We start from the raw sequence: 57671 nt of genomic DNA on the forward strand, positions 1-57671 counted from the left end.
ACCCTCGACCACGACACCTATCTCTCGCTGCGCCGCGCGCTGCTGAAGTACAAGGTGCTGTTCTTCCGCAAGCAGGCCATCACGCCGGCCCAGCACGTAGCGGTGGCGCGGCGCTTCGGCGAGCTGGAAGTGCACCCGATGTTCACCAACCATCCGGAGCATCCTGAACTGGTGGTGTTCGGCCGCAACGACAAGACCCGCGGCCGCGAGAACCTGTACCACTCCGACGTGTCGTGGCGCGAGATCCCGTCGATGGGCTCGATGCTGCGCTGCCTGGAGTGCCCCGAGGTGGGCGGCGACACCATCTGGATCAACATGGCCGCCGCCTACGACAACCTGCCGCAGGAGATGAAGGACCGCATCGCCAACCTGAAGGCGGTGCACGATGCCATGCCCGCGTTCGGCACCGCGCTGAGCGAGGAGAAGTATGTGGAGATGCGCGCCAAGTATCCGCCCATGGTGCACCCGGTGGTACGCACCCATCCGGAGACCGGCGAGAAGATCCTGTTCGTCAACGAGGCCTTCACCACGCACTTCGCCAACTTCGCCAAGGAACAGCCGTATCGCTTCGGCTCCGACTTCCGGCCGGCGGAACTGGACCTGATGCAGTACCTGTACCGCCAGGCCGCCGCACCCGAGTACCAGGTGCGGCTGCGCTGGCAGCCGGACACGATCGCGCTGTGGGACAACCGCTCCACGCAGCATTACGCCGTGCAGGATTACTTCCCCGCGGTGCGCCACATGAACCGCGCCACCATCATCGGCGACCGTCCGGCCTGAGCGGACGACAATCCATCGAGGCAACCGGCATGCATATCGTCGACAAGTTCTATATCCACGGCAAATGGGTGCAGCCCGCCGAGGGCGCCACCCAGGCCGACATCATCGACCCGGCCACCGAAGCGGTGGCCGGCAGGCTCGCCATGGGCACCGCCGCGGACGTGGACCGCGCCGTCGCCGCCGCGCGCGAGGCCTTCCCGGCGTGGTCGCTTTCCACCCGCGAAACCCGCATTGCGCTGCTCGAGCGCATCATCGCCGCCTACCAGGCGCGCATGCCCGACCTGGCGCAGGCGGTGCGCCAGGAGATCGGCGCACCGATCACGCTGGCCACCAGCCTGCAGGCGGCGATCGGGCTGGGGCAATTGCAGGCGACACTGCAGGCGCTGCGCGACTTTGCCTTCGAAAGCCCGCGCGGCAAGAGCCTGGTGCTGCGCGAGGCCATCGGCGTGGCCGCGCTGATCACGCCGTGGAACTGGCCGCTGAACCAGATCGCGGCCAAAGTGGCGCCGGCACTGGCGGCGGGCTGCACCGTGGTGCTCAAGCCCTCCGAAATCGCGCCGCTGGACGCGCAGATCTTCGCCGAGATCATGGATGCCGCCGGCACGCCGCCGGGCGTGTTCAACATGCTCTATGGCGAAGGCCGCGTGGTCGGCGCCGCGCTGTCGTCGCATCCTCGGGTCGACATGGTATCGATCACCGGCTCGACCCGCGCCGGTGTGGAAGTGGCTATCAGCGCCGCCCCCACCGTCAAGCGCGTGGCGCAGGAACTGGGCGGCAAGTCGCCGCTGATCGTGCTGGACGACGCCGACCTGCAGGCGGCGGTGACCAGCGGCGTGGCCCAGTGCATGGTCAATTCGGGCCAGACCTGCGTGGCGCCCACGCGCGTGCTGGTACCGCGCGCACGCTACGAGGAAGCCGTGCAGATCGCGGCGGCGGTGGCCAATGCGGTCAAGGTCGGCGATCCGTCCGATCCCGACACCAGGATGGGCCCGATATCCAACCGCGGCCAGTACGACAAGGTGCAGCGCCTGATCGGCGTCGGCATCGAGGAAGGCGCACGGCTGGCCGCCGGCGGCCCGGGCCGCCCCGACGGCATCGAGCGCGGCTTCTATGCCCGCCCGACCATTTTCGCCGACGTGCGCAACGACATGGCCATCGCCCGCGAGGAGATCTTCGGGCCGGTGCTGTGCCTGTTGCCGTACGACAGCGAAGAGGAAGCCGTGGCCATCGCCAACGACACCGACTTCGGCCTCGCCGCCTATGTCGCCTCGTCCGATCCGGCGCGCGCACGCAGGCTGGCGGCGCGCCTGCGCGCCGGCAATGTGCGCATCAATGGCGCGATGATGGATATCACCGCCCCCTTCGGCGGCTACAAGACTTCCGGCAACGGTCGCGAGTACGGCCCCGAAGGCATCGCCGAGTTCCTCGAGACCAAGACCGTGACGGGCTGAAGTCGCCCGGTCCGCTACCCGCCGCCCGGCCGCCAGCGCCATGCTGGCCGCCGGGCGGTGTCGTTTGCGCGGCGCATGCATGCGCGCTGCCGCGCTTGTCTGACACCGGCAGGCGGCGGCGTCCGACAGCCATCGCCTGCCAGCAAGCTATCTTCGAGGGTAGCGCCAGGCCTTTTGCCGAAGCGCCCGGCTATGTCGACTGTTCCCGATCCCACCGCCCCGGGGCTGCCGCCAGCGCAGCCCGTCCCGCAACTGACCGACGCTGGCCGCCCCGCAGACGCCGCCGCCGCCGATCTGTCCACGCCAGCGCCCGCGCTGCTGACCGATGCCGCCGTCGCCGGCGCGCTGCATCGCGCCAGCACCGCGCTGATGGTGCTGGCGGTGCTGTTCTCGCTGTACGCCGTGCACGTGGCGCGCGACTTCCTGGTGCCGGTGGTGATCGCGGTGGTGATGGCCTACCTGCTCGACCCGCTGGTGTGCGCGCTGCAGCGGCTGGGACTGGCGCGCTCGCTGGCCAGCACCATCGTGCTGCTGGCACTGCTCGCCGCCCTGCTCAGCGGCGCCTACCTGCTGCAGGGACAGGTCGAGTCGATGGTCAACAGCCTGCCGGAGATGGCGAGCAAGCTGTCGCGATCCGTCGGCGCGCTGCTCAGCGGCGACGACTCGATGTGGCAGAAGATACGCCGCGCCGCCACCGTGCTCAGCGGCACCGGCCAGCCGCCGCCGGCGCGCGGCACCCACGTTGTAGTGGAGCAGTCGGCGGGCCAGATCAACAACATGCTGCTGGCCGGTTCGGTCAGCATCTTCACCATGGCGGCGCAGGCGGTGGTGGTGGTGTTCCTGCTGTATTTCCTGATGCTTGCCGGCGATACCTTCAAGCGCAAGTTCATCAAGATGGTGGGCACCACCATCTCGGAAAAGAAGATCAGCGTGCACATGCTGGACGAGGTCAACCGCTCGATCCGCCGCTACATGGGGATGCTGCTGGTGACCAACGCCGGCCTGGGCGTGTGCACCTGGCTGCTGCTCAAATGGCTTGGCGTCGACAATGCCGGCAGCTGGTCGATCGCGGCGGCGGCGCTGCACCTGGTGCCCTACTTCGGCGCGCTGGCGATCGCGCTGTGCCTGGGCATGGTCACGTTCATGCAGTTCGGCACGCTGGGAATGGCCGCCGCGGCGGCGGGCGGTTCGCTGTTGATCGCGACGCTGATCGGTTCGGTCATCACCACGTGGATGACCGGCCGCATGGCGCGCATGAACGCCGTGGCGGTGTTCGTGGCGCTGCTGTTGTTCACGTGGCTGTGGGGCGTGTGGGGAATGTTGCTCGCGATACCGCTGATTACCATCGCCAAGGTGGTGGCGGATCACATTGAAGGCATGGAAGTGGTGGCCGAGTTCCTTGGCGAGTAGCGTGCGTTCGCGCACCTGTCGCATCGGAGCTGCACCGCTATACTGAAACAGCGAATGCTGCACCACAGCATTACAGACGCAGCCGTTCGCGCGGAGGAAACCACCATGTCTCTATGCGACCTGTGCGAGTCGCAACTGGACCGCCCCGGCCATGTGCCGCCGCATCCGCAACTGGCGATTTCGGCGACGCTGCGCATGGCGAGCGGACAGAATGCGTTCGTGTACCGCTGCGGCCACTGCGGCCAGACACTGCTGCTTGCGTCCGACGACGGCGAAGCGCCCGACCGCTGGACGCGCCTCGACGCCGACGGCTGGCGTTGATCTTGACCCTGACCTGGCGTCACGGCGCCGTTGATGCCGCCTTGATCCCGCACAAGTCCGGGATCCGGAAGCGTCGACATAATCGGCCATCATGGCCAAGAAATTTCCCATCCATCCCAGCCATCCCGAGCGCATCTGCTGGGGCTGCGACCAATACTGCCCGGTCGACTCGATGCGCTGCGGCAACGGCTCCAGCCGCACCCAGCATCCCGTCGAACTGCTCGGCGACGACTGGCTCGAATGCGGCGACTGGGGCATCGAGGCGCCGTCCGCCAAGGCACCGTCCGGAACCACCCCCGGGTAGCGGGATTACAATCGTTGTCTCCGGCCCAACGACAAAGACCCGGCGCCACTGCCGGCATACACCGAGACAACCATGCTGAACCTCCAGGATTCCTCGCTGCTGCGGCAGCAGTGCTTGATCGACGGCCGCTGGATCGATGGCGAGCGCCGCATCGACGTGACCAATCCCGCCACCGGCGAGCGCGTCGGCCAGGTGCCGCAGCTGGGCGCCGAAGAGACCCGCCAGGCCATCGAGGCCGCCAACCGCGCGCTGCCGGCATGGCGCGCCCGCACCGCCAAGGAACGCTCGGCGCTGCTGCGCAAATGGTTCGAGCTGATCATGGCGAACCAGGAAGACCTGGCCCGCATCATGACCGCGGAGCAAGGCAAGCCGATCGCCGAGGCGCGCGGCGAGATCGCCTACGCGGCCTCGTTCATCGAATGGTTTGCCGAGGAAGGCAAGCGCGTCTATGGCGATACCATTCCCGCCCCGGTCAGCAACCAGCGCATCGTAGTGACCAAGGAACCGGTCGGGGTCTGTGCCGCGATCACGCCGTGGAACTTCCCCGCCGCCATGATCACCCGCAAGGCCGGCCCGGCGCTGGCGGTCGGCTGCACCATGGTGGTCAAACCCGCCTCGCAGACGCCGCTGACGGCGCTGGCGCTGGTGGCCCTGGCCGAGCGTGCCGGCATCCCCGCCGGCGTGCTGTCGGTAGTGACCGGCTCGGCCAGCGCGATCGGCGGCGAGATGAGCAGCAATGCGCTGGTGCGCAAGCTGACCTTCACCGGCTCGACCGAAGTCGGACGCGTGCTGATGGCGCAGACCGCCGCCACCATCAAGAAGGTGTCGATGGAACTGGGCGGCAACGCGCCCTTTATCGTGTTCGACGATGCCGACCTCGACGCCGCCGTCGAAGGCGCGATCGTTTCCAAGTACCGCAATGCCGGTCAGACCTGCGTCTGCGCCAACCGCATCTACGTGCAGTCCGGCGTCTACGAAGCATTTGCGCAGAAGCTGGTCGCCGCAGTGGCGGCTTTGAAGGTGGGCAACGGCATGGACGACGGCGTGCGCATCGGCCCGCTGATCGACGACAAGGCCGTGGCCAAGGTCGAGGAGCATATCGCCGATGCGCTCGGCAAGGGTGCCCGCCTGCTGCAAGGCGGCCAGCGTCACGCGCTCGGCCACTCCTTCTTCCAGCCGACGGTGCTGGCCGACGTCGCGCCCGGCATGCTGGTGGCGCGCGAGGAAACCTTCGGCCCGCTCGCGCCGCTGTTCCGCTTCGACACCGAGGACGACGTGGTCGCCATGGCCAACGACACCGAGTTCGGCCTGGCCAGCTACTTCTATGCACGCGACCTGGGCCGGGTCTGGCGCGTCTCGGAGCGGCTGGAATACGGCATGGTCGGCGTCAATACGGGCCTGATCTCGAACGAGGTGGCGCCGTTCGGCGGCGTCAAGCAATCCGGCGTGGGCCGCGAGGGCTCGCATTACGGCATCGACGACTACCTGGTGATCAAGTACACCTGCATGGCCGGCATCTGACCCCAGCGCGCCCTCAGCCCGCCGTGCCCGCGGCGTGCCGGGGACCGGACTGCGGCTGCGCCAGCCGGCAGCTGTCCCGAAAGCGCGCGATCTGGTCATGCAGCTGCTGCATCTGTTCGACCTGGAAGCTGGCCCGCTCCCGGCTGTAGCGGGTGCCGGACTCATACAGCGCGCTGTCCGCGGCGCGGGCCAGCCCCTCCAGCGCCTGCGCCAGCGCGCGTCCCTCGACGCTGCGGTGCCGCCGCAGGCGCCAGGACAGCGCCTCCTGGCCCTGGTCGAGCAGGTTCTGCTGCAGGTAGCCAAGCCGCTCGGCAAGGCTTTGCGCGTCCTGCAACACCGACAGATAGGCGCATACCACCGCCAGCCGCTGCTGCATCTCGCCGCCGGTCAGCAGCTCGCGCGCGCACGCGCCCCAGGACGGCGCCTCGGGCCCCTGGTCCTGCCCGCCGCATTCGCGCATATGGATGTCCAGCGGCAGCACCGATACCGCCAGACCGGGCGGCAGCACGCTGGTGAAGCGGCTGGCGATGGCTTGCTGCAGGGTGCGGTCGAGCGCGACGCACGTGTTGATGTCGGCATCGACATGGAACTCCAGCGCCGGCTGCCGGCCATGGCCCACCGAGACCACCGCCCGCACCGGCGGGTGCCCGGCCATGGCCAGCGTTTCCAGGCCGGCTTCGATGCAGCGCTGCTCGGCGGCCTCGGCGCCAAGGGCCTGGACGATGTCCTGCATCTGCAGCGTGCCGGCGATTTCGGTGCGGTCGGCCGCGGGCGGCCACCCGCCGCGGCGGTCGGCGGCCATGGTCATCCGCTTCAGATCGACATGCGTGATCGCATTGCCCGTCATATAACCCTCCGATTCTCAGAAGTCGTGTCTCAATCCCGCCGCGATGCCATCACGATCGCGGCATGCATGCCGTGCAAGGCGTGCGGCGGCTCGGCCCCGGTCAGCGCGGCCACCAGCAGGCTGTCATCCAGCCGGAAGCGGTACAGCATCAGGCTGGACCGCGCCAGCGCGATGACCTGCGTCGGCGTCAGCGATGCCAGCAGGCGGCCCATCTCGCGACCCAGGCCGAGCCGGAACAGCGCCTCGGCCTCGTTCTCGCGCATCAGCCGCTGTACCAGCAGCAGGTAGGACAGGTTCAGCGTCTCGATCTGGCGCAGGCGGTCGGCATCCGCTTCCCGATGCCTGTCGGGGTCGCTTGCTGCGGGTGTCCTGGCCGGTTCCATGTCAGCCTCGCGCGGGTGCGGTTGCGTCGCCGGCCCCGCGCAAGCGCGGCGCGGGCGGATGGGCGAGGATCATCGGGCGCGCGGCAATGGCCCGCAGCGCGGCCTTGTCGAGCAGCGTGATGGTGCGGTGCCGTACCGTGATCAGGCCGCCTTCGGCCAGCCGCGAGAACTGCCGGCTCACCGTTTCCAGCGTCAGGCCGATATAACTGCCGATTTCCTCGCGGCTCATGCGCAGCACAAAGGCCGACGACGAATAGCCGCGCAGCGCAAAGCCGTCCGCCAGCCACAGCAGGAACGTCACCAGGCGCTCTTCGGCGGTCATCAGCGCCAGCATGGTCTGCACGGCCCGCGCGCGCTGCAGCTGGCCGTCCAGTGCCAGCAGCAGCTGCCGGCCGAACGGCGCCAGCGTGGCCGCGGCCAGGCGCAGCGCGTCCACGGTGAACAGGCACAGCTTGGTGTCTTCCAGCGCGGTGGCGTACGACGCATAGTGCGGCCGCACCAGGCTGTCGAGCCCGACCATGTCGCCGGGGAAGTGGAAGGCGACCACCTGGGTGCGCCCGTCCTCGGTGGTGACATGGGTCTTGATGGTGCCGACGCGAATGGCATAGACCGATGTCACCGGGTCCCCCATCAGGTACAGGAATTCGCCCTTGCGCAGGCGCACCATGCGTTGCGCCGCTTCGATGCCCGGCGCGCCACACGCCTGGCCGGCGGGTGCGCAGTCAGGGCAGGCGCCGGCCATCAGGCAACACGTGCTGCACGGCATGGCTTCGCGCTGCGGCTGGCGATCGTCGGACTGTGTCATCGGCGCTGTGGGCAGTGAGACCTTGAGAACCTCGTGCGTCCATTCTATGGAGCCGCCCTGGCCAGACAATCCGTACATTCCGATTCCCGGCACGGAAGCGTCCGACGTTGCCGTGCGCCGGCCTGCCGGGACGTCCGTGCTGCACTTGGCCGTGCGGGCGGGTGCCAGCGCAGCGCAAGCAGGCGTATCCTTACCGCACCATCAGGATCGGATGCGCCGGCAGCGCCGGCACGTCGCCCAACCCATCCCATGACAAGACGCCCCCACGATCCACAACCCCTTGCCGGCAACGCCAGCAGCCTCGAGGCCAATGGCCCGGACCATCCGAACGCCGCCGACACCCCCTACCGGACGCTGGTGGAAGCCGTGCAGGACTACGCCATCTTCACGCTCGACGTGGGGGGCCATGTCTCAAGCTGGAACAAGGGCGCAGCCCGCATCAAGGGGTACCGGCGCGAGGAGATCCTGGGCAAGCATTTCTCGCAGTTCTATACGCCCGACGCGGTGGCCCGGCGCTGGCCCGACGCCGAGCTCAAGGCGGCCGCCGAACTGGGCCGCTTCGAGGACGAGGGCTGGCGCGTGCGCAAGGACGGCAGCCGCTTCTGGGCCAACGTCGTCATCACCGCCCTGCGCGACCCCGAGGGCCGGCTGATCGGCTTCGGCAAGGTCACGCGCGACCTGACCGAGCAGCGCCGCGCCGCCGAGGCGCTGCGCCAGAGCGAGGAATCGCTGCGCCTGCTGGTGGAGGGGGTCAAGGACTATGCGATCTTCATGCTCGACCCCGGCGGTCATATCGTCAGCTGGAATTCCGGCGCGTCCTATATCAAGGGCTACCGCCGCGACGAGATCATCGGCCGCCATTTTTCGCTGTTCTATCCGCAGGAGGACATCGCCGCCGGCAAGCCGGCCCGGCACCTCGACCTGGCCCGGCGCGCCGGGCGCGTCGAGGACGAGGGCTGGCGCGTGCGCAAGGACGGCTCGCTGTTCTGGGCCAATGTCACGCTGACCGCCGTCTACGACGATTCACGCGCGCTGCGCGGCTTTGCCAAGGTGACGCGCGACATGAGCGAACGCCGCCGCCGCGAGGAGCTGGAACGTTCCAGCCAGCGCCTGAACGAGTTCCTGGCCACGCTGTCGCATGAGCTGCGCAATCCGCTGGCGCCGGTGCGCAGCGCGCTGACCGCGATGCGGCTCGCCCCGGGCGACGGCGCGCTGGCTAACCAGAGCCTGGCCTTGATCGAGCGCCAGGTGACGCACCTGAGCCGGCTCGTCGACGACCTGCTCGATATCGGGCGCATCACCTCCGGCCGGATCGAGCTGCGCACCGCGCCAGTGGAACTCGACGAGATCATTGCGCTGGCGATCGAGGGCGCGCGCCCGGCGCTCGATGCCAAGTCGCAGCGCGTCGACGTGCAGGGCGCGCCCGGCGCGATCCGCATGGATGCCGACAAGACCCGGCTGGTGCAGGTGCTGCAGAACCTGGTGCTCAATGCGTCGAAGTTTTCACCGTCCGGCTCGGTGGTGACGATTGCCGCGGCGGTGCAGAACCGTACCCTCGAGCTGCGGGTGACCGACCAGGGCCGCGGCATCTCGCCGCATGCGCTCGAGGACATCTTCCAGCTGTTCGTGCAGGAAAGCCGGCCGGGCACCGATGTGCAGGGCGGACTGGGCATCGGCCTGTCGCTGTGCCGCTCGCTGGTGGAGCTGCACGGCGGCACCATCGCGGCCACCAGCGCCGGGCCGGGGCTGGGCAGCACCTTCACGGTACGGCTGCCGCTACCGGCCGCGCGCCCGTCCGACGATGCGCACCGCACCGCCCTGCCCGCCACCGGCCACGACCAGGCCGAGCTGCAGGTGCAGCGCATCCTGCTGGTCGACGACAACCGCGACGCCGCCGACAGCCTGGCGATGCTGCTCGAGATGTGCGGCCACGAGGTGACCATCGCCTACGACGGCTCCGAAGCGCTGCACGTGGCGCCGCGCTGCCGTCCGCATATCGCGCTGATCGACCTGGCCATGCCGGGCATGGACGGTTTCGAGGTGGTGCGGGCCATGCGCGGCGTGGCGGGCACCGAATCGACCCGTTACGTCGCGCTGACCGGCTTCGGCCAGCCGGCGGACCGGCAGCATACCGAGGCCGCCGGCTTCGATGCGCACCTGGTCAAGCCGGTGGAGCTGGAAACCCTGTTCGGCACCATCGCGCGGCTGCGCCGGCCTGACTGAGCGGCACGGCATCGGGCCGAACCCGACCTTCGCCAATCCCGAACCCGCGCGCGCCGCGGCTGCGACACACTGACGCCCGTTCCATCGCAACAGATCAAGGAAAGGAGACAGCGATGCAGGGTTGGATCAGGCGTGCGGCCATGGGGCTGCTCTTTGCATGCGCGGCCACCGCCGCCGGCACCGCGCTGGCGGACTACCCCGACAAGCCGGTGCGGCTGGTGGTGCCGTTCCCGCCGGGCGGCGCCACCGACCTGCTGGCGCGCGAGATCGGCAACGCGCTGTCGGCGCGGCTGCAGCAGCCGGTGGTGATCGACAACCGCCCCGGCGCCGGCGGCAACCTGGCGGCGATCGCCGTGGCGCGCGCCCCGGCCGACGGCTACACGCTGCTGTTCGGCACCTTCGGCTCGCTCGCGGTGAACAAGAGCCTCTATGACAAGCCCGGCTACGACCCGCTCAGGGACTTCGCGCCGGTGGCGTCGGTGGCCTACCTGCCCAACGTGCTGGTGGTGCATCCCAGCGTGCCGGCACGCACCGTGCCGGAACTGCTGGCGCTGGCGCGCAAGGAGCCGGGCAGGCTGACCTACGGCTCGTTCGGCAACGGCTCGTCGTCGCACCTGGCGGGCGAGCTGTTTACGCACCTGGCCGGTGTCGAGATCACGCATATTCCGTACAAGGGCAGCGCCGCGTCGATGACCGACCTGATCGGCGGGCGCATTACCATGATGTTCGACAGTGTCTCCACGGCGCTGCCGTATATCCGCGACAAGCGCGTGCGCGCGCTGGCGGTGACCACGCAGAAGCCGTCCGAGCAGCTGCCCGGCGTGCCGACGCTGGCCGCTGCCGGCGTGCCCGGCTACGAGCTGACCGCATGGTTCGGCGTGGCGGCGCCGGCGGGCACGCCCAAGGCCGTGATCGACCGCCTCAACGGCGAGATCGTGGCGGCGCTGAAGCAGCCGGACCTGGCTGCCAGGCTGGCCAGCCAGGGCACGGTGCCCTTCCCCGCCACGCCGGCGCAGTTCGGCAGCTATATCCGCGCGCAATACGAGAAGTGGGACGGCCTGATCAAGTCCGCCAACATCAAGCTGGACAACTGACTGCCTGGCCTCAGGCTGCGTCCGGCGCGCCGAAGCGCCACGACAGCCGCGCCGCCGCCTGCCGCACCAGCGCGGCGGTGGCGCCTTCGGTGCTGCTGTCGAAACTACCGCTGGAACCCATCACCGCGATTACAAGCGCCAGGCTGCCGGTGTGGTCGAACACCGGTGCCGCCAGCGTGTCGATGCCCGGCACCGGATGGCTCTGCGCATTGTCGATGCGCGCCGCGCGCACCTGCGCCAGACGCCCGGCGTAGGCCGGCGCCAGCTTGCCGCCGGGTCCGAGCACCTGGTCGGCGGCGGCGCCTGCCATGCGCAGCGCATCGTTGCGCAGCAGGCCCGGCAGCACATTGGCCGGCAGGTGCGCCGCGACAGTTCGGCCGATCGCGGTATGGACCAGCGACAGCACCGTGCCCACGCGCAGGCTGACATGCTGCGGCCGCGCCGATTCTTCCAGCCGCACCACGGTGGGCCCGAGCGGCCCCAGCACCGCCATGGCCACGCTCAGGCCCGTGGCCCCGGCCAGCTCGATCACCTCCGGTTCGGCCTCGCGCGTCGGCGACAGCCGCTGCAGCGCGATCAGCCCCAGTTCCAGCGCCAGCGGTCCGCACAGGTAGTTGCCGGCGGCATCGCGCGCCAGCAGTCCGGTCTTCTGCAGGCTGACCAGGTGCGGAAAGGCCTTGGCCGCCGGCATGCCCGCGGCCAGCGCCAGGTCGCGCAGCGGTAGCGGCCGCCCCGCGGCCACCAGCGCGCCGAGCAACTGGCCGGTGCTGTCGAGCGACTGGATGCCGCGCTGTGGCTTGCCGCCGTCGGGGTCTTGCGTGGTTTCGGTCGCGCCGCTCATGCCTGTTCACCGTTCGGTTCGCGCAGCGCCGCGCCGATCTCCGCGCCCGCGGCGAGCAAGGCCCGCGCCGCCGCGCCGTGCCAGTCGACGTCGATGGCACCGGTCGATCCCACCAGCGTCAGCACCAGCCGCAGCGCGCCGGCGCCGTCGAGCACCGGCACGCTGAGGCTGCTGACGGCCGGGCTGGGCGCATCGATGCTGCGCTCGATGCCGCGCGCACGGATTTCCGCAAGCCTGTCGCCGAACGCGGCCAGGTCGGCTTCGCCGGCATCCGGCTGCTGCGCCTGCCACAACGGCTGCCACTGCGCCGGCGGCTGGAAGGCGCAGAACACCCGGCCGGTGGCAGTGGCCGCCAGCGCCATCACCGTGCCCACGTGCAGGTTGACGTGCAGCGGCGCGGTGGCCGGCACATAGCGCACGATGGTCGGTCCCTGCGGCCCGGCCAGGCAGATTGCCACGCTGCAGCCCAGCGCCTGCGCCAGCGCGTCGGCGCGTGGCAGCGCGGCGCGCCAGGCGGCGTCCTGCTCCAGGTGCAGCAGGCCCAGGCGCAGCGCCAGCGGTCCGGGCTCGTAGCGGCCGGACAGGTGGTCGCGCTTGATCAGGCCAAGCCGCGCCAGGCTGACCAGATAGGCGTGCGCCTGCGCCGGCGCCAGCTGCGCGGCGTCGGCCAGCGCCGCCAGCGGCATCGGCACGCGCGCCGAGGCCAGCGCCGCGAGCAGGCGCGCGCCCACCTCCACGCTCTGGATGCCGCGCTGCGCCTTGTCGGCACGCGCCGCCGGCGCGCCCGCCGGCGCCACCGCTGTCCCCGCCCTGGGTCTGGCCATCAGCGTCCTGTGTGTTCGGAAAAACCGGATATTAATCGAACGCCCCCCGGATCCCGCCGCACGCGGGTTTACCCCCATCTCGACCCGCTCGAAGTTCGTCGCTCCAATTATTTGTCATAGGCTAATCATTTCGCTATTGATTAATTCGACGACCTTTCCTAAGATGTCATTACCCCGTCGCGACACGGCAGACCCAGCCGTGCGAGATCCGGAAATCCATACGAACGGGGGCGAGACAGCCAGTGCCACGCCGCATGCGCTTGCGGCCATTCCCGCGCCGTCCCGCCCTGCCACAAAAGGAAAAGACGCCATGTCCAAGGCATTCGCATCGCAGGCCGACCTGGAAGCCAAGCAGATCACCTTCACCCAGCTGTCCGAGAACGCGTGGGCCTATACCGCCGAGGGCGATCCCAACTCCGGCGTGGTGATCGGCGATGACGGCGTGCTGATCGTCGACACCACGGCCACGCCGGCGATGGCGCAGGACCTGATCGCGCGCATCCGCACCATCACCGACAAGCCGATCAAGTACGTGGTGCTGTCGCACTATCACGCGGTGCGCGTGCTGGGCGCGTCGGCCTACTTTGCCGAGGGCGCGCAGCAGATCATCGCCAGCCGCGGCACCTACGAGATGATCGTCGAGCGCGGCGAGGCCGACATGAAGTCCGAGATTGAACGCTTCCCGCGCCTGTTCGCCGGCGTGGAAACGGTGCCCGGCCTGACCTGGCCGACGCTGGTGTTCGACAAGGAAATCACCCTGTTCCTGGGCCAGCTGGAAGTGCGCATTGCCCACCTGGGCTCGGGCCATACCAAGGGCGACACCGTGGTGTGGCTGCCGCAGCAGAAGGTGCTGTTCTCCGGCGACCTGGTCGAATACGACGCCGCCTGCTACTGCGGCGATGCGCAGCTGGCCGAATGGCCCGCCACGCTGGACGCGCTGCAGGCGCTGAACCCCGAGAAGCTGGTGCCGGGCCGCGGCCCCGCGCTGACCACGCCCGATGAAGTGAAAAAGGGCATCGCCTACACCAAGGACTTCGTCACCACGCTGTTCAGGTCCGGCCAGGAAGCGGTGGCGGAAAAGCTCGACCTGAAGGCCGCGATGGCGCACACGCGCCGCGCCATGGACCCGAAGTTCGGCCACGTCTTCATCTATGAGCACTGCCTGCCCTTCGATGTCTCGCGCGCCTACGACGAGGCCAGCGGCATGCGCCATCCGCGCATCTGGACCGCCCAGCGCGACCAGGAGATGTGGGCCGCGCTGCAGGACTGACGACGGCACATCAGCAAGCCATCGCACAACAGAGTATTTCAGGTGGAGGAGACACAAGCATGAGCAGCATCGACTACCAGCGGCTGACGTTCGCCTACCAGCCCTGCGCGGAACAGCAGCGCGCCGGGCAATCCGCTGATGCCGCGCCCGCGGCGGTGCATCCGGTGGTCGTGGTCGGGGCCGGTCCGGTGGGGCTGGCCACCGCCATCGACCTGGCGCAACGCGGCGTGCCCGTGGTGCTGGTGGACGACGACTGCACGCTGTCCACCGGTTCGCGCGCGATCTGCTTTTCCAAGCGCACGCTGGATATTTTCGACCGCCTCGGCTGCGGCGAGCGCATGGTCGACAAGGGCGTGCGCTGGCATGTCGGCAGGGTGTTCCTGCGCGACGAGCAGGTCTACAGCTTCGACCTGCTGCCCGACAGCGGCCACCGCCGCCCGGCCTTCATCAACCTGCAGCAGTACTACCTCGAAGGCTACCTGCTGGAGCGCGCGCAGGCGCTGTCCAATATCGAGATCCGCTGGCGCAACAAGGTGGTCGGCGTGGAAAGCCGCCGCGCGCCTGACGCCGGCGTGGTGCTGACGGTCGAGACCCCCGACGGCTGCTACCCGCTGGCCGCGCGCTATGTGGTCGCCGCCGACGGCTCGCGCAGCCCGATGCGCAAGCTGCTGGGGCTGGACAGCAAGGGCCGCACCTTCCGCGACCGCTTCCTGATCGCCGACGTGAAGATGGAGGCCGATTTCCCGGCCGAGCGCTGGTTCTGGTTCGACCCGCCCTTCCATCCGCACCAGTCGGTGCTGCTGCACCGCCAGCCGGACAATGTCTGGCGCATCGACTTCCAACTGGGCTGGGACGCCGACCCGGTGCTGGAGAAATCGCCCGAGCGCGTGATCCCGCGGGTGCAGGCGCTGCTGGGCAAGGACGTGAAGTTCGAGCTGGAGTGGGTCAGCGTCTACACCTTCTCCTGCCAGCGCATGGACAGCTTCCGCCACGGCAATATCCTGTTCGCCGGCGATGCTGCGCACGGCGTTTCGCCGTTTGGCGCGCGCGGTGCCAACAGCGGTGTCCAGGACGCCGAGAATCTGGCGTGGAAGCTGGCCTACGTGCTGCAGGGCCATGCCTGCGACCGGCTGCTCGACACCTACGCCAGCGAGCGCGAGTTCGCCGCCGACGAGAACATCCTCAACTCCACCCGCTCGACCGACTTCATCACGCCCAAGAGCGCCGCCAGCCGCGTATTCCGCGACGCGGTGCTGGCGCTGTCGAGGCGCCATGCGTTCGCGCGCGCGCTGGTCAACAGCGGCAGGCTGTCGGTGCCGGCGGTGCTGCATGGCTCGCCGCTGAACACCGAGGACGCCGCCCCGGATGCTGCCGGCAAGCTGGTGCCGGGTGCGGTCTGCTGCGATGCTCCGGTGTCCGGCGTGGACGGCGCCGGCTGGCTGCTGTCGTATCTTGGCGGCGATTTCACCTTGCTGGTGTTCGGCAATCCGGAGGCCATCGATGGCGGCACCCTGGCCGACCTGGCCGCTCTGAAGCAGGCCGGCACACCGCTGCAGCTGGTCTATGTGACCGACGCCGCGCAACCTCCCATGACCTGCACCCACGCCACCGTGCTGCGCGACGACCAGGGCCTGGCGGCGGCGCGCTACGGCGCCAGGCCCGGCACCTGCTACCTGGTCCGTCCCGACCAGCATGTGTGCGCGCGCTGGCACCGTCCCGACCCTGCCGCAATCCGCGCCGCGCTGGCGCGCGCCACCGGCGCCGACCTGCGCGCGCCGCAGCCGGGCCGCATGGCCGCCTGATGGCCCGCACGCCAGCCCTGCCCAACGGAGACAGCCATGCCCAATTCGCTCAACACCCAGCCCAACCTGGCGCGCCCCGACGACTTCTACGAAGCGCTGATCGAGATGCACCGCGACCTCGACGAGGCCCAGAGCCAGGCCGCCAACGCGCAGCTGATCCTGCTGCTCGCGAACCATATCGGCGACCACGACGTGCTGCTGGCGGCCATGGCCGAGGCGCGCGCCGGCGTAGTGGCCAGCGCCGACACCACGCCGGCATGACCGGATAACCAGGCGCAGGCGCGGCCGGTCCGAGCCTGCGCCTGGCGCTGTCCTTCCACCCATCCCGGGCCAACGCGCACCAGACGCGGCCCACTGGCGGCAACCGCCCGGCTGCCCGCCGCCGCAGCCACCACCGCACGGAGACAACATCGATGAGCCATCCGGTCTCAGGGGAGCTTTCGTCCCTATCCAGCCTGGCGCCTTCCGCCCCGGCCGCCCCAACCACCGCAGCACTCGCCGCGCGCGACGAGGAAGCGCTCTACCGCAAGGTCTGGCTGCGCATCATTCCCTTCCTGTTCGTGTGCTACGTGGTGTCGTTCCTGGACCGCATCAACATCGGCTTCGCGCAGCTGCAGATGAAGCAGGACCTGGGCTTCAGCGATGCCATGTACGGCCTTGGCGCGGCGGTGTTCTACGTCGGCTACGTGCTGTGCGAGGTGCCGAGCAACATGCTGCTGGCGCGCTTCGGCGCGCGCCGCACCTTTACCCGCATCATGGTGCTGTGGGGCACCGTGTCGGTGGCGATGATGGCGGTGTCGACGCCGGCGCAGTTCTACGCGCTGCGCTTCCTGCTGGGCGTGTTCGAGGCCGGCTTCTTCCCCGGCATCGTGCTGTACCTGACCTACTGGTTTCCCGCGCGCCGGCGCGCCGCGGTGATGGCGATCTTCTTTGCCGGCGTGGCGGTGGCGGGCGTGCTGGGCGGGCTGGTGTCCGGCTGGATTATGCGCGACATGGCCGGCGTGCTGGGGCTGCAGGGCTGGAAATGGATGTTCGCGATCGAAGGCGCGCCGGCGGTGCTGCTGGGGCTGGCGGCCGCGCGCCTGCTGGTCGACGGGCCGCAGCAGGCCGGCTGGCTGAGCGAGCGCGAACGCGCCCACCTGCTGCGCGACACCGCCGCGCATACCCAGGGTGGCGGCCATTCGCTGCATGCGCTGCGCCAGGTGCTGCGCAACCCGCGCGTCTACCTGTTCGCCTTTATCTATTTTTCGCTGACCTGCGGCTCGCTCGCGCTCAGCTTCTGGATGCCGCTGATGATCCGCGATTTCGGCGTGACCGACGTGATGTCGGTAAGCCTGTATTCGGTGGTGCCCAATGCGGTGGGCGCGGTCGGCCTGATCCTGATTGCGCGGCATTCGGACCGCACCGGCGAGCGCCATCGGCATTTCCTGCTGTGCACCGCGGGCGGCGCGCTGGCGCTGGCGGCGCTGACCTTGCCGCTGCCGGGACTGGGCGCGATGCTGGCCATCCTGTCGGTGGCGGCGGTGCTGATCTTTGCCGCGCTGCCGGTGTTCTGGGCGCTGCCCCCGGGCTACCTGCCCGGCGCCGGCACCGCCGCCGGGATCGCCTTCATCAGCAGCATCGGCATCACCAGCGGCATCGTCAGCCCGTGGGTGATCGGCCAGATCAAGACCCGCACCGGCAGCCTCGACCATGCGCTCTATTTGCTGGCGGCGCTGCTGCTGGCGAGCGGCCTGGCGATGTGGCTGGGCGTACCGAAACAGCCCGCGCGGCCGGCGTGAGCCAGGCCTCGGGAAACCTCAATTCCGGATAGTCCGCACCCGCACGGGTGCGGCGTTCAGTGGGATCGGCCGCAGGGAATCACGGAGGCGATTTCCTCCCGCATCACCTCGACCACATCGTCGATTTCCAACCCTTCGGCGGTGACCAGCACGTCCTGTCCGCGCCCGATGGCGTAGACCACGCCGCGCCAGCGGCCGGGCTCGACGGCCTCGCACAGGCGGATATTGAATTCGGTGTCCTGGTCCTGGCTATACACCGTCACCAGGTCGCCCACCTGGGGAGTGCGCACCGCTTCTCCGTCGAACGCCCGGGCCACCACGGTCACCGGCGACTGCGTCAGCCCCCTGGCAAATCTTGCACGCATGGTCCGCTCCTCTGATTGCGATCCAAGTCCAGCTTACAAGAGGCCGGACAAATAACCAGGGATTTCCATCCTAAAGTGGAACCGGAAGCGCTTCGCGCCTGTCAGACGCCGCCGGATAGACAGCGCGCGCAGATCGACCACAATAAAAGGACCGATATCCGAGGAGACCTGACATGGGCAGCAACATACACGTCGTTCCGCACGACGAAGGCTGGGACGTCATCCACGAAGGCGCACGCTACGCCGAATCGCACCACGCCACGCAGGAAGAGGCGGTCGCCGCCGGCACCTCGCAGGCCCAGCGCGAGCACGTCGAATTGCTGATCCATGGCCGCGACGGCCAGATCCGCTCGCGCAACAGCTTCGGCCACGATCCCCGCACCATTCACGGCTGACCCGCGCTGGTTGCCGCAACGCTGAGGATGCCGGCACGCTGCCGGCACCCCGCGCCACCATGCCACAACACCGGGCCGACCCGCACGCCGTGGCAGCCATCGCTGCCGCGACCGTGCCGTGGCCGGCGATCGACCACGCGGCCGAGAGCCCGTTCACCGGCCCCTTCGCCAACGCTGCCGCGGCGCTCGCCGATCGGCTTGGCCATCATCGCGTCGTGCTGCTGGGCGAAAGTACGCACGGCACCGCCGAGTTCTATCACGCACGCGCCGCGCTGACCGCGCAGCTGGTGGCCCGGCACGGCTTCGGCATCATCGCGGTGGAGGCGGACTGGCCAGACGCCGCGGCGGTGGACCGCCATGTGCGCGGGCGCCCGCCGCGGCCCGCCGAATCCCCTCGCGCCGCCTTTACGCGCTTCCCGGTCTGGATGTGGCGCAACCTCGAGGTGGCGCGCTTTATCCGCTGGCTGCACGCGCACAATGCCGCGCTGGCGCCGGCCCGGCGCGCCGGTTTCTTCGGCCTCGATATCTACAGCCTGGGCGCCTCGATGGCGGCGGTGCTGGCTTACCTGGAAGGCGTCGATCCCCGCGCCGCGCAGGCTGCGCGCGAACGCTATGGCTGCCTGGAACCATGGCGGCGCGACCCCGCGCGCTACGGCCGCGCCGTGCTGCACGGCACCCATGCCGACTGCGAGGACGCGGTGGTCGAACAGCTGCAGGCCCTGCTCGACAAGCGCCTCGCCTACGCGCGCGACGGGCACGAGGATTTCCTCGACGCCGCGCAGAATGCGCGCCTGGTGGCTTCGGCCGAGCGCTACTACCGCGTCATGTACCACGGCAGCGACGACAGCTGGAACCTGCGCGACACGCATATGTTCGAGACCCTGGAGCAGTTGCTGCACGCCCATGGGCCGGCATCGCGCGCGGTGGTGTGGGCGCACAACTCGCATATCGGCGATGCGTCGCAAACCGAGATGGGCACCAGCCAGGGCCAGCTGAATATCGGCCAGCTATGCCGCGAGGCCTTTGGCGACGCGGCCGCGCTGGTCGGCTTCAGCACCTACGACGGCACCGTCGCGGCGGCAACCTCGTGGGACGGTCCCATGGAAGTCAAGCAGGTGCGCCCCGCGCGAACAGACAGCTACGAGCACCTGTTCCACGCAGCCGGCCATGCGCAGGGCTGGACCGATTTACGCGGAGATGGCGTTGACCACGGCAAGGGCAGCGCCGTGCACGCCGAATTGCGCGAACTGCTGATGCCGGCGCGGCACGAGCGCTTCATCGGCGTGATCTACCGCCCGGAGACTGAACTGCAGAGCCACTACGCACGCGCCATCCTGCCGCGGCAGTTCGACGTGCTGGCGTGGTTCGACCGCAGCAGCGCGGTACCGGCGCTACCCGCGGCGCCGGCACCGGGCGCGCCCGAGACCTGGCCTTCGGGTCTCTGAGACGCTGGCGCGACCCGGCCGCTGCTTGCCTCAGTTACTTGCGGCTCTTCGGCGCCTTCGGTTCCGAAGCCGGATAGTCATACCGTTGCGGCGATTGCGGCCCCTCGTTGACGGCGGGGCTGGCCGGCGTGGCAGGCGTTGCCGGGGTGGCGCGGGTGCCCGCGCCGCCCGGGGTCGCGGGTGTGGCCGGCGTGGCGGGAGTGGCGCGGCGCGTGTCGCCCTGGCCCGGCAGGACATCCGAGGCCGACGTGCCCGGCGCGCGCGTGTCGGCGCCCGGGCGAGTGGTGGTGGTCTGGGCCCACGCGGGGGCGCTGAGCAGCGCGGCCAGCGCAACGATCGCGGTGTATCTCATGACAGTCTCCTTCCTCGTTAATCCATCGCTGATGGCCAGCCGCGTTCGGCAGTGGCCGGAACCGGCTCCGTTGCGAAAGCCGTGCCAGCGCGCGCAGTTCAGCCGCCGGTGCGGTCGGGCGCGACCTCGATGTGATTGACGACGTCGCACCCGCCGGCATGCGTGCGCACGCAGGCCTCCACCGCGGCGCGGTCGGCGGCGCTGCCGATCGCGCCGCGCAGCGTGATGCGGCCCTGCGCCACGTCCAGCGCAATCTCGCTGACGTCGAGGCCGCTCTCCCACAAGCGCTCGCACAGCGAGGCCTGCAGCGCGGTGTCGGCCGCGCCGACCGCGTTGCCGCGCGGGTTGGTGTCCGCCTTCGTGGAACCGGGCATGGGCATGGTCTGCGCGCCGCCGCCCTCAATACATGCGCATGCCGTGGCCGGGATGGCCCTCGGCGCCGGCCGGCCTTGCCACGCGCAGGTGGTTGACCAGGTCCCTGACGCCGAAGACCTCGTCGGCGATATCCTCGATGCGGTACTTCTGGTGCCGGTCCGGCACGCTGCCCTCCAGCGTCACCACGCCCTGCTCGACCCGCACCTCGACCTCGTTCAGGTCCAGCCGGCCACTGCGCGTCAGTTGCTCGCACAGGTCTTCCAGGATGCGCTCGTCGCTGCGCTGGTAGTTGCGCGGTCCGACCGGCCGCCATGGCTGCGTCCCGCCACGGTAGAGGTCCATGCGCTCGTTGTAGCCGGTGAACTGGCGGTAGGGATCGGCCCTGCCCCGGGCTTGCGGAGCCTGGACCTCGTGCGGCCGCCATTCCCCGCTACCGCGTCCGGCACGGCCCCCCCCAAATTCGCCGGGGTCGACTGGCTGGTCATAGTCGTACACGCCATAGGCTCCCACGTAGTGGCTGCGCATATCGGCCTCGGGCACGGCACTTTCGTGCCATGGCGGGCCGCGCCAGTTGTCTCTGCGATCCATCGTTGCCTCCGTTGTTGCCTCCGTTCTTGCCCGGGCCCGTTGCGCTACTTCAGCCGCGGCGGCACCAGGCCGTGGTCCGCGCTGCGCAGTTGGCCATGGCGCAGCTGCTCGACCGCGCAAGCAAGCGCACGCGCCACGTTGTCGACTTCGCCCTGCACGCTGGTGTCGTGGTCCAGCGCGACGTGGCTGGTGGCATAAGGCTCGTAGTAGCCGATATACCGGTCCAGCCGCGCCTGGGCGCCGGCATCGACCAGTCCCATCCAGTCCAGCCAGTCGGACAGCGCGCGGCGCACGCCTTCGATGCCGGCGACGTCGCCATGCACCACCAGCCCGTAGGCGCGGCCGGCCAGGTGCTTGGGATAGTCCCAGCCCGACAGCTCGATCGCCTTGGCCCTTGCCACGTTCTTGCCGCGCGTGGTGGTGGGATCCGGGTTGCCGCCATCGGCGCAGACCAGCCGGTCCATCATCAGCTTGAGCGGGCTGGTGGCCTGGTACCAGTACACCGGCGTGACGATCAGCACGCCGTGGCAGGCGGCCCAGCGCGGGTAGATCTCGTTCATCCAGTCATTGACCTGGCCCAGCGCATGGTTGGGATAGCAGCTGCACGGCCAGTGGCACAGCGGCATCGCGGTCGATACGCAGCCCTTGCATGGATGAATATGCAGTTGCGCGTCGGAAGTCAGGTGGCTCAGGTCGAGCAGGTCGACCTCGATGCCCTGCGCTTCGAGTCGCTCGCGCGCGCGCCCGGCCAGGCGCCAGGATTTCGACATCTCGCCCGGGCAGGTGTAGTCGTTGCGCGAGGCCGCGCACACCAGCAGCACGCGCGAGCGCGTGGAGGGATCGGCCTGGCGCTGCTGGGCCACCCGCACCGCCTCGCTGGCGGCGCGCCATTCGTCGGAGAGATCGTAATCCGGGTCGGCATAGCCCGCGCCCGCCTTGTGCGTGAGCGGCGCCTTGCGGCTTTGCGCATAGGCATCCCAGGCAATGCGCTCGAGCCGGTCCAGCGCTTCGTCCTCCTGCCGATAGGCGGGGTCGGCAAAGCGCGCCAGGAAGCGCTGGCGAAAGACTTCGCGCGGCAGCGGACCGGTGACCTGGCCCTTGCGCACATCCTCGGGGTTGCCGGCGTGGCGCGGCGCGCGCGGCGCATCGTGCGCGGGACGGTCTGGGGGCGCGGATGGCATGGGCGGCTTCGGCGGCTGCTCGGGCATGTCGGTCTCCGTAATGCATGGCCTCGGTACGGGTCTCCATACGGTCTCCGTACAGGTCGTTGCGCACCGGACATGCAAGATGAGCGCCACCGCCGCGCATGGTGTGCGTCGCGCGCGGCGCGCAGCTTTTACAGGCGCGCTCCGGCGCTGCATGTACATTTTTCCCCGCATTTGGAACCGCCCGTGGCGCCAGCGGGCGCGCGCTGTCCCTGCAGCGCCGCGCGTGCGCTATCCACTTGCTGGCACGGAACCTGCCCCCTGCGGGAAATCGACTGCGGATACCGCAATGGAGAACATGCGAGTGATTGCGATGAGCCACGGCGCTGCAGGCGGCGGCAATAACGTCGGCATTGCGCGCTATCTGCTGCGCCATGGGCTGCGCGTGGTCACGGCGGAATCCTGCACCGCCGGCCTGATCGCCTCGCGCATCGCCGAGGTGCCGGGATGCGGCGACGTGCTGCGCTGCGCGATCGTGGCCTACTCGCCGTCCGCCAAGGAACAGCTGCTGCACGTCCCGGCCGAGACCATCCGGCGCCATGGCCTGACCAGCGAGGCGGTTTCGCTGGCAATGGCGCGTGGCGCCATGCAGCTGACCGGCGCGGACCTGGCGATCGCCAACACCGGCGTGGCCGATGGAGGCGGCGACGGCGATATCCCCGCCGGCACGCAGTGCTTTGCCTGGGTATTCCGCCGCCACGGCCATGCCGCGCACGACGTGGTGTCGCACGCGGAGGGCATCGCAGCCTTTACCGAGACACGCCGCTTTGCCGGTGCGCGCAACGCCGTGCGCGAAGCCGCCGCGGACTGGGCCCTGGCACGCATCTGCCACTACCACGAACTGGCGCGCAGCGGGCAAGGCCGCGACGCGCGCCCATGAATCGCCGGCGCGCCGAGTAGGCATGCCGGCAATCCCGAGGGCCCTGGGCCCGACCGACGTAGTCTTGCAATGGAGACCATCATGAAACGCACTCTCGCTACCACGGCACTGGTCGTCGGCACCGCGCTCTGCCTGCCGGCCTTTGCCCAACAAGCCCCGACGTCGCCGAACGTGCCGAACCCCAGCGTGCCGCCGATCGAAGGTTCGCCTCCCGCCTCGCGCAACCAGCCGGCCGCTACCGACATGGGCTCCGCTTCCGCTCCCGGCGCCAAGGACACCATGAAGAAGTCCAAGTCCAAGTCGGACAAGGCCTCGACCACCGCGCGCAGCAAGAAGCCGCGCGAGCAGGGCGCGCCCGCCGCACCGACCGCCGACGCGCCAAGCGGACCGAAGGGCGATTCGCCGGATCCGGCGCCCAAGCAGTAAGCGCCTGACTGATCCTGGACAGGCGGCGCGCCGTGCGCGCCGGCTGCTCGCCCGCAGCGCCCGCACCGCAACGGACTATCGCGCCAGCGGGCGCCGCGGCAGGTCAGCCGCCGCCGCGCATGGCCCGCGTCGCCTGTGCCAGCAGGGCCTCGCGTTCACGCCGGCGCCAGCGCACGCAGCGCCATAGCTCCTCCAGGTAAGGAAGCCCCGCCAGCAGCACCACCGCTACCAGCAGGCTGGCCAGATACGCCGGCGGCAGCGGCTCGGCCTTCAGCGCCAGCGCCATCCGCGCCGGCTCGGGGCCGCGCCCGAACAAGGCCAGAAACTGGTCCCAGTGCAGCACCACCACATACGACGCCGCGGCCAGCGGCAGCACTTCCAGCAGGCTGTGCATGTGCTGCTCGACCGGTGCGATATGGCGGCGCTTGCTGGCGTAATGCACATCCCACCATGCGGTGAGCTCGTGGATCACCAACGCCGCCAGCACCACCGCGATCAGCAGCGCGTTGACCTCCAGGAACAGCACCAGCAGCAGCGGCAGGCCCACCTCGGCCAGCATCAGCATGTGCAGCAGCGATTCGGTGACGCCGGCGTTGCGTTCGATCTGGGTGGCCCGGTGGCAGAGCCAGTCGCCCACGCCCGCCAGCAGCCACAGCGGCACCAGCCCGTACATCAGCACGAGGCGGGCGGCATGTTCGAAGGCAGTAAGGTCGGCCGGCATGGCAGCGGTATGGCCCGATGCGCGCCGGCTACGGCCGCTCTTGCGGCGCGCGGTACTGCTGCCGCAGCACCCGGAACAGCTCGTGGTTCAACTGCACGCCGCGATACTGCCGGCGCACCACGGCACGCAGGCGCGAGCCCAGCACATGCATGCGCAGCGCACGCGCATAGCGCCGCTGCACCGCGTGTTCGCGCTTGCTGATGGCCTGCACGATGGAACGGTCGGAGCTGTGCTTGCCAATCGCCGGTGTCGCCGGGGCCGGGCCGGAAGCCGTCATGGGCAAGGCCTCCGGCACCTCGCCCAGGTCGAGCAGGCACGCCTGCAGCTCATGGGCGGCCTGCGCGAACGCATTGGCGCGGCTGGTCAGCACCGACTTGAGGTGGGGGTTGGCCGCGGCGGTGGCGGCGCGGCGGCAGCCCAGTTCACCCTCGCGCGAGGCCGCGATCAGCGCATTGAGCAACAGGATTTTTTTCTTCGCCATGGCACACCTGCCCTGGTCCGCGGGCGGACCGTGAAGTCACCGATCGGAGCCGGCGGCTGCCGGCGGTTGCGCGTTGGCGCCGGGCATGCGGCGCATGCCGGACTGGTCCAAGGATAGCGGCTGGCCCTGCGTGGCGCCAGTTGCAGCGAAGGCGTGCTGCGATGCGGCCCGCCACGCCTTGCGCGCCTCGCGCATGCCGCGCAGGTTCATCGCGATCAGGGCCAGCTGCAGCACGATCAGCGCATGGGCGTCACCGTGCCAGCCCCATGCAATCCACAGCACGTTGCTGGCCAGGAACACCCAGAAGCCGGCGCGCCGCCGTGTGATCGAGCGCGAGCCGACCAACCACGTCGCCACTACCGTCACCACCATTGCCGGCCATTGCGCCGCCTCCAGCCACTGATCCATGAGTCCCCTTAGATGGCTTGCCACCGTGCCGGCGATGGCACGCATGGGCTCACAGGGGCAAGAACCATACCGGGGAATGCAGCTGCCGGCAGCGCCCGCGCGGCCTTGCGCGATATTTCCATCAACGCGGCGGCCACCAGTACTTTTTACAAGCCGTTGCCGAATCGGCACATGCGCCGGCGCGCCGCACGCCCTTGCGGTGCCTCGGCAAACCGCCCCGTCGCCGCGCGCGGGCGCGCTGGCACGCACTTCGCATGGCAGAGCCATCCCGGCGGCTGGCCGCAAGGCGCCGCTCCGGGATTTTTGTTGCTCCGACGGAGCGAAACACCGGGAGGACATGTGCGGATCTGCCAGATCGACCTGACCGGAACGCCCGAAGCCGATCAGCATGCGCTGCAGCGCGTGGCGGCACTGGGGTTCGACCACGTATTGATCGGCGGCTGGCCGCACCTGCCCGAGGACGACACGCTCGCGGCGTGCGCGCGGCATGGCCTGGCCCCGCTGCTCGATATTTCACTGGACCGCTATATGGCGGACGGCGCCGCCGGGACCGACGACCTTCCCGATGCCGCCTGGATCGATACCGCGGCGCCCGCGTTCGCGCCGCATGAAACCGACAACCATATCCCCGGCACGCGCCTGCGCTGGCATGACCGGCACATCGCCGAGGCGCTGGTGCAATGGTGGGCGGCGCGGCTGCGCCTGGCGTGGGCCGCCGGCGCGGCCGGCTTTTGCTGCCGCGCCCCGGCACGCGTGCCCGGTGAGTGCTGGGCCGCCCTGCTGGCAACCCTGCGCGGCGATGCGGTGCCGGAAACGGCGCGCGGCACACCGCGCTTCCTGGCCTGGACCCCGGGGCTGACCCCGGCACAGCTGGACGAACTCGCGCCCGCCGGCTTCGACGGCGCCTTCTGCTCGCTGCCGTGGTGGGACTACCGCAGCGCCTGGCTGACCGAGGAAATGGCGCGGCTGCGCCGCCTCGGCCGGGTGCTGGCGGCGCCGGCGCTGGCGCCGGCGCGCCATGACGCGCTCAGCGCGCGGCGCGCGCTGTGGACCGCCGCGGCGATCGGCGACGGCATCCTGGTGCCGGCGGGGTTCGAGACCGGCGGCGCGCAGGCGCGCGATCCGCTGGCGCCGGACGGCCACGTGCATGACGGCGTGCCCTACGACATCACCCATGAAGTGCTCGAGGCCAATACCTGGCTGGCCGCGCGCGACCCCGCGCCGGCCCTGGCCGTGCGCCTGCTGAGCGGCCCCGACGCGCCGCTGACCGTGCTGGCGCGCCTGCCCACCCCCAACGGCCATGGCAACGGGCCCGATGCCGCGCCGCGCCGCGATGACCCGGCCGTGCCCGCCGCGGGCCCCGCACTGGCGGTGGTGCTCAACCCGGATCCGATGGAGCCGGCCAGCCTGGGCGCCGACCGCGTGCTCAGTGCCATGCCGCATGCCAGCGCCCGCCTGGAGCCCGCCGCGGGCGGCCCGGGCGGCACCCTCGACGGCACCAACCGACTCGATGCGCTGTCCAGCATCACGCTGGCGCCGGCCGATATCCGCCTCTACGAAGTGCCACCGGTGCCGCTGAGCCGGCCCGGCATGCCGCGGCCCGACGCGACCGCGCCGCACGGCCACGAAACCCTGGCGGTCACCGGCCTGGGCAGCGTGGTGGCCGCCATGGAGGCGCCGCGCATCGCCATCGAACGGGTCGAGCCCGCCTGCGACGCCGGCCGCTTCGCCGTGCGCCGCGTGGTGGGCGAGCGCGTTGACGTCAGCGCCGATATCTGGATGGATGGTCACGACAAGCTTGCCGCCGCGGTGTTGTGGCGCGCGCCGGGCGAGAGCGACTGGCGCGAGACGCCGATGCAGCCAGGCGTCAACGACCGCTGGGAAGGCAGCTTCCCGCTGGTGGCGCTGGGCCGGCATGAATTCACCGTCGAGGCCTGGCGCGACACCTATGCCAGCTGGCTCGACGAGATCGGCAAGAAGCGCGCCGCGGGCCTCAACGTCGCGCTGGAAATCGAGGAAGGCGCGCGGCTGGTGGCCGATGCGCTGCTGCGGCCGGCGGCAAATGGAAAAGCGGGCAACGGCAAGGCCGGCAATGGCCGCAAGTCCGGCAAGAAGGGCAGCCAGCAGTCCGCCACAAACGACGAACTCTCCGCCATCGTCGACGAGCTGACCGCGGCCGCCGGCGACGACGAACGGCGCCTGCAACTGCTGCTGTCCGAGCGCACCGCCGCGGCCATGCAGGCCGTGATGCAGACCCCGGCGGGACGCCCGTTCGCGTCGCGCCATCCGGTGGCGATGCCGGTCGAGGCCGACCGGCTGGCCGCGCGCTTCGCCAGCTGGTATGAGCTTTTTCCGCGCTCGCAAAGCAACGACGCGCAGCGCCATGGCACCTTCGACGACGTCATCGCGCGCCTGCCCGCGATCCGCGCGATGGGCTTCGACGTGCTGTACTTCCCGCCGATCCACCCGATCGGCCGCACCCATCGCAAGGGCCGCAACAACAGCCTGCGCAGCGAGCCGGGCGATCCCGGCAGCCCCTATGCCATCGGCAGCGCCGAAGGCGGCCACGATGCGCTGCATCCAGAGCTGGGCACCTTCGAAGATTTCAGCCGGCTGATCGACGCCGCCGCCGCGCAGGGCCTGGAACTGGCGCTGGACTTCGCGATCCAGTGCTCGCCCGACCACCCGTGGCTGCGGGACCATCCGGAGTGGTTCGCGCACCGGCCCGACGGCTCGCTGCGCTACGCCGAGAACCCGCCCAAGAAGTACGAGGACATCGTCAACGTCGACTTCTACGCCGCGCCGCCGGCCGGTGCCGCGCTGTGGCAGGCACTGCGCGACGTGGTGATGTTCTGGGCCGACCACGGCATCCGCATCTTCCGCGTCGACAACCCGCACACCAAGCCGCTGCCGTTCTGGGAATGGATGATCGCTGACGTGCGCGCGCGCCACCCCGACACCATCTTCCTGGCCGAGGCCTTCACCCGGCCCAAGATGATGGCGCGCCTGGCCAAGCTGGGCTTCAGCCAGTCGTACACCTACTTCACCTGGCGCAACACCAAGTGGGAGCTGACCGAGTACCTGACCGAGCTGACGCAAAGCCCCCTGCGCGATTTCTTCCGGCCGCACTTCTTCGTCAACACGCCGGACATCAACCCTTACTTCCTGCATCACGGCGGCCGCCCCGCGTTCCTGATCCGCGCGGCGCTGGCGACGCTGCTGTCCGGGCTGTGGGGCATGTACAGCGGCTTCGAACTGTGCGAGAGCGCGCCCTTCGTGCTCGATGGCAAGGTGCGCGAGGAATACCTGGACTCCGAGAAATACCAGCTGCGCGTGCGCGACTGGCAGCAGCCCGGCAATATTGTCGCCGAGATCTCGCGCCTCAACGAGATCCGTGCCGGCCACCCCGCGCTGCAGAACCACTTGGGGCTGCGCTTCTACCATGCCGGCAGCGACGCGGTGCTGTGGTTCGCGCGCTTCGTGCCGGGCACCGATTACCTGTTCGGCGACGACGTGCTCCTGGTGGCGATCAACCTCGACCCGCGCACCGCGCACGATGTCGATATCGAAATCCCGCTGTGGGAATGGGGCCTGCCCGACCAGGCCGGCCTGGCGGTGCAGGAGCTGATGCGCGGCCAGCGCTTCGAGCTGCGCGGCAAGCACCAGCGCATCCGGCTCGACCCGGCGCAGCTGCCGTTCGCGGTCTGGCACGTGCAGCCGCTGGAACGTCCCGCCCCCCGCCCACCTGCTGCGCCGGTCTCGACCGACCCGCACGGCGCCTGACAGGCATACGTGGAGACACGGATGAAACGCCTTACCGAAACCGCCAGCGCCGCCCTGCTCAACGCCGACCCCCTCTGGTACAAGGATGCCGTCATCTACCAGCTGCACATCAAGTCCTTCTTCGACGCCAATGGCGATGGCGTGGGCGACTTCGCCGGGCTGCTCGGCAAGCTGGACTACCTGGTCAACCTGGGCGTCGACACGGTATGGCTGCTGCCGTTCTATCCGTCGCCGCGCCGCGACGACGGCTACGATATCGCCGACTACCGCAACGTCCACCCCGACTACGGCACGCTGGCCGATGCGCGGCGCTTTATCGCCGCGGCGCACGCGCGCGGCCTGCGCGTGATCACCGAGCTGGTGATCAACCATACCTCGGACCAGCATCCGTGGTTCCAGCGTGCGCGCAAGGCCAAGCCCGGCTCGGCGGCGCGCCGCTACTACGTGTGGTCGGACCATGACCAGGCCTACGCCGGCACGCGCATCATCTTCTGCGATACCGAAAAATCCAACTGGAGCTGGGATCCGGTGGCGGGCGCGTATTTCTGGCACCGCTTCTACTCGCACCAGCCGGACCTGAACTTCGACAATCCGCAGGTGCTCAACGAAGTGCTGTCGGTGATGCGCTTCTGGCTCGACATGGGGGTCGACGGCCTGCGCCTGGACGCGGTGCCCTACCTGGTCGAGCGCGAAGGCACCAGCAACGAGAACCTGCCCGAGACCCACGCCGTCATCCGCAGCATCCGCTCGCACCTGGACCAGCACTTCCCCGGCCGCATGCTGCTGGCCGAAGCCAACATGTGGCCGGAGGACGCGCAGCAGTACTTCGGCCTGACCGGACCCGACCCGGAGGGCGACGAATGCCACATGGCGTTCCACTTCCCGCTGATGCCGCGCATGTACATGGCCATCGCGCGCGAGGACCGCTTCCCGATCACGGACATCATGCGCCAGACGCCGGAGGTGCCGCCCAACTGCCAGTGGGCGATCTTCCTGCGCAACCATGACGAGCTGACGCTGGAGATGGTGACCAGCAGCGAGCGCGACTACCTGTGGGAGGTCTACGCCACCGACCGGCGCGCGCGCATCAACCTGGGCATCCGGCGCCGGCTGGCGCCGCTGATGGAACGCGACCGCCGCCGCATCGAGCTGATGAACAGCCTGCTGTTCTCGATGCCGGGCACGCCGGTGATCTACTACGGCGACGAGATCGGCATGGGCGACAACATCCACCTGGGCGACCGCGACGGCGTGCGCACGCCGATGCAGTGGTCGCCCGACCGCAACGGCGGCTTCTCGCATGCCGATCCCGAGCGCCTGGTGCTGCCGCCGCTACAGGGTCCGCTGTACGGCTACGAGGCGGTCAATGTCGAAGCCCAGGCGCGCGATCCGCATTCGCTGCTGAACTGGATGCGGCGCATGCTGGCGCTGCGGCGCAAGCACCGCGCCTTCGGCCGCGGCACGCTGCGCTTCCTGTTTCCCGGCAACCGCAAGATCCTGGCGTACCTGCGCGAGTTCGAGGGCGAGCACATCCTGTGCGTGGCCAACCTGTCGCGCGCGCCGCAGGCGGTGGAGCTCGACCTGTCCGCGTTCAACGGCCGCGTGCCGGTGGAGATGATGGGCGCGACGCCGTTCCCGGCGATCGGCACGCTGACCTACCTGCTGACGCTGCCGCCCTATGGCTTTTACTGGTTCGTGCTCAGCGACGAGGCGCAGCCGCCGTCGTGGCACGTGGAGGCGCCCGAACAAATGCCAGACCAGATCACCCTTGTGATGCAGAACACGGGCCGGCCCGAGCTGACCGAGGCCTCGCGCCGGCTGATGGCGAACGAGGTGCTGCCGCACTACATCGGCCGGCGCCGCTGGTTCGGCGCCAAGCATGAGCGCATCGAGCGCGTCGCGCTGGCCTACCTGCTGCCGTTTGCGCGCGGCAGCGGCGGCGAGGATATCTACCTGGGCGAGGTCGAGGTGAGCCTGCCCGGGCGCACCGAGCGCTACCAGTTGCCGGTGGGCATCCTGTGGGACCGCGAAAGCGCCGACGGGGTCTCGCAGCTGGCCCACGGGCTGTCGATGGCGCGCGTGCGCCAGGGCAGCCGCGTCGGGCTGGCCACCGACGGCTTCGTGGTCGAGCCGTTCGCGCGGGAGGTGGTGCGCGCCCTGCGCAACGGCCTGCAGGTGCACGCCGGGCACGACCTGATCCAGTTCCGCGCCGAGCCCGGGCTGGCCGCGCTGGAACTGGAGCGCGACCCGATCGAGTACATGTCGGCCGAGCAGTCCAACAGCTCGCTGTCGTACAACAACACCGCCGTGCTCAAGCTGGTGCGCCGGCTCTCGGGCGGCATCCACCCGGAAGCAGAGATGACGCGCTACCTGACCGCGCAGGGCTATGCGCATGCCGCGGCGCTGCTCGGCGAGGTGGTGCGCACCGGGCCGGACGGCGTGCCGCACACGATGATGCTGCTGCAGGGCTATATCCTGAACCAGGGCAACGGCTGGGACTGGACCCTCGATTACCTGGGCCGCGCCATCGACGATGCACTGCCGTCGCAGGACAGCGAGGACGAGTTCGCCGAGGCCATGAACGGCTACGCCGCGCTGGCCGGCACGCTGGGGCGCCGGCTGGCCGAACTGCACGCGGTGCTGGCGCGACCCACCGACGACGACGCCTTCGCGCCGCTGCCCGCCACCGACGATGATGCGCGCGCCTGGGCCGGACAGGCGATGGAGGCGTTGCAGCGCGCCCTGACCCGCCTTCAGGCGCGGCCCGCCGCCGAGGCCGCAAGCCCGGCCTTCGAGGCCGATGTGCAAACCCTGATGGCGGCGCGCGATGCGCTGCCCGGCCTGGTCGAGCAGCTCGCCACCGCGGCGCCCGGCAGCCTGCAGACCCGCATCCACGGCGACTTCCACCTGGGGCAGGTGCTGATCGCGCAGAACGACACCTACCTGGTGGACTTCGAAGGCGAGCCGGGCCTGCCGCTGGACTGGCGCCGGCGCAAGACCTCGCCGCTGCGCGACGTGGCGGGACTGCTGCGCTCGCTCGACTATGCCGCGGCCACGGTCGGTACCGACCGCAGCGAACGCACCCACAGCGAACTGCCGCCGCAGCTGGCGGAACGGCGCGCGGTGCTGCTGGAGCGCTTTCGCACCACCGCCAACGAGGCCTTCCTGAACTGCTACCGCCAGCACATGGAAGGCGCGCCCGTGCCATGGGTGGCGCCCGACCAGCTGCAGCCCCTGCTCGACCTGTTCCTGCTGGAACGCGCGGCGTATGAAGTCGAATACGAAGCCGCCAACCGGGTCGCATGGATCGACCTGCCGGCCAGCGGGCTGGCGCGCATGCTGCGCAAGCTGGCGCCGCAGGGAGACCAGCCATGAGCCCCCCCGCCAGCACCGGCGGCACTGGCGCCACCACGAGCGCCGGCAAGCAGGCGGGGCAGCTGCCCGGCCATGAACTCGATGCCCTGCTGGGCGGCCGCCATCCCGATCCGTTCGGCGTGCTGGGACCGCATCCGGATGGCGACGGCACCCTGGTGCGCGCCTGCCTGCCCGGGGCGGCGTCCGTGCAGCTGGCCGATGCCGGCGGCGCGCCGCTGGCGGAAATGGAGCGGCTGCATGGCGGCGGCGTGTTCGCCGCCCGGCTGCCGGGCGGCACCGGCAGCGGCAACGGCGCCGCGGCTTACCGCCTGCGCGTGCAATGGTCCGACGGCACTGAGCAGTGCAGCGCCGACCCCTACGCCTTCGGCCTGCTGCTGGGCGAACTGGACCTGCACCTGATCGCCGAGGGCCGGCACTTCGAGCTGGGCGCCTGCCTGGGCGCGCAATGCCAGCGCGTCGACGGCATCGACGGCGTGCGCTTCGCGGTGTGGGCGCCCAATGCGCGGCGGGTCTCGGTGATCGCCGACTTCAACGGCTGGCACCCGGCGCGGCATCCGATGCGGCTGCGCCATCCCAGCGGCATCTGGGAGCTGTTCGTCCCCGCCGCGCTGGGGGCGCAGCCAGGCAGCCGCTACAAGTACGACCTGCTCGACCCGCATGGCACCGAGCTGCCCGACAAGGCCGACCCGCTGGCGCTGGCCGCCGAGCCGCCGCCCGCCACCGCGTCGGTCGTGACCGGTCCCGGCCAGGGCGCGCCGCCGTTCACCTGGCACGATGACGACTGGATGGCGCGCCGCCGGGAACGCGACCCGTACCGCACGCCGATGTCGGTCTACGAGGTCCACGTGCTGTCGTGGCTGCGCGCGGCCAACGACGCGCAGCACGGCTGGAACATCCTCGCCGACCGGCTGGTGCCCTACGTGCAGGAGCTGGGCTTCACCCATATCGAGCTGCTGCCCATCACCGAGCACCCGTTCGGCGGCTCGTGGGGCTACCAGCCGCTGTCGCTGTACGCGCCCACCGCGCGGCTGGGACCGCCGCAGGCCTTTGCCGCCTTTATCGACCGCTGCCACCAGGCCGGCATCGGCGTGATCCTGGACTGGGTGCCGGCGCACTTCCCCACCGATCCGCACGGGCTGGCGCAGTTCGACGGCACCGCGCTGTACGAGCACCAGGACCCGCGCGAAGGCTTCCACCAGGACTGGAACACGCTGATCTACAACCTGGGCCGCAACGAAGTGCGCGGCTTCCTGCTGGCCGGCGCGCTGCACTGGCTCGAGCACTTCCACGCCGACGGCCTGCGCGTCGACGCGGTGGCCTCCATGCTTTACCGGGACTACAGCCGCGAGCCCGGCCAGTGGGTGCCGAACCGTTTCGGCGGCCGCGAGAACCTTGAGGCGGTGGACTTCCTGCGCGAACTCAACGCGGTGGTCCATGAACGCTGCCCGGGCGCGCTGACCATCGCCGAAGAGTCCACCGCGTGGCCCGGCGTGACCGCCAGCGTGGCCAGCGGCGGACTCGGCTTCGACTTCAAATGGAATATGGGCTGGATGCACGACACCCTGCACTACCTGGCTCATGAGCCGATCCACCGCGCCTGGCACCACCAGAACATGACCTTCGGCCTGGTCTATGCCTGGTCCGAAGCCTTCGTGCTGCCGCTGTCGCACGATGAGGTGGTGCACGGCAAAGGCTCGATGATCGGCAAGGTGCCGGGCGACGAGTGGCAGCGCTTTGCCGGCCTGCGCGCCTATTACGGCTTCATGTGGGCGCATCCCGGCAAGAAGCTGCTGTTCATGGGCGGCGAGCTGGCGCAGTGGCAGGAATGGAACCACGACGCCGAACTCGACTGGCCGCTGCTGGACCAGCCCCTGCACCGCGGCATGCACACGCTGGTGCGCGACCTGAACCGGCTCTATCGCGAACTGCCCGCGCTGCACGCGCTTGACCACAGTCCCGAAGGCTTCCAGTGGGTGGTCGGCGACGACAACCACAACAGCGTGTTCGCATGGCTGCGCCGCGCGGGAGCGGACAGTCGCGAAGTGGTGCTGGCGGTGGTCAACATGACGCCGGTGCCGCGCCAGGGCTACCGTGTCGGCGTGCCCTGTGCCGGCACGTGGCGGGAATGCCTGAATACCGATGCCGCGATCTATGGCGGCAGCAACGTCGGCAACGGCGGCGCCGTGATGGCCATCGACGTGCCTTCGCACGGGCAGCCGGCTTCGCTGGCGCTGACGCTGCCGCCGCTGGCCACGCTGGTGCTGCGCTTCGACCAGGGTGACGGCAGCGAAGGCGCCGCGACATGACGCGCCAGTTCGCCGACCGGCTGCTGCCCGGCAAGCCGTTTCCGCTGGGGGCCCACTGGGACGGGCTGGGAGTCAATTTCGCGGTGTTCTCGGCGCACGCCTGGCGCATCGACCTGTGCCTGTTCTCCGACAACGGCCGCAAGGAACTGGCCCGGCTGCCGTTGCCGGAATGCACCGACGAGATCTGGCATGGCTACCTGCCCAACGCGGCGCTGGGCACGCTGTACGGCTATCGCGCGCACGGCCCTTACGATCCCGCCCACGGGCACCGCTTCAACCCGCACAAGCTGCTGCTGGACCCGTATGCGCGCCAGCTGAGCGGCCCGGTGCGCTGGTCCGACGCGCTGTTCGGCTACCGGCTGCAGAGCGCGCGCGGCGACCTCACGCCGGACCGCCGCGACAGCGCGCCGACCATGCCCAAGGCGGTGGTGGTGGACGAGAGCTTCCACTGGGGCGACGACCGGCCGCCGGCGGTGCCCTGGCCAGCCACCGTGATCTACGAGGCCCACCTGCGCGGCCTGTCGATGCTGCGCGACGACCTGCTGCCCAACCTGCGCGGCACCTTCGCCGCGCTGTGCGATCCGCGCTTTGTCGACCACCTGGTGCAGCTGGGCGTGACCACCATCGAACTGCTGCCGGTGCATGCCATCCTGCAGGACCGCTTCCTGCTGGAGCGCGGCCTGCGCAACTACTGGGGCTACAACACGCTGTCGTACTTCGCCCCCGAGCCGGCCTACCTCGGCACCGGGCAACTGCAGGAATGCAAGGTGGCGATGCGGCGCCTGCATGCCGCCGGCATCGAAGTGATCCTGGACGTGGTCTACAACCACACCTGCGAAGGCAACGAGCTGGGGCCGACGGTGTCCTGGCGCGGACTCGACAACGCCAGCTACTACCGGCTGATGCCCGGTGACGAGCGCCACTACATCAACGACACCGGCTGCGGCAACACGCTCAACCTGTCGCACCCGCGCGTGCTGCAGATGGTGCTGGATTCGCTGCGCTACTGGGTGCATTGCTATCACGTCGACGGCTTTCGCTTCGACCTGGGCAGCACGCTCGGGCGCGAAGGCAACGGCTTCGACGCGGGCTCCGGCTTCTTCGACGCGCTGATGCAGGATCCGGTGCTGAGCCGGGTCAAGCTGATCTCCGAGCCCTGGGACCTGGGCCCGGGCGGCTATCAGCTGGGCAACCATCCGCCCGGCTTTGCCGAGTGGAACGACAAGTTCCGCGACGTCAGCCGCCGCTTCTGGCGCGGCGACGCCGGGCACCGCGGCGAGATGGCGGCGCGGCTGGCGGCCTCGGCCGACCTGTTCGACCGCCGCCGCCGGCGCCCGTGGGCCAGCATCAACTTCATCACCGCGCACGATGGCTTCACCCTGGCCGACCTGGTCAGCTACAGCGCCAAGCACAACGAGGCCAACGGCGAAGACAACCGCGACGGCACCGACGACAACGCCAGCGCCAACTGGAGCCCGGACGGCAGCGTCGAAGGGCCCACCGACGACCCCGACATCCTGCAGCGCCGCAGCCGCGTGGCGCAGGCGCTGATGGCCACGCTGCTGCTGGCGCAAGGCACGCCGATGCTGACCGCCGGCGACGAATGGGGCCGCAGCCAGGGCGGCAACAACAACGCCTACTGCCAGGACAACGAGCTGTCGTGGCTGGACTGGAAGCAGGCCCAGGCACCCGGCGCGCAGCCGATGCAGCAGATGGTGCGCCGGCTGCTGGCGCTGCGGCGCAGGCTCCATGCGCTGAGCGGCGACCGCTTTGCCCACGGGCGCGAGGAACCGGCGCCGGGCATTGCCGACATCGCCTGGTTCGACACCGACGGCAAGCCGCCGACGCCCGAGGAATGGGCCGATCCGGAGATCCGCACGCTGGCGCTGCGGCGCGCCGCCGCCCCGCCGCAGCCGGAACGCCCGATGCTGGCTTCGCTGGCGCAGGCCGCGCCAGGCGATGCGCGCGCGGTGCAGGTAACCCTGCTGCTGCTCAACGCCGGCGACAGCGATGCCACCTTCCAGCTGCCCGAGCCCGTGCTGCCGTGGGCCGTGCTGTTCGACAGCAGCCGGCCCGACGCTAGCGACGCCGAGCTGGCTGGCGCGCAGGTGAACGCGTCCCAGGCGGTCGCCGCCCACTCGCTGGTGCTGCTGGCCGCGCAGGCCCCCACGCCACCGGAGGACCACGCATGAGCCGCGCTGGCGCGCCCTCGCCGCTGCAGGCGCTGGCGCTGCGCGCCGGACTGCAGCCGCACTGGACCGATGCCTGGGACCAGCCGCGCGAGGTCGGCGACGCGGCCTTGCGGCGCGTGCTGGAAGGACTGGGCCTGCCGTGCGGCAGCCCCGGCCAGTGCGCCGCCTCGCATGCGTGGCTGGCCGCCGACGACGCGGCGCATGCGCTGCCGCCGCTGCTGACTGCGGAGCGCGGCCAGCCGGTCGCGGTGCCGTGGCCGCATACCGTGCCGCAGCGGGCCTACCGGGTGACGCTGGAAGACGGCGCGATCATCGCCGGCACCGCGGTGCGCGGCGCGGGTGCCGACGCCACGCTGATGCAATTGCCCGCCATCGACGTCTGCGGCTACCACCGGCTGGACCTCGGCGATGCCCATGCCACGCTGGCGGTGGCGCCGCGGCGCTGCTACGGCGTCGCCGACGCGCTGCGGCATGCCGGCCGGGCCAAGGAGAGCAACGGCGAAGGCGCGCGCACGCCACCATGGGGCCTGGCGGTGCAGCTCTACAGCCTGCGCCGCGGCGCGCCGTGCGGCATGGGAGACCTGACCGCGCTGGCCGAAGGCTGCGCCAGCGCCGCGCGCGCCGGCGCGGACGCCATCGCCATCAACCCGCTGCATGCGCCCTTCGCCGCGCTGCCCGAGCGCTACAGCCCGTATGCGCCGTCCAGCCGGCTGTTCCTGAACCCGCTCTATGCCGACCCGGCCACGGTGTTCGGCCAGGCCGCGGTGGACGCCGCCATCGCCGGACTGGGCGCGGGCGACACGCTGCAGGCGCTCGACGCCCGCGGCGAGATCGACTGGATCGCGCTGGCGCCGCTGCGCTACGCCATCCTGCGCTGGCTTTGGCAGCGGCGCGAGACCCTGCTGCCGCGGGCGGCGCTGGACAGCTATGCCGCCTTCCGCGCGCGCGGCGGCACCGCGCTGCATGCACATGCCTGCTATGAGGCAATCCAGGCCTGCCGGCTCGGCGACAGCGCCAACGGCAACCACCAGCAGGCCGCGCCGGACTGGCGCTGCTGGCCGGTCACGCTGCGCTCCCCGGCCGCTGCAGCGGTGGCCGCCTTCGCGCAGGCTAACGCAGACGAGGTGGGCTTCCACGCCTTCCTGCAATGGCTGGCCGACGATGGCCTGGCGCGGGCGCAGCGCGCGGCGCGGGACGCCGGCATGGCCATCGGCATCATCCGCGACCTTGCCGTCGGCGCCGACCCCGGCGGCAGCCAGGCCTGGACGCGACAGCCGGAAACCCTGGCCAACTTCCATGCCGGCGCGCCGCCGGACCTGTACAACCCGCTCGGGCAGGACTGGGGCGTGGCGGTGTTCTCGCCGCGCGGGCTGCGCCGGCACGGCTACGCGGCGTTCCTGGAGATGCTGCGCGCCAACCTGTCGCACGCCGGCGGACTGCGCATCGACCACGTGCTGGGCCTGGCGCGCATGTGGCTGGTGCCGGCCGGCGCGCCTGCCAGCGACGGCGCCTACCTGCGCTATCCGCTGCAGGACTTGCTGCGGCTGGTGGCGCTGGAGTCGTGGCGCCATCGCGCCATCATCATCGGCGAGAACCTCGGCACGGTGCCGCCCGAGCTGAATGCGGCGCTGTCGGCGCGCGGCGTGCTGGGCATCGACGTGCTGTGGTTCCAGCGCGAGGCGCAGGCGCAGGACATTGCGCAGGACCAGGCTCAGGACGAGGCCACCGAAGAAGCCGGCGACCCGGCCGGCCAGGAAGCGCAGCCAGCGGCCTTCCTGCCACCGCAAGACTGGCCCGCCGATGCCGTCGCCACCACCACCACGCACGACCTGCCCACCGTCGCCGGCTGGTGGGCCGGCCAGGACCTGGCGTGGCGCGACCGGCTGCAGCTGCTGGCGCCCGGCGAAACCCTGGCGCAGGCCCAGGCTGGCCGCGCGCGCGAGCGTGGAGCGCTCTGGCAGGCCTTGTGCAATGCCGGGCTATGCAGCGGCGCCGTGCCCGCGCCCGACCACGCCCCGCTGGACGCGGTGCTGGCCTGGCTGGGCACGGCGCGCACCGCGATGCGGCTGCTGCCGGTGGAAGACCTGCTCGGCCTGGCCGAGCAGCCCAACCTGCCCGGCACCACCAGCGGCCATCCCAACTGGCAGCGCCGGCTCGATACCGAGGTGCGTGCGTGGTTCGGCACCCCGGCGCTGCGCGCGCGCGCCGACGCATGGCGAGGCATCCGCCCCGGCGCACGCCATCCGCCGGAGCAGCCATGAGGGCTACACGCCCCACCGCACCCACCAGTGTGCTGTGTCCGAAACCGCCCTCCGCATCGATCGTGCAATCGCCTTTCGATCCGCTAAGCTTGACCCACCCCCACGCGCAGGAGCCCCGCCATGAACGAAGCCATCCGGCCCGAGCATGCCGATGACACCCGCACCGCACTGTCCGGCGCCAGCCTGCGCCAGGCCTTTCTCGACCACCTGTTCCATACCCAGGGCAAGCTGCCCGGCCACGCCAGCGAGAACGACCTTTACCAGGCCGCCGCGCATACCGTGCGCGACCGCCTGGTGCAGCGCTGGATCAGCACCGCCGAAGCCTACCTGGGCCAGCCCTCGCGCACGGTGGCCTACCTGTCCGCCGAATTCCTGATGGGCCCGCACCTGGGCAACAACCTGATCAACCTGGGCATCTTCGAAGAGGTCTGCGAGGCCATGGAGGAGGCCGGCCTCGACCTTGCCCGCATCCTCGACCAGGAAGTCGAGCCGGGGCTGGGCAACGGCGGCCTGGGCCGGCTGGCGGCGTGCTTCATGGATTCGCTGGCGACGATGGAGATTCCCGCGCTGGGCTACGGCATCCGCTACGAGTACGGCATCTTCCAGCAGACCATCATGGACGGCATGCAGGTCGAAAAGACCGATACCTGGCTGCGCAACGGCAACCCGTGGGAAATCCAGCGCTCGGAATGGGCGGTGCAGGTGCGCCTGGGCGGGCACACCGAGCACTACACCGACGACCGCGGCCACTACCGTGTGCGCTGGGTGCCGGCCAAGACCGTGGTCGGCGTGCCGTTCGATTCGCCGATCCTGGGCTACCGCGTCAACACCGTGAACACGCTGCGACTGTGGCGCGCGGACGCAACCGAGGCGTTCGACTTCCACACCTTCAACCGCGGCGACTACCTTGGCGCCGTCAGCAAGAAGGTGACCTCCGAGAACCTGACCAAGGTGCTCTACCCCAACGACGAAACCACGCAGGGCAAGGAACTGCGGCTCGAGCAGCAGTATTTCTTCGTTGCCTGCTCGCTGCAGGACATGCTGCGGCTGCTCGCGGTCGACGGCATCCCGGTGACGCGCTTCCACGAGAAGTTCGCGGTGCAGCTCAATGACACCCACCCCGCCGTGGGCATTGCCGAACTGATGCGGCTGCTGGTCGACGAGCACGACCTGCCCTGGAACGAGGCCTGGCACATCACCCAGAACGCCTTCGCCTACACCAACCACACGCTGCTGCCCGAGGCGCTGGAGCAGTGGCCGCTGCCGCTGTTCGGGCGGGTGCTGCCGCGCCACCTCGAGATCATCCTGGAGATCAACGCGCGCTTCCTGGACGAGGTGCGGATCCGCTTCTACGGCGACGAATCGCGGCTGGCGCGGCTGTCGCTGATCGACGAGCATGGCCAGCGGCATGTGCGCATGGCCAACCTGGCGTGCGTCGGCAGCCATGCCGTCAATGGCGTGGCCGAGCTGCACTCGCGCCTGATGCGCGAGGATGTGCTCAAGGACTTCTACGAGATGTGGCCCGAGAAGTTCACCAGCATCACCAACGGCGTGACGCCGCGGCGCTGGCTGGCGCTGTCCAACCCGCGCCTGACGCGGCTGGTATCGGACGCGATCGGCGATGGCTGGATCTCGGACCTCGAGCAGCTGCGCGCGCTGGAGCCCTATGCCGACGACGCCGGCTTCCGCGACTCGTGGCAGTCCGCGCGGCTGGCCAACAAGACCGACCTGGCGCAACTGGTGCGCGACACCACCGGCGTGGTGATCGACCCGTCGTCAATGTTCGACGTGATGGTCAAGCGCATCCACGAATACAAGCGCCAGCACCTGGCGGTGCTGCATGTGATTGCGCTGTACCACCGCATCAAGTCCGACCCGGGCGCGCAGGTCCAGCCGCGCACCTTCCTGTTCGGCGGCAAGGCCGCGCCCGGCTACGCCTATGCCAAGCTGATGATCCGCTTCATCACCTCGGTGGCCGACGTGGTCAACCGCGACCCGCAGGTGCGCGACCGGCTCAAGGTGGTGTTCCTGCCCAACTTCAACGTCACCTACGGCCAGCGCATCTACCCGGCGGCGGACCTGGCCGAGCAGATCTCGCTGGCCGGCAAGGAAGCCTCGGGCACCGGCAACATGAAGTTCGCGATGAACGGCGCGCTGAACATCGGCACCATGGACGGCGCCAATATCGAACTGCGCGAAGCGGTGGGCCATGACAACTTCTTCCCGTTCGGCCTGACCGCGCCCGAGGTCTATGCGCTGCGCGACAGCGGCTACGACCCGGCGGCGTATTACCACAGCAACCCGCAGCTGCGCGCGGTGATCGACCTGGTGCAGCAGGGCTTCTTCTCGCGCGGCGAGCCCGGCCTGTTCCGCCCGTTGTTCGAGCCGCAGCAAGGGCACGACCCCTACCTGCTGATGGCGGATTTCGCCGCCTATATCGATTGCCAGCAGCAGGTGTCGGCCGCGTATGCCGACCAGGCCCGCTGGCAGCGCATGTCGGTGCTGTCGTGCGCGCGCTCGGGGCGCTTTTCGTCGGACCGGGCCATCCGCGAATACTGCGAGCGCGTCTGGCATGTCGGGCCGGTGCCGGTGCGGCTGCTGCACCGCGCCAGCGGCGCGCCCTGGCAGGTGGAAGCGGGCGCGAGCGGGCCGCGCGCGGCCTGAGGCGCGCAACAGTTGCCTGCGCCGATGGCATGTGCGAAGGCGCAGGGTAGTTTCTACAACGCCACAGGTAACAAAGCCCGCGCCGCGCTGCGCCGCGGGCTTGCCGGTGGCGCCGCGAATGCGCCCTTCTGCTGGCATGGAGTTCGCATTGCGCAAGGACCCCATTCCCCCAGAAGGCAGGAGCCGAATTTGAACGCCGACCCCTTTCTCCTCGCCCCCGGCACCCGCTCTGCCGTGCCGCCGCTGGCGCCGTTCGACTGCTTTGCCGCGCCTTCGGCATCCCCCTTCTGCACCCACGACGAACCCACGCAGGACTACCTGTTCGGGCCGGCCTGGCTGCCGGACGGACGGGTACGCTTCCGGCTGTGGGCGCCCGACGCCGCCGAGCAGGGCCACGCGGTACGCGTGGAGATTGCCGGGCTGGGACCGGTGCCGATGGCATGCGGACCCAACGGCTGGTTCGAGGCGATCGTGCCGGGCTGCGCGGGTGCGCGCTACTGGTTCCGGCTCGACGATGGCACCACCGTGCCCGACCCGGCCTCGCGCTGGCAGGCCGACGATGTCCACGGCCCCAGCATCGTGCCGGCAGGCGACGCCGCGAGCGCGTTTGCGTGGACCTGCCCGGACTGGCGCGGCCGCCCCTGGCACGAAGCCATCGTCTATGAAATGCACGTCGGCCTGTGCGGCGGCTACGCAGGCGCCGCGCAGCAACTGCCGCGGCTGGCGGCGCTGGGCTTCACCGCGGTCGAGCTGATGCCGGTCGCCGAGTTTCCCGGCACGCGCAACTGGGGCTATGACGGCGTGCTGCCGTTTGCGCCGGAGTCCGGCTACGGCACGCCGGACGAACTGCGGGCACTGGTCGACCGCGCCCACCAGCTCGGCATGATGGTGCTGCTGGACGTGGTCTACAACCATTTCGGGCCCGAAGGCAACTACCTGCACCGCTACGCCAGCGCCTTTTTCCGCACGGATCGCCAGACCCCGTGGGGTCCGGCCATCGATTTCCGCCGGCCGCAGGTGCGGCGCTTCTTCACCGAGAACGCGCGCTACTGGCTCGAGCAGTTCCGCTTCGACGGCCTGCGCCTGGACGCCGTGCATGCCATCGAGGACGAAGGCTGGCTGGCTGCGCTGCCGGGCGAACTGCGCACCGCGCTGGCCGATGGCGACGGCCCGCGCCGCCATGTCCACCTGGTGCTGGAGAACGACGACAACGACGCCGCGCTGCTGGCCGCGGGCTACGACGCGCAGTGGAACGACGACGCGCACCACGCGCTGCACGTGCTGCTGACCGGCGAGGACGATGGCTACTACCGCGACTACAGCGCGGCGCCGGATGCGGGCGATGGCGGCAGTGGCGGCAATGGCGACAGCGCCGCCGCCGGGCGCGGCGTGCCTGCGCTGCGCCACCTCGCGCGCGTGCTGGGCGAAGGCTTTGCCTACCAGGGCGAACGCTCGGCGTTCCGCTCGGCCGCGCTGCCCGCGGCGGCGGATGGCGTGCGGCGCGGCCAGCCCAGCGCGCACCTGCCGCCCACGGCCTTCGTCTGCTTCCTGCAGAACCATGACCAGACCGGCAACCGCGCCCTTGGCGAACGGCTGGCGCAACTGGCCGACCGCGAGGCACTGCGCGCGGCGATCGCCCTGCAGCTACTGTGTCCGCAGGTGCCGCTGGTGTTCATGGGCGAGGAAACCGGCAGCGCGCAGCCGTTTCTGTATTTCACCAGCCATCCGCCCGAGCTGGCCCGGGCCGTGCGCGACGGACGCCGGCGCGAGTTCGCCGCGACCGCCGCGTTCCGCGACGACGCCCGCGCGGCGGCCATCCCCGACCCCAACGACCCGGCCACGTTCGAAGCCTCGCGCCCGCGCTTCGACGATGACGGCGACTGGACGCCTTACTACCGCGAACTGCTCGCCGTGCGGCGGCGCGAACTGCTGCACCGGCTGGCCGGCTGCCAGAGCGCCGGCGTCGACGTGCTGGGGCCGGCGGCGCTGTGCGCGCGCTGGCGGCTGATGGACGGCGTCGAACTCAGCCTGTGGCTCAACCTGGGCAACGAAGCCGTGCCGTGCACGCGGCCGTGCCACGACCGCAGCACCGCGCTGCATGAAAGCAGCGCCGGCGCGGCCGCGGCCTTGTCGGCCGGGCTGCTGCCGCAGCGCGCATGCGTGGCCACCGTGTGCGAGCCCGCCGCGGCCCGCGCGCGATGATGCCTGACGGCGCGCCGCAAGCGCTGCCACGCGCAACCGCCCGGCTGCAGCTGCACCCGGGCTTCACCTTTGCCGATGCCGCCGCCGTGGTCGGCTACTACGCCGCGCTGGGCGTCAGCCATCTTTACCTGTCGCCCATATGCGGGGCGCGGCCCGGCTCCACCCATGGCTATGACGTCACCGATTTCACCGCGGTGCGCGACGAGCTGGGCGGCGAGCCCGGCCTGAAAGCGCTGGCCGCGCGCGCCCGCGACGCCGGCCTCGGCCTGATCGTCGACATCGTGCCCAACCACATGGCGGCCGACCCGACCCACAACGGCTGGTGGCGCGACGTGCTGGCGCATGGCCGCGGCAGCCCTTGCGCGGCCAGCTTCGACATCGACTGGACCCCGCGCGACCCGGCGCTGCACGGCAAGGTGCTGCTGCCGATGCTGGGGCAGTCGTACTGGGACACCGTGGTGGCCGGCGAACTGCAGTGGGTTCCGGCCAGCGACGATGCCCCCGCCCATCTGCGCTATTTCGACCACACCCTGCCGCTGGCGCCAGGCAGCGTCGACGCCGAAGCCGAGCGCGACGGCCCGGCCTGGTACGACGCCACGCATGCCGAGGGCCGCAGCCGGCTCCATGCCCTGCTGGAACGCCAGCACTACAGGCTGGCCTGGTGGCGCACCGCGGCCGCCGCGCAGAACTGGCGCCGCTTCTTCGAGATCAGCGACCTGGTCGGCGTGCGCGAGGAAGACGAGCGGGTGTTCGACGCGGTCCATGCGCTGGTGCTGCGCCTGCTGCGCGAAGGCTGGATCGACGGCGTGCGCGTCGACCACGTCGACGGCCTGGCCGATCCCGCCGGCTATTGCCGCAGGCTGCGCGCCGCACTGGACCGCCATGCCGCCGCGCGCCCGCCCGCGCTGCGGCTGGAGCGTCCGTGGCTGGTGGTCGAGAAGATCCTTGGCCCGCGCGAGCGCCTGGCGCCGGACTGGCAGGTGCATGGCACCACCGGCTATGACTTCATGGATGAAGTGGCCGCGGTGCTGCATGACGGCGACGGCGAAGCCCCGCTGGACGCGCTGTGGGCGAGGGTCAGCGGCGATGCGCGCGGCTTTCCCGAGCATGTCGAGGCCGCGCGGCGCCAGGTGCTGGAGCGGCACCTGGTGACGGAGTTCGAAGGCGCCGCCGCGTGCCTGCGCGACTGCGCCGAGCAGGAGCCCGGCACGCGCGACCTGACCCGGGCGGCGCTGCGGCGCGCGCTGGCCGCGCTGATGGCGGCGGTACCGGTGTATCGCAGCTACTTCGATGCGCGTCCGGCCGAACGCGACGCGGCCGCGGCGCTTGCCGATGACGCCATGCTCGAACAAGCCATGCGCGCCGCGCGCGCCGGCCTGGCGCCCGACGAAGCGGTGGCGCTGGCCTTTATCGGCGGCTGCCTGCGCACCGCCGCGCCGGCCGACAGCGAAACCGGCGCGCTGCGCCGCCGGCTGCAGCAGTTGATGCCGGCGCTGGCGGCCAAGGCCGGCGAGGACACCGCGTTCTACCGCTACGGCCGGCTGCTGTCGCGCAACGAAGTCGGCAGCGATCCGGCCCGGCTGGCGATGCCGCCGGCGCAATTCCACGCCCGCATGGCGGCGCGGCGGCTGGCCTGCCCCTACGCCATGCTCGCCACCGCGACCCACGACCACAAGCGCGGCGAAGACGCGCGCATGCGCCTGGCAGTGCTGAGCGAGGTTCCGGGCGCGTGGGCCGATGCCGTGGCCGCGTGGGAGGCCGCGTCGGCACCGCTGCTGGCGACCTTGCCGCAAGCGCCCGACCCCGGCGACCGGCTGATGCTGTACCAGACCCTGGTCGGCGCCTGGCCGATGGCAGACCTGAACCTTGCCGACGACGCCGACGCCGCGCAGCCCTTGCTGGAGCGCGTGGGCGCGTGGCAGCGCAAGGCCATCCGCGAAGCCAAGCGCCATGGCAACTGGACCTGCCCCGACACCGATTACGAAGCCGCATGCGAGGCCTTCCTGCACGGCCTCTGCGCACCCGGTCCAGCGGGCGGAGCCGGCAGTGTGCTGGCGCAGATCGGCCAGTTCGCGCAGCGCATTGCCGCGGCCGGGGCTCTGAACAGCCTGGCGCAGGTGCTGGTGCAACTGACCGCGCCCGGCATTCCCGACCGCTACCAGGGCTGCGAAGGCTGGGACCTGAGCCTGGTCGATCCCGACAACCGGCGCCCGCCCGACTACGCCCGGCTGCAGGCACGGCTGGGTTGCAGCGCGGGCTGGGCCCACTGGCTGGCGCACTGGCGCGACGGCCGCATCAAGCAGCAACTGGTGCGCCAGGTGCTGGCGGTGCGCCGCACGCATGCGGCGCTGTTCGCCGATGGTCAATACAGCATGCTGGCCGCGCAGGGGGCGCTGGTGCCGCAGGTGCTGGCGTTTGCGCGCAGCGCCGACGGGCGCCAGGCCATCACCGTGGTCACCCGGCTTGCCGCCGCGCGCGTCGACCCCGCCCTGCCGCGCATTCCGCAAGCGGCCTGGGGCGATACCACGCTCAACGTCGGCGCGCCGCAACCGAGCCGCTGGACCGATGCGCTGACCGGCCATGTCATCGACGCACCGCTGGGTCGCCTGCGGCTGCGCGAAGTGCTGGGCGGCCTGCCGGTCGCGCTGCTGCTGCGCGAGCCCTGATGCGCCACGCTCAGGAGTGCGGCGGCGCCGTCGACTGCCATACGACCGGCGCGAACGGCCCGCGCGAGGCCTGGGTCGGCGAGGCGCTGCGTTCCTGCGGCAGGTAGGGCCGGATCACCACGGCCACGTAGTCGTCTTCCTTGGGCGTTACCACGATGTACGCGAGCCCCGACATCACCAGGCCGACCTCGCCGAGTTCGGTGGCAATGCGCGCCACGATAAAGCGCTGCAGCAGCATCGGGTTGACGCTGTCGTCGATGGCAAGCGCGGCGGTGCAGATGGTCAGGAAGCAGCGTTCGACCTCGCGGCACACCACCACCACTTCATCGATGGCGTAGCCGGCGCGGCTGGCGCGCACCAGCACCGACACCCCCGCGCTGGGCGCGGCCCGGTGCCATCCGGGCTTGACCTTGAAGCTGGGCAGGGCCAGGCCGGAACCGGTGTCCTGCGCGACGGTGTTGAAACGCTGGGCGAAGTCCGAAGGCGTGATCGCAAGCAGCTGGCGCTCGACCGGTGCCGACGACACCGACACCGACGAGGCCAGGACCACGGTGGACAGAATGCTGGCTAGGTTCATGGCTTCCTCGCAACGGCTATACGCTCCCCCGCGCTGTCGGGCCCGGCAGCACACGGCCGCAAGCTGCGCCGCGGCGGGAAGGCCGGCGTTGCGGGTGCTCGCCGGCACTTGCCGCACGCCAGTTGTTGCCAGCATTTCCTCCACTATAGACAGGACCGCACGCCAGCACAGCACGGAACGCAAGCGGCACGCCAGGCGCTGTGCCGCCGCCCATCGCAGCGCCGCCTGCGCACTGCGGCGCGTCGGCCACGCGCGCCATGCAGTTTCTGCAGCGCCTGTAAAAACTACGGCGCATGCGGCACCGCGCCGCGCCGGCGACGGCGCCGCATCGCGCACAGTCCGCGCCGTGGCGCAGCATCGGCCGGGTGGTGGCAATGCCTGCGCCCGCGACCATGCGGGAACGGAGCTTGCAGGCAAAGTGCAGGTGCGGGCTGAACCGCAGGCCCGCCAGCATGTACAGGAGGGCTCTATGACCGCACGCTACCGCATTCGCATCGCCGCGCTGGCGTTGCCGCTTGCCGTGCTGGCCATGGCGGCCTCCGCGCCGGGCATCGCAGCACCGACCGATGCACCCGCGGCGCCGTCATCCACCGGCCGCACCGCGGCGCCACGCGATACCGCTGCCGCCAGCGACCGCGCCATCACGGCCGAGGTCCAGGCACGCCTGGCCAATGCGCGCACGCTCGACCCGGGCAAGATCCGGGTATCGACCACCGACGGCGTGGTCAAGCTCGAAGGCACCGTGCGCGACGACAAACAGCGTACGATGGCCATGGAGCTGGCGCGTTCGGTGCGCGGCGTCAGCGCGGTTTCGGATGAACTGCGCGCCGGCACCGATTGACGACCTGTCGCCTGTCCGGCAGCGCCATGCCAACCTTGATGGAGACGTGATGAGCACCCATCGCCAGCCCGACCACGACACCACCCGCCGCCGCAGCGAGCCCCGCGACCCGCACAAGGGCGGCCCGGACACCGAGCACGAGCGCGGCAAGCCGGGGCGCGACCGGCGCCACGATGTCGAGCGCGAGCACGACATTCCCGACGAGAACGGCGAGCCGCCCTCGGTCAAACGCCCCGGCGGCAAGCCCGAAGAAAGCGAGCCGCCGGTCGAGAACTACTGAACCCGGCGGCCACCCCTTGCACCAGCCCCAACAGGAGGCATGATGAGCAAGACCGTACGTACCGGCCCCACGCGGCATGCCGGCACCCGCACCGACCGCGTGGGCAGTCCGCTAGCGAGTGCCCGGCGCGAAGGCGCGCAAGCCGCCTCGGGCCGCGGCCGTTCGCGCCAGAACACGGCCACTGGTGCGGCGCGCTCCGAAGCCGGCAATATCCCCAGCACGCTTGACCCGGACCTCGCGCAGGAAACCGACGATATCGAGAACGAGCTCGCGCAGCGCGATGAAGACGCGCACAGCCCCGAGGAAGAGGAAACGCCCGAGGAAGAGATCGCCGATGAAGTGGTGCGCGCGGCCGAGGCACTGCCGGCCGACATGCCCGTCGACAAGGCCGACCGCACCGACGAGCGCGAAGAGAACCCGCCGCGCCCGCCGCGGGTGGATTAGCGGGTGGATTAGCGGGTGGATCAAGAAGGCGGCTCCGGATGCTGCGGAGCCGCCCGGGTCATTCGGACGCCAGGACGCCGTAGGGCCGCACCCGGATGTGGTTGATCACGTCCTGCACGCCGAATACGCGCTCGGCAATCTCTTCGATGTCGTACTTGCTGCGGCGATCGCCGACGTGGCCCTCCAGCGTCACCAGGCCGTCCTGCACCCGCACCGTGACTTCGCTGACATCCAGCTCCTGCGCATGCGCGAGCCGGTCGCAGACTTCATCATGGATGCGGTCGTCCCCGCGGCGGTAGTTCTTCGGGCCGCCGCGGCGGTAGCCGCGGTACGCCGGCACGTCCCAGTCATCGGTGCCGTAAGGCGCGCCGGCTGGCCCGCCATACCAGTCGCGCCGGCCTTCCCAGCGCTCCGCGCCATATGGCACGCGACGGCGCGACCATTCGTCTTCATAGCGAGCCTCGTCCCAGGGTTCGCTCGAGGGTTCGGCGGGGCGCCCCCGGCGCCATGATTCAACTTCCCGGCCCTGCCAGCCTTCCGCTTCGGCCTCAAACGGGCGGGTGTCGTCGCGCGGCAGCCGCTCGGCGGTATTGCCATAGCGGCCCGCGGTCAGGGTGCGCTGGCGGCGGTTGCGCGCCTGCGCGGGAATGCCGCTGTAACCCTGGTCGTTGCTGCCGTACTGGTGATCGGGGCGCCTGCGCAGGTATTCATCGTCACGGTGTTTCATTGAAATCCTCCTTCGCGTGCGCAGTGGTACGCCGCGCATTCCATCCGCCTTCCGGCACCTCGAAACAGGCCACCAGCGGCAGGTGGTCCGATGCCACGCGCGCCAGCGGCGAGCGGTGGCTGGCCACCGACACCAGGTGCGCGCGCGGCGACACCCAGATGCGATCCAGCGCAAACACCGGCAGCCGCGATGGAAAGGTCGCCGTGTGCGGAGTGTGTTCGAAATACGCGTGCAGCCAGCGCAGCGGCCGGCCCCACAAGAACCACTCGTTGACGTCGCCCAGCAGGATGGTCGGCAACGGCGGCGCCGCGGCGACGTAGTTCAGCAACTGCTGCACCTGGTGGCGACGCTCGCCCGGGCGCAGGCCCAGATGGGTCGCGATCACGCGCAGCGGATTGGCGCAGCCGGAGGCGGTGCAGGAGACGGTGGCGTCGATGGCACCGCGCGGCTCGCAGCCCTTGACGGTCAGGTCGATCTGGTTCACTGCCTCGGGGGCGAAGCGCGTCAGCAGCGCATTGCCGTAGTCGGCGCTGCCGCGCACCCGCGTAAAGCCCGACACCACGTGCATGCCCGTGTGTCCGGCCAGGTATTCCAGCGTATGGTCGTTGCTGCTGCCCGATTCCACTTCCTGCAGCGCAACGATATCGGCGTCGAGTTCCGCCAGCACGGCTGCGATCCGATCAGGGCGATAGCGGCGATCGGTGCCGACGGCGCGGTGGATGTTGTAGCTGACCACCGTCATCTGGGCCAGGCCGGCTGCGCGCGTCGGCGGACAATGCAACGCCGCCGAAGCCCCGGCCTGCGCCGGGGTATCGCCGGGCTCACGCGCGTGGGCAGGATTTACAAGGGACGGTAAGTCCGGTTGCATTCGCATGGCCGGTCTCGGTGAGCGGTTGCAAGGCGCGATCCTCAGGCCCCGTCGAGGAACTGGTTAGGCCTGCCGATGCGGCGGCCCAGGTCAGGGCTTTCCCAGCGAGCCCCTTCCATATACGGGTCCGGCGTGCGTTGCACGGTGGTGCCAGGCATGCCAGGCTGCGCCGGCATGGTCGACGGCTGCGCCTCCGGCGCGGTGGCCGCAGGTGCCGTCGGGGCCAGGTCAGTACGCGTCGGCGCGTTGGCCCCCTGCGTATAAGGGTCGAACTTGTCGGTGCTGCGCGCGCCCTGCGAATACGGGTCGTAAGAGCCGCGCGGCGTACCTGGCGTCTGTGCCATGGCGGGGATGGCGGCCGCCGCCACGGCGAGGGCGGCAAGGAGTCGGCTGGTGCGGAAATGCTTCATGGTTACCTCCGTTAGGGCGCGATGTGCGCGCCAGTAACCATGGGCAAGCGAAAGGCGTGCCTGTACCGCCTTTCGCTTCGCCGCGCCCGGCCCCGCGGCCTTAGGCGATGCCCACCTTGCCCGTGGCGGCGTGGCCCCGCGCCAGCACCGGCACCAGCGCCGCACCCGTATGGCTGGCGCGGTTGCGCGACAGCGCTTCGGGATCGGCCGCGCCGACGATGGTGCCGCCGCCCGCGCCGCCCTCGGGGCCCAGATCGATGATCCAGTCGGCCTCGGCAATCACGTCGAGATCATGCTCGATCACCACCACGCTGTGGCCGCCGTCGGTGAGCCGGTGCAGCACGCGGATCAGCCGCGCCACGTCGGCCATGTGCAGGCCCACGGTGGGTTCGTCGAGCACATACAGCGTGTGCGGTGGCTTCTGCCCGCGCCGGGTGATGTCGTCGCGCACCTTGCTCAGTTCGGTCACCAGCTTGATGCGCTGCGCCTCGCCGCCGGACAGCGTCGGCGACGGCTGGCCCAGCGTCAGGTAGCCCAGGCCCACATCCTTCATCAGCTGCAGTGGATGCGCAATGTTCGACATGGCCGCAAAGAACTCCACCGCCTCGTCGATCTCCATGGTCAGCACTTCGCCGATATTCTTGCCGCGCCAGGTCACGGCCAGGGTCTCGGGGTTGAAGCGCTGGCCGTGGCAGACATCGCACGGCACCTTCACGTCCGGCAGGAAGCTCATGCCGATGGTGCGCACGCCCTGCCCTTCGCACGCCGGGCAACGCCCGTCGCCGGTGTTGAACGAGAAGCGCGAGGCGGTGTAGCCGCGTGCGCGCGCTTCCAGCGTATCGGCGAACAGCCGGCGGATGGTGTCCCACACGCCGATATAGGTCGCCGGGCAGGAGCGCGGGGTCTTGCCGATCGGGGTCTGGTCCACTTCCAGCACGCGGTCGATGGTTTCCCAGCCGGTAATCGCTTCGCAGCCGTGCCAGTTGTGCCGGACGTCGAGCGGCTTCCTGGCACTGCCCTTGCCCGCGCCGTTCTCATCCTTGGCCGCGTTGCGCGCGCGCCGCGTCGCCGGCGACGACAGCACCGAGCGGCCCACCGCATCGAGCAGGTTGGTCATCAGCACATCGCGCGCCAGCGTCGACTTGCCCGAGCCCGACACGCCCGTGATCGCCACCAGCCGCGACAGCGGCAGGCGCGCGGTCACATTGCGCAGGTTGTGCAGCGACGCGCCGTGCACCGTCAGCCATTGCGGCGGATCCGCGGGCTTGCCCGCTGCGCCGGGCCTGACCTTGCGCCGCGGCTGCAGCGGATGGACGATCGGGTTGGCCAGGAACTGGCCGGTGGTGGACGCCGTTGCGGCGGCCAGCTCGGCCACGCCGCCCTGCGCCACCAGCGTGCCGCCGCGCTTGCCCGCGCCCGGGCCGATGTCGATGATATGGTCGGCGCGACGGATGGTGTCTTCGTCATGCTCCACCACCACCAGCGTGTTGCCCTTGTCGCCCAGCTTGCGCAGCGCGTCCAGCAGGATCTGGTTGTCGCGCGGATGCAGGCCGATGGTGGGCTCGTCCAGCACGTAGCACACGCCCTGCAGGTTGCTGCCGAGTTGCGCCGCCAGGCGGATGCGCTGCGCCTCGCCGCCGGACAGGCTGGGCGCGGCACGGTCCAGGCTCAGGTAGCCCAGCCCCACTTCTTCCAGGAACTGCAGGCGGCTGCCGATCTCGCTGACCACGTCGCGCGCGATCTCGGCATCGCGTCCGGACAGGCGCAGCCCGTCGACCCAGCGGCGGGTCTCGGACACGGTCCACTGCGCCACCTCGACGATCGCGTTGTCGTCGAAGGTCACCGCGCGCGCCACCGGGTTCAGGCGGGTGCCGTGGCAGTCCGGGCACGGCGTGTCGACCACGCCCTCGGGTTCCTGCTCTTCCGACGGCAGGCTCTGCTCGCGGCCGCGGTTGTCGTCGGCCAGCACGGTGTCGTCGAAGGCCGCGCGCTGCTCGCGCGTCAGCGCCAGCCCGGTGCCGACGCAGGTGCCGCACCAGCCGTGCTTGCTGTTGTACGAGAACATGCGCGGATCCAGCTCCGGATAGCTGGTGCCGCATTGCGGGCAGGCACGCTTGGTCGAGAACACCTTGACCTCGCCGACATGCGCGCTGCCGCCGTTGTGCATGGCATGGTCCAGTCCGTCCAGCGGCGCCAGCAGGTGCATCACGCCCTTGCCGGCCTCCAGCGCCTGCGCCAGCAGCGCCCGCAGCCCGGCCTCGTTGTCGGCCGACACCACCAGGTCACCGACGGGCAGCTCGATGGTGTGCTCGCGGAAGCGGTCCAGCCGCGGCCACGGGTCCACCGGCAGGAATTCGCCGTCGACGCGCAGGTGCGTGTTGCCGCGCGCCTTGGCCCATTTGGCCAGGTCCGTGTAGACCCCCTTGCGGTTCACCACCAGCGGCGCCAGCAGCCCCACGTGCTGGCCGCGATGGTCGCGCAGCAGTTGTGCGGCGATCGATTCCGGGCTCTGCGAGGTTACCGGCGCGCCATCATGCACGCAGTGCTGGATGCCCAGCTTGACGTACAGCAGGCGCAGGAAGTGCCAGACCTCGGAGGTGGTCGCCACCGTGCTCTTGCGGCCGCCGCGCGACAGCCGCTGCTCGATCGCCACCGTCGGCGGGATGCCGTAGACCGCATCCACTTCGGGCCGGCCGGCGGGCTGCACGATCGAACGGGCATAGGCGTTGAGCGATTCCAGGTAGCGGCGCTGGCCCTCGTGGAACAGGATGTCGAACGCCAGCGTCGACTTGCCGGAACCCGACACGCCGGTGACCACGTTGAACTTGCCGTGCGGGATGTCGACGTTCAGCGCCTTCAGGTTGTGCTCGTGCGCATTGACGATGCGCACCACGTCCTCGCCCTCCACCTCGCGGCGCGCGCGCCGCGCCTGCAGCGCGGCCTGCAGCGGCACGCCTTCCGCCTCGGCGCGTTCGGCCGCCAGCGTGCCGGCTTCACCGAGGGCAGCGTCATAGTGGATCAGCGCCTGGCCGGTATGCGACCCGGCGCAGCGCTTCACGTCCTCGGGCGTGCCGGTGCAGACCACTCGACCGCCCGCGTCGCCCCCCTCGGGGCCGAGGTCGATCAGCCAGTCCGCGGCACGGATCACGTCCAGGTTGTGCTCGATCACGATCAGCGAATGACCGCCATCGAGCAGCTTGCCGAAGGCCTGCATCAGCTTGGCAATGTCGTCGAAATGCAGGCCCGTGGTGGGCTCGTCGAACATGAACAGCCGGCGCGGCAGGTTGCTGGCCCGCGTGCGCGACGGCGTCGCCTGCGCGGCTTCGGCGAGGAAGCCGGCCAGCTTCAGACGCTGCGCCTCGCCGCCCGACAGCGTCGGCACCGGCTGGCCCAGCTTCATGTATTCCAGCCCGACATCGACGATCGGCTGCAGCACGCGCAGCACCGCCGCATCGCCGGCAAAACAGGCCGCGGCCTCGCTGACGGTCAGTTCCAGCACATCCGCGATGCTGAGCAGGCGTGGCGGCTGGCCGGGCGCGGCGCGCTCGATCTTTACTTCGAGCACTTCGGCACGGTAGCGGGTGCCGTCGCAGTCCGGGCAGCGCAGGTAGACGTCGCTGAGGAACTGCATCTCGACGTGCTCGAAGCCGGAGCCGCCGCAGGTGGGGCAGCGCCCGTCACCGGAGTTGAAGCTGAAGGTGCCCGCGGTATAGCTGCGCTGCAGGGCCAGCGGCGCCCTGGCGAAGAGCTTGCGGATCTCGTCGAAGGCGCCGACATAGCTGGCCGGGTTGGAGCGCGCGGTCTTGCCGATCGGCGACTGGTCGACGAAGACCACATCGTCGACCAGGTCCGCGCCGGTCAGCTGGCGGAACGCGCCCGGCGACTCGGCGGCCTTGCCGAAGTGCCGCGCCATGGCGGGATACAGCACATCCTGCAGCAGCGTGGACTTGCCCGAGCCGGACACGCCGGTCACGCATACCAGCCGCTGCAGCGGGATTTCCACCGTGACATCCTGCAGGTTGTGCTCGGTCGCGCCCTCCAGCACGATGCGCGGCAGCTTGCCGTCGACCGGCCGGCGCTGCCAGTGCGAGGCATCGGCCACGCGGCGGCGCCCGCCCAGGTAATCGCCGGTCAGCGTGCCGGCCTGGCGGATATCCGCCGGGGTGCCGTCGAAGATGATGTTGCCGCCGCGCTCGCCAGGGCCGGGGCCCATGTCGATCAGGCGGTCGGCGGCCAGCATCACCGACGGATCATGCTCGACCACCACCAGCGTATTGCCCGCGTCGCGCAGCCGGTGCATGGCCTCGACGATGCGGTTCAGGTCGCGCGGGTGCAGGCCGATGCTGGGCTCATCCAGCACGAACAGCGTGTTGACCAGCGAGGTGCCCAGCGCCGTGGTCAGGTTGATGCGCTGCACCTCGCCGCCGGACAGCGTGCGGCTCTGGCGGTCCAGCGTCAGGTAGCCCAGGCCCACGTCGCACAGGTACTTCAGGCGCGTGCGCACCTCGGCCAGCAGCAGCTTGAGCGCATCGTCCAGCATCGCGCTGGGCAGCGACAGCTCGTCGAAGAAGCGGCGGATCCGCTCGATCGGCAGCAGCATCAGGTCATGCACGGTCAGGCCCGGCAGCGCCTCGAGCCGGGTGCGGTCCCAGTCCACGCCGCGCGGCAGGAAGCGGCGCTGCGGCGCCAGCACGGCATCGGCATTGTCCTTCGAGCCCAGGCGCCACAGCAGCGACTCGGTCTTCAGGCGCGCGCCGCCGCAGGTTTCGCACGGCGTGTAGCTGCGGTACTTCGACAGCAGCACGCGGATGTGCATCTTGTAGGCCTTCGACTCGAGGTAGTTGAAGAACCGCATCACGCCGTACCACTGCTTGTTCCACTGCCCGTTCCAGTCCGGCGAGCCATGGACGACCCAATCGCGCTCGGCCTCGGTCAGCTCCGCCCAGGGCGTCTCGCGCGGGATGCCGGCCTTGCCGGCATAGCGCATCAGGTCGTCCTGGCATTCCTTCCAGGCCGGCGTCTGCATCGGCTTGATCGCGCCGCCGCGCAGCGTCTTGCGCGCATCGGGAATCACCAGGCCCAGGTCGACCCCGATCACGCGGCCGAAGCCGCGGCAGGTTTCGCAGGCGCCGTAGGCCGAGTTGAAGGAAAACAGCGCGGGCTGCGGGTCGGCATAGCGCAGGTCGCTGTCGGGGCTGTGCAGCCCGGTGGAGTAGCGCCACACCGGGCCGTCGTCGCCGTCGGTCAGCACGTAGATGTTGACGCGCCCGCCGCCCCGCCGGAGCGAGGCCTCGATGGCCTCGACCACGCGCACTTTCTCGGCATTGCCGATGCGGAAGCGGTCCGCGACCACATCGAGCAGCTTGCGCGCGCCGGTGGGCGACGGCACCACGCGCTGCGCCTGCACGCGGGTATAGCCGCTGACCGACAGCCACTGCTGGACTTCCTCGTCGGTGGCCGATTCCGGCAGTTCCACCGGGAACGTCACCACCAGCCGTGCGTCGTGGTGCGGCTGGCCCGCGGCCGTGCGCGCGACCAGATCGGCATAGATGGTTTCGGGCGAGTCATGGCGCACAGGCTGCGCGGTCTGCTTGTCGAACAGCTCGGCCGCGCGCGCGTAGAGCAGCTTCAGGTGGTCGTTCAGCTCGGTCATCGTGCCGACCGTAGACCGCGAGCTGCGCACCGGGTTGGTCTGGTCGATGGCGATCGCCGGCGGCACGCCATCCACGCGCTCGACCTGGGGCCGGTCCATCCGGTCCAGGAACTGGCGGGCGTAGGCGCTGAAGGTCTCGACGTAGCGGCGCTGGCCTTCGGCATAGAGCGTGTCGAACACCAGGCTGGACTTGCCGGACCCCGACGGCCCGGTTACCACGGTCATCTCGCCAGGGCGCAGGTCGAGATCGACATCCTTGAGGTTGTGCTGGCGGGCGCCGCGAATCCGGATTAGCTGCTTGCTCGACACGGTTTCTCTTTCGGATCAGGACGTTAAGGGAATGCCGGGAGGCCCCGGACCACTGTACATCCATACAGTCTATCAGGTTGGAAAGGAATTCGTATCGATTACGGAGATGCGCCCGAAACCGGCTAGCCAAACACGCCGGACGCCTGCGTTTCTGCATGTTGCGAAAGTGGCGCATGGCCCTGCGCCGGCAGTGCCCGTGGCACGGCAGCCAGGAGTTGCCGCGTGTATGGATGCGCGGGCCGGTTCCAGATGTCGTCGCGGTCGCCGCTCTCGACGAGGCGGCCTTCGCGCATGACCAGGATGCGGTCGGCGATATAGCGCACGACGCCAAGGTCATGCGAAATGAACAGGCATGACAGCCCGTACTCCGCCTGCAGGTCGGCGAGCAGGTTCAGCACTTGCGCCTGCACCGAAACGTCGAGCGCCGACACCGGCTCATCGCAGACGAGCAGGCGCGGCCTGACGATCAGTGCGCGTGCGATGCCGATGCGCTGGCGCTGGCCGCCGGAAAACTCGTGCGGATAGCGGTGCAGCGCCGCGGCGGGCAAGCCCACGCGGTCTATCATCGCCGCCGCGCGTGCGCGCCGGACCTGCCGGTCACGCACGCCGTGAATCCGCAGCGCGCCTTCCAGCACCTCGGCGACGGTCTTGCGCGGGTTGAGCGAGCTGTACGGGTCCTGGAACACCAGTTGCATGGCGCCGCGCCACGGGCGCATGCGCCGGCGGTTGACGGGCGCGATGTCCGTGCCATCAAAGACGATGCGCCCCGCGTCATGGTCCGCGAGGCGCAGCACGGCCCGCGCGAGCGTGGATTT

46 protein-coding genes (2 of these 46 only partly in view) are annotated in these 57671 nt (G+C 70.3%); 27 read left to right on the top strand and 19 right to left on the bottom strand.

Annotated elements, in window-relative coordinates; genetic code table 11:
• The 6 genes from CBM2588_RS22535 to gabD form a co-directional block, all read left to right on the top strand.
• A protein-coding gene (locus tag CBM2588_RS22535; protein WP_115682568.1) for a TauD/TfdA dioxygenase family protein crosses the window boundary here: on the top strand, positions 1–780 show its 3' portion. Its footprint begins 132 nt before the window's first position; only the last 780 of its 912 coding nucleotides appear in the window; its start codon lies off the left edge, out of view; the stop codon is at positions 778–780.
• Between the two features lie 29 nt (positions 781–809).
• Positions 810–2231 carry an aldehyde dehydrogenase family protein gene (locus CBM2588_RS22540; RefSeq protein ID WP_115682569.1) on the top strand — a complete coding sequence of 474 codons (1422 nt, stop codon included), beginning with the start codon at positions 810–812 and terminating at the stop codon, positions 2229–2231.
• A gap of 192 nt (positions 2232–2423) precedes the next feature.
• The gene (locus CBM2588_RS22545) at positions 2424–3641 is read left to right on the top strand and encodes an AI-2E family transporter (RefSeq protein WP_115682570.1); all 1218 of its coding nucleotides are present in this window, start codon (positions 2424–2426) and stop codon (positions 3639–3641) included.
• 105 nt (positions 3642–3746) lie between these two features.
• Positions 3747–3962, top strand: a complete 216-nt coding sequence (locus tag CBM2588_RS22550; RefSeq protein ID WP_115682571.1) for a hypothetical protein — start codon at positions 3747–3749, stop codon at positions 3960–3962.
• 91 nt (positions 3963–4053) lie between these two features.
• Complete coding sequence (locus CBM2588_RS22555; protein ID WP_115682572.1) at positions 4054–4266, top strand: DUF3079 domain-containing protein; 213 nt, start codon at positions 4054–4056, stop codon at positions 4264–4266.
• 72 nt (positions 4267–4338) lie between these two features.
• Positions 4339–5787 (top strand): NADP-dependent succinate-semialdehyde dehydrogenase, encoded by a 1449-nt coding sequence (gene gabD / locus CBM2588_RS22560; RefSeq protein ID WP_092315737.1) that lies wholly within the window; start codon positions 4339–4341, stop codon positions 5785–5787.
• Positions 5788–5800: 13 nt separating this feature from the next.
• Here the strand turns inward: gabD and CBM2588_RS22565 are convergent, their stop codons facing one another.
• The 3 genes from CBM2588_RS22565 to CBM2588_RS22575 are packed head-to-tail and all read right to left on the bottom strand — an operon-like array spanning position 5801 to position 7822.
• Positions 5801–6634: a hypothetical protein gene (locus CBM2588_RS22565; RefSeq protein WP_115682573.1), complete on the bottom strand. Its 834-nt coding sequence runs from the start codon at positions 6632–6634 to the stop codon at positions 5801–5803.
• 29 nt (positions 6635–6663) lie between these two features.
• Complete coding sequence (gene flhD, locus CBM2588_RS22570; RefSeq protein ID WP_115682574.1) at positions 6664–7017, bottom strand: flagellar transcriptional regulator FlhD; 354 nt, start codon at positions 7015–7017, stop codon at positions 6664–6666.
• Position 7018: 1 nt separating this feature from the next.
• The gene (locus CBM2588_RS22575; protein WP_115682575.1) at positions 7019–7822 is read right to left on the bottom strand and encodes a Crp/Fnr family transcriptional regulator; all 804 of its coding nucleotides are present in this window, start codon (positions 7820–7822) and stop codon (positions 7019–7021) included.
• Positions 7823–8071: 249 nt separating this feature from the next.
• Between CBM2588_RS22575 and CBM2588_RS22580 the strand changes: the two genes are divergently transcribed.
• The gene (locus tag CBM2588_RS22580; RefSeq protein WP_115682576.1) at positions 8072–10045 is read left to right on the top strand and encodes a PAS domain-containing hybrid sensor histidine kinase/response regulator; all 1974 of its coding nucleotides are present in this window, start codon (positions 8072–8074) and stop codon (positions 10043–10045) included.
• Positions 10046–10158: 113 nt separating this feature from the next.
• Entirely contained in the window at positions 10159–11139 is a 981-nt protein-coding gene (locus CBM2588_RS22585; RefSeq protein ID WP_115682577.1) for a Bug family tripartite tricarboxylate transporter substrate binding protein, read from the top strand.
• Positions 11140–11149: 10 nt separating this feature from the next.
• Here the strand turns inward: CBM2588_RS22585 and CBM2588_RS22590 are convergent, their stop codons facing one another.
• Both CBM2588_RS22590 and CBM2588_RS22595 read right to left on the bottom strand, forming a co-directional pair.
• On the bottom strand, positions 11150–11980 hold the full coding sequence (locus CBM2588_RS22590; RefSeq protein WP_115682578.1) for an IclR family transcriptional regulator: 831 nt from the start codon (positions 11978–11980) through the stop codon (positions 11150–11152).
• The gene (locus tag CBM2588_RS22595) at positions 11977–12804 is read right to left on the bottom strand and encodes an IclR family transcriptional regulator (protein ID WP_115682579.1); all 828 of its coding nucleotides are present in this window, start codon (positions 12802–12804) and stop codon (positions 11977–11979) included. Before CBM2588_RS22595 ends, CBM2588_RS22590 begins: the two co-directional genes overlap by 4 nt.
• Before the next feature lie 310 nt (positions 12805–13114).
• On the opposite strand from CBM2588_RS22595, the gene CBM2588_RS22600 reads away from it, so the two are divergent.
• The 4 genes from CBM2588_RS22600 (at position 13115) to CBM2588_RS22615 (ending at position 17657) form a co-directional block, all read left to right on the top strand.
• Positions 13115–14074, top strand: a complete 960-nt coding sequence (locus CBM2588_RS22600; protein WP_115682580.1) for an MBL fold metallo-hydrolase — start codon at positions 13115–13117, stop codon at positions 14072–14074.
• A gap of 59 nt (positions 14075–14133) precedes the next feature.
• Positions 14134–15876: an FAD-dependent oxidoreductase gene (locus CBM2588_RS22605; protein WP_115682581.1), complete on the top strand. Its 1743-nt coding sequence runs from the start codon at positions 14134–14136 to the stop codon at positions 15874–15876.
• A 36-nt stretch (positions 15877–15912) separates the two neighbouring features.
• Positions 15913–16137 carry a DUF2783 domain-containing protein gene (locus CBM2588_RS22610; protein WP_115682582.1) on the top strand — a complete coding sequence of 75 codons (225 nt, stop codon included), beginning with the start codon at positions 15913–15915 and terminating at the stop codon, positions 16135–16137.
• 152 nt (positions 16138–16289) lie between these two features.
• Positions 16290–17657, top strand: coding sequence for an MFS transporter (locus CBM2588_RS22615; protein ID WP_115682583.1), 1368 nt, complete (start codon positions 16290–16292; stop codon positions 17655–17657).
• A 56-nt stretch (positions 17658–17713) separates the two neighbouring features.
• Here CBM2588_RS22615 and CBM2588_RS22620 read toward each other — a convergent pair whose 3' ends face one another.
• Positions 17714–18022, bottom strand: a complete 309-nt coding sequence (locus CBM2588_RS22620) for a hypothetical protein (RefSeq protein ID WP_010814535.1) — start codon at positions 18020–18022, stop codon at positions 17714–17716.
• 173 nt (positions 18023–18195) lie between these two features.
• Between CBM2588_RS22620 and CBM2588_RS22625 the strand changes: the two genes are divergently transcribed.
• Complete coding sequence (locus CBM2588_RS22625) at positions 18196–18417, top strand: DUF2188 domain-containing protein (RefSeq protein ID WP_018007233.1); 222 nt, start codon at positions 18196–18198, stop codon at positions 18415–18417.
• Positions 18418–18476: 59 nt separating this feature from the next.
• Positions 18477–19862: an erythromycin esterase family protein gene (locus tag CBM2588_RS22630; protein WP_115682584.1), complete on the top strand. Its 1386-nt coding sequence runs from the start codon at positions 18477–18479 to the stop codon at positions 19860–19862.
• Between the two features lie 34 nt (positions 19863–19896).
• Here CBM2588_RS22630 and CBM2588_RS22635 read toward each other — a convergent pair whose 3' ends face one another.
• From CBM2588_RS22635 to CBM2588_RS22650, 4 genes are all read right to left on the bottom strand, one after another.
• Complete coding sequence (locus CBM2588_RS22635; protein ID WP_115682585.1) at positions 19897–20214, bottom strand: hypothetical protein; 318 nt, start codon at positions 20212–20214, stop codon at positions 19897–19899.
• 98 nt (positions 20215–20312) lie between these two features.
• Positions 20313–20588, bottom strand: a complete 276-nt coding sequence (locus tag CBM2588_RS22640; protein ID WP_115682586.1) for a BON domain-containing protein — start codon at positions 20586–20588, stop codon at positions 20313–20315.
• A gap of 25 nt (positions 20589–20613) precedes the next feature.
• Positions 20614–21177: a BON domain-containing protein gene (locus tag CBM2588_RS22645; RefSeq protein ID WP_115682587.1), complete on the bottom strand. Its 564-nt coding sequence runs from the start codon at positions 21175–21177 to the stop codon at positions 20614–20616.
• A gap of 44 nt (positions 21178–21221) precedes the next feature.
• A complete protein-coding gene (locus CBM2588_RS22650) occupies positions 21222–22385 on the bottom strand; it encodes a flavodoxin family protein (protein ID WP_172583652.1) in 1164 nt (387 codons plus the stop codon).
• A 310-nt stretch (positions 22386–22695) separates the two neighbouring features.
• Between CBM2588_RS22650 and CBM2588_RS22655 the strand changes: the two genes are divergently transcribed.
• Both CBM2588_RS22655 and CBM2588_RS22660 read left to right on the top strand, forming a co-directional pair.
• Positions 22696–23262, top strand: coding sequence for a CinA family protein (locus tag CBM2588_RS22655; protein WP_115683694.1), 567 nt, complete (start codon positions 22696–22698; stop codon positions 23260–23262).
• Between the two features lie 81 nt (positions 23263–23343).
• The gene (locus CBM2588_RS22660; protein ID WP_115682588.1) at positions 23344–23688 is read left to right on the top strand and encodes a hypothetical protein; all 345 of its coding nucleotides are present in this window, start codon (positions 23344–23346) and stop codon (positions 23686–23688) included.
• Between the two features lie 103 nt (positions 23689–23791).
• Here the strand turns inward: CBM2588_RS22660 and CBM2588_RS22665 are convergent, their stop codons facing one another.
• The 3 genes from CBM2588_RS22665 to CBM2588_RS22675 are packed head-to-tail and all read right to left on the bottom strand — an operon-like array spanning position 23792 to position 25298.
• Positions 23792–24409, bottom strand: coding sequence for a diguanylate cyclase (locus tag CBM2588_RS22665; protein WP_115682589.1), 618 nt, complete (start codon positions 24407–24409; stop codon positions 23792–23794).
• 28 nt (positions 24410–24437) lie between these two features.
• A complete protein-coding gene (locus CBM2588_RS22670) occupies positions 24438–24890 on the bottom strand; it encodes a PA2169 family four-helix-bundle protein (protein ID WP_115682590.1) in 453 nt (150 codons plus the stop codon).
• Between the two features lie 36 nt (positions 24891–24926).
• On the bottom strand, positions 24927–25298 hold the full coding sequence (locus tag CBM2588_RS22675; protein ID WP_115682591.1) for a hypothetical protein: 372 nt from the start codon (positions 25296–25298) through the stop codon (positions 24927–24929).
• 339 nt (positions 25299–25637) lie between these two features.
• On the opposite strand from CBM2588_RS22675, the gene CBM2588_RS22680 reads away from it, so the two are divergent.
• The 8 genes from CBM2588_RS22680 (at position 25638) to treY (ending at position 46747) form a co-directional block, all read left to right on the top strand.
• Positions 25638–29081 (top strand): alpha-1,4-glucan--maltose-1-phosphate maltosyltransferase, encoded by a 3444-nt coding sequence (locus CBM2588_RS22680; protein WP_115682592.1) that lies wholly within the window; start codon positions 25638–25640, stop codon positions 29079–29081.
• Between the two features lie 21 nt (positions 29082–29102).
• Positions 29103–32456 (top strand): maltose alpha-D-glucosyltransferase, encoded by a 3354-nt coding sequence (gene treS / locus CBM2588_RS22685; protein ID WP_115682593.1) that lies wholly within the window; start codon positions 29103–29105, stop codon positions 32454–32456.
• Positions 32453–34762 carry a 1,4-alpha-glucan branching protein GlgB gene (gene glgB, locus CBM2588_RS22690; RefSeq protein ID WP_115682594.1) on the top strand — a complete coding sequence of 770 codons (2310 nt, stop codon included), beginning with the start codon at positions 32453–32455 and terminating at the stop codon, positions 34760–34762. The genes treS and glgB overlap by 4 nt, the downstream gene beginning before the upstream one ends.
• Entirely contained in the window at positions 34759–36954 is a 2196-nt protein-coding gene (gene glgX, locus CBM2588_RS22695; RefSeq protein ID WP_115682595.1) for a glycogen debranching protein GlgX, read from the top strand. The genes glgB and glgX overlap by 4 nt, the downstream gene beginning before the upstream one ends.
• Complete coding sequence (gene malQ / locus CBM2588_RS22700; RefSeq protein WP_115682596.1) at positions 36951–39215, top strand: 4-alpha-glucanotransferase; 2265 nt, start codon at positions 36951–36953, stop codon at positions 39213–39215. Before glgX ends, malQ begins: the two co-directional genes overlap by 4 nt.
• A gap of 120 nt (positions 39216–39335) precedes the next feature.
• Positions 39336–41879 carry a glycogen/starch/alpha-glucan phosphorylase gene (locus CBM2588_RS22705; protein ID WP_115682597.1) on the top strand — a complete coding sequence of 848 codons (2544 nt, stop codon included), beginning with the start codon at positions 39336–39338 and terminating at the stop codon, positions 41877–41879.
• A gap of 189 nt (positions 41880–42068) precedes the next feature.
• Positions 42069–44081, top strand: coding sequence for an alpha-amylase family glycosyl hydrolase (locus CBM2588_RS22710; protein ID WP_115682598.1), 2013 nt, complete (start codon positions 42069–42071; stop codon positions 44079–44081).
• Entirely contained in the window at positions 44078–46747 is a 2670-nt protein-coding gene (gene treY, locus CBM2588_RS22715) for a malto-oligosyltrehalose synthase (protein WP_115683695.1), read from the top strand. Before CBM2588_RS22710 ends, treY begins: the two co-directional genes overlap by 4 nt.
• Positions 46748–46757: 10 nt before the next feature.
• Here the strand turns inward: treY and CBM2588_RS22720 are convergent, their stop codons facing one another.
• Positions 46758–47324: a malto-oligosyltrehalose synthase gene (locus CBM2588_RS22720; RefSeq protein ID WP_115682599.1), complete on the bottom strand. Its 567-nt coding sequence runs from the start codon at positions 47322–47324 to the stop codon at positions 46758–46760.
• Positions 47325–47793: 469 nt separating this feature from the next.
• Here CBM2588_RS22720 and CBM2588_RS22725 point away from each other — a divergent pair, with 469 nt between their 5' ends.
• From CBM2588_RS22725 to CBM2588_RS22735, 3 genes are read left to right on the top strand one after another with little or no spacing between them, the layout of a single operon-like run.
• Positions 47794–48165 (top strand): BON domain-containing protein, encoded by a 372-nt coding sequence (locus CBM2588_RS22725; protein ID WP_115682600.1) that lies wholly within the window; start codon positions 47794–47796, stop codon positions 48163–48165.
• 49 nt (positions 48166–48214) lie between these two features.
• Positions 48215–48445: a hypothetical protein gene (locus CBM2588_RS22730; RefSeq protein WP_092315677.1), complete on the top strand. Its 231-nt coding sequence runs from the start codon at positions 48215–48217 to the stop codon at positions 48443–48445.
• Positions 48446–48487: 42 nt separating this feature from the next.
• Positions 48488–48889 carry a hypothetical protein gene (locus CBM2588_RS22735; RefSeq protein WP_115682601.1) on the top strand — a complete coding sequence of 134 codons (402 nt, stop codon included), beginning with the start codon at positions 48488–48490 and terminating at the stop codon, positions 48887–48889.
• Between the two features lie 58 nt (positions 48890–48947).
• Here the strand turns inward: CBM2588_RS22735 and CBM2588_RS22740 are convergent, their stop codons facing one another.
• The 5 genes from CBM2588_RS22740 to CBM2588_RS22760 form a co-directional block, all read right to left on the bottom strand.
• Positions 48948–49616 (bottom strand): BON domain-containing protein, encoded by a 669-nt coding sequence (locus CBM2588_RS22740; protein WP_115682602.1) that lies wholly within the window; start codon positions 49614–49616, stop codon positions 48948–48950.
• Entirely contained in the window at positions 49603–50490 is an 888-nt protein-coding gene (locus CBM2588_RS22745) for an endonuclease/exonuclease/phosphatase family protein (RefSeq protein WP_115682603.1), read from the bottom strand. Before CBM2588_RS22745 ends, CBM2588_RS22740 begins: the two co-directional genes overlap by 14 nt.
• A 35-nt stretch (positions 50491–50525) precedes the next feature.
• Complete coding sequence (locus tag CBM2588_RS22750) at positions 50526–50894, bottom strand: endonuclease (RefSeq protein ID WP_115682604.1); 369 nt, start codon at positions 50892–50894, stop codon at positions 50526–50528.
• A gap of 100 nt (positions 50895–50994) precedes the next feature.
• Entirely contained in the window at positions 50995–56856 is a 5862-nt protein-coding gene (gene uvrA, locus CBM2588_RS22755) for an excinuclease ABC subunit UvrA (RefSeq protein ID WP_115682605.1), read from the bottom strand.
• A gap of 122 nt (positions 56857–56978) precedes the next feature.
• On the bottom strand, positions 56979–57671 hold the final stretch of the coding sequence (locus CBM2588_RS22760) for an ABC transporter ATP-binding protein (protein WP_115682606.1). It continues 1050 nt past the right edge of the window; only the last 693 of its 1743 coding nucleotides appear in the window; the start codon falls outside the window, past its right edge; its stop codon occupies positions 56979–56981.

This window comes from Cupriavidus taiwanensis (assembly GCF_900250075.1).
GTDB lineage: Bacteria > Pseudomonadota > Gammaproteobacteria > Burkholderiales > Burkholderiaceae > Cupriavidus > Cupriavidus taiwanensis_C.

Excerpts from the sequence above, each read along its gene's own strand:
- CBM2588_RS22540 (WP_115682569.1), top strand. The coding sequence starts at position 810 with ATGCATATCGTCGACAAGTTCTATATCCACGGCAAATGGGTGCAGCCC.
- CBM2588_RS22545 (WP_115682570.1), top strand. The coding sequence starts at position 2,424 with ATGTCGACTGTTCCCGATCCCACCGCCCCGGGGCTGCCGCCAGCGCAG.
- CBM2588_RS22550 (WP_115682571.1), top strand. The coding sequence starts at position 3,747 with ATGTCTCTATGCGACCTGTGCGAGTCGCAACTGGACCGCCCCGGCCAT.
- CBM2588_RS22555 (WP_115682572.1), top strand. The coding sequence starts at position 4,054 with ATGGCCAAGAAATTTCCCATCCATCCCAGCCATCCCGAGCGCATCTGC.
- gabD (WP_092315737.1), top strand. The coding sequence starts at position 4,339 with ATGCTGAACCTCCAGGATTCCTCGCTGCTGCGGCAGCAGTGCTTGATC.
- CBM2588_RS22565 (WP_115682573.1), bottom strand. The coding sequence starts at position 6,634 with ATGACGGGCAATGCGATCACGCATGTCGATCTGAAGCGGATGACCATG.
- flhD (WP_115682574.1), bottom strand. The coding sequence starts at position 7,017 with ATGGAACCGGCCAGGACACCCGCAGCAAGCGACCCCGACAGGCATCGG.
- CBM2588_RS22575 (WP_115682575.1), bottom strand. The coding sequence starts at position 7,822 with ATGACACAGTCCGACGATCGCCAGCCGCAGCGCGAAGCCATGCCGTGC.
- CBM2588_RS22580 (WP_115682576.1), top strand. The coding sequence starts at position 8,072 with ATGACAAGACGCCCCCACGATCCACAACCCCTTGCCGGCAACGCCAGC.
- CBM2588_RS22585 (WP_115682577.1), top strand. The coding sequence starts at position 10,159 with ATGCAGGGTTGGATCAGGCGTGCGGCCATGGGGCTGCTCTTTGCATGC.
- CBM2588_RS22590 (WP_115682578.1), bottom strand. The coding sequence starts at position 11,980 with ATGAGCGGCGCGACCGAAACCACGCAAGACCCCGACGGCGGCAAGCCA.
- CBM2588_RS22595 (WP_115682579.1), bottom strand. The coding sequence starts at position 12,804 with ATGGCCAGACCCAGGGCGGGGACAGCGGTGGCGCCGGCGGGCGCGCCG.
- CBM2588_RS22600 (WP_115682580.1), top strand. The coding sequence starts at position 13,115 with ATGTCCAAGGCATTCGCATCGCAGGCCGACCTGGAAGCCAAGCAGATC.
- CBM2588_RS22605 (WP_115682581.1), top strand. The coding sequence starts at position 14,134 with ATGAGCAGCATCGACTACCAGCGGCTGACGTTCGCCTACCAGCCCTGC.
- CBM2588_RS22610 (WP_115682582.1), top strand. The coding sequence starts at position 15,913 with ATGCCCAATTCGCTCAACACCCAGCCCAACCTGGCGCGCCCCGACGAC.
- CBM2588_RS22615 (WP_115682583.1), top strand. The coding sequence starts at position 16,290 with ATGAGCCATCCGGTCTCAGGGGAGCTTTCGTCCCTATCCAGCCTGGCG.
- CBM2588_RS22620 (WP_010814535.1), bottom strand. The coding sequence starts at position 18,022 with ATGCGTGCAAGATTTGCCAGGGGGCTGACGCAGTCGCCGGTGACCGTG.
- CBM2588_RS22625 (WP_018007233.1), top strand. The coding sequence starts at position 18,196 with ATGGGCAGCAACATACACGTCGTTCCGCACGACGAAGGCTGGGACGTC.
- CBM2588_RS22630 (WP_115682584.1), top strand. The coding sequence starts at position 18,477 with ATGCCACAACACCGGGCCGACCCGCACGCCGTGGCAGCCATCGCTGCC.
- CBM2588_RS22635 (WP_115682585.1), bottom strand. The coding sequence starts at position 20,214 with ATGAGATACACCGCGATCGTTGCGCTGGCCGCGCTGCTCAGCGCCCCC.
- CBM2588_RS22640 (WP_115682586.1), bottom strand. The coding sequence starts at position 20,588 with ATGCCCGGTTCCACGAAGGCGGACACCAACCCGCGCGGCAACGCGGTC.
- CBM2588_RS22645 (WP_115682587.1), bottom strand. The coding sequence starts at position 21,177 with ATGGATCGCAGAGACAACTGGCGCGGCCCGCCATGGCACGAAAGTGCC.
- CBM2588_RS22650 (WP_172583652.1), bottom strand. The coding sequence starts at position 22,385 with ATGCCCGAGCAGCCGCCGAAGCCGCCCATGCCATCCGCGCCCCCAGAC.
- CBM2588_RS22655 (WP_115683694.1), top strand. The coding sequence starts at position 22,696 with ATGAGCCACGGCGCTGCAGGCGGCGGCAATAACGTCGGCATTGCGCGC.
- CBM2588_RS22660 (WP_115682588.1), top strand. The coding sequence starts at position 23,344 with ATGAAACGCACTCTCGCTACCACGGCACTGGTCGTCGGCACCGCGCTC.
- CBM2588_RS22665 (WP_115682589.1), bottom strand. The coding sequence starts at position 24,409 with ATGCCGGCCGACCTTACTGCCTTCGAACATGCCGCCCGCCTCGTGCTG.
- CBM2588_RS22670 (WP_115682590.1), bottom strand. The coding sequence starts at position 24,890 with ATGGCGAAGAAAAAAATCCTGTTGCTCAATGCGCTGATCGCGGCCTCG.
- CBM2588_RS22675 (WP_115682591.1), bottom strand. The coding sequence starts at position 25,298 with ATGGATCAGTGGCTGGAGGCGGCGCAATGGCCGGCAATGGTGGTGACG.
- treS (WP_115682593.1), top strand. The coding sequence starts at position 29,103 with ATGAAACGCCTTACCGAAACCGCCAGCGCCGCCCTGCTCAACGCCGAC.
- glgB (WP_115682594.1), top strand. The coding sequence starts at position 32,453 with ATGAGCCCCCCCGCCAGCACCGGCGGCACTGGCGCCACCACGAGCGCC.
- glgX (WP_115682595.1), top strand. The coding sequence starts at position 34,759 with ATGACGCGCCAGTTCGCCGACCGGCTGCTGCCCGGCAAGCCGTTTCCG.
- malQ (WP_115682596.1), top strand. The coding sequence starts at position 36,951 with ATGAGCCGCGCTGGCGCGCCCTCGCCGCTGCAGGCGCTGGCGCTGCGC.
- CBM2588_RS22705 (WP_115682597.1), top strand. The coding sequence starts at position 39,336 with ATGAACGAAGCCATCCGGCCCGAGCATGCCGATGACACCCGCACCGCA.
- treY (WP_115683695.1), top strand. The coding sequence starts at position 44,078 with ATGATGCCTGACGGCGCGCCGCAAGCGCTGCCACGCGCAACCGCCCGG.
- CBM2588_RS22720 (WP_115682599.1), bottom strand. The coding sequence starts at position 47,324 with ATGAACCTAGCCAGCATTCTGTCCACCGTGGTCCTGGCCTCGTCGGTG.
- CBM2588_RS22725 (WP_115682600.1), top strand. The coding sequence starts at position 47,794 with ATGACCGCACGCTACCGCATTCGCATCGCCGCGCTGGCGTTGCCGCTT.
- CBM2588_RS22730 (WP_092315677.1), top strand. The coding sequence starts at position 48,215 with ATGAGCACCCATCGCCAGCCCGACCACGACACCACCCGCCGCCGCAGC.
- CBM2588_RS22735 (WP_115682601.1), top strand. The coding sequence starts at position 48,488 with ATGAGCAAGACCGTACGTACCGGCCCCACGCGGCATGCCGGCACCCGC.
- CBM2588_RS22740 (WP_115682602.1), bottom strand. The coding sequence starts at position 49,616 with ATGAAACACCGTGACGATGAATACCTGCGCAGGCGCCCCGATCACCAG.
- CBM2588_RS22745 (WP_115682603.1), bottom strand. The coding sequence starts at position 50,490 with ATGCGAATGCAACCGGACTTACCGTCCCTTGTAAATCCTGCCCACGCG.
- CBM2588_RS22750 (WP_115682604.1), bottom strand. The coding sequence starts at position 50,894 with ATGAAGCATTTCCGCACCAGCCGACTCCTTGCCGCCCTCGCCGTGGCG.